Source organism: Streptomyces sp. NPDC005803 (assembly GCF_040630435.1).
Taxonomy (GTDB): Bacteria; Actinomycetota; Actinomycetes; order Streptomycetales; family Streptomycetaceae; genus Streptomyces.
Genome location: NZ_JBEXXO010000039.1, coordinates 1 through 54478, shown reverse-complemented (window position 1 = coordinate 54478; position 54478 = coordinate 1). Strand labels below are relative to the sequence as shown.

Genomic DNA, 54478 nt, shown 5'->3' with positions numbered 1-54478 from the left:
TGGGCCTGGAACAGAAACAGCTCCTGGCCCATCTCCCGACCGCCACGGGCATGGTCACCGGCAGGCTTGTAAGCCCCGATGAGGTCGCCGCCCTCGTCGCCTACCTCGCCTCGCCCCTTGCCGGCAGCACCACCGGGGCGGACCACATCATCGACGGCGGCGCGATAAAGACCGTATGACCCCAGGTGCGGCGCTTGGCAGAGCCCCCATGCGCCCCGGTCCACCCACCCCGGCTGGACCGGGGCGGCTCTTCACTCGGGCCTCACTCGGCGGAGTGAAGTGCAGAGAAGCGTGTTCGCGTCCTGCGCGGTCAGGAGGCCTTCTTCGACGGGCACGTTCACGCGCTTCGGACGCTGGGTGGGGTCCCGCGGAACAAGGTCCGCTACGACAACCTGAAGGCTGCCGTCGCCCGGTGCTGGGGTTGAGCCGGGCGAGGCTGGAGGCCGACCGGTGGATCGCGTTCAGGTCGCACTTCGGGATCGAGAGCTTCTACTGCCGGCCCGGCATCGAGGGCGCCCACGAGAAGAGCGGAGTGGAAGGGCAGATCGGCTACTTCCGCCGCAACCACTTCACGCCGGTGCCCGAGGTCAACTCGCTGGCCGAGCTGAACGAGCTCGTCGACCAGTGGGACCTGCATGACGGGCGGCGCCGGATCGGTTCGCGACCGCGGACGATCGACGAGTACTTCCAGGTCGAGCGGCCGCTGCTGATGCCGCTGCCCGAAGAGCCGTTCGAGACGGGCCGGCTGTTCACTCCTCGGGTCGACCGCTACAGCCAGATCGCGGTCCGCGCGAACCGGTACTCGGTGCCGGTCCGGCTGATCGGCAAGCGGGTCCGGGTCGTGCTTCACGCTTCTCACCTGGTGGTTTACGACCGGAACGTGGAAGTTGCCCGGCACGAGCGTTTGATCGCGAAGGGCAGCTGCCGCCTGGATCTGGACCACTATCTGGAGGCCCTGATCCGCAAGCCGGGGGCTTTCCCCGGCGCGACGGCGCTCGAACAGGCTCGCTCGGCGGGCAAGTTCACCCCGGTCCATGACGCCTGGTGGGCCGCGGCGGTCAGGGCCCACGGAGACACCGCCGGAACCAGGGCCTTGATCGAGGTGTTGCTGCTGGCCCGCCACATCTCGCACGAGCACCTGGTCGCCGGCCTCGCGATGGCTCTGCGGGCCGGGGCCCTGACTGCGGACGCGGTCGCGCTGGAGGCACGCAAGGTCGTCCAAGCCGAGGACGAACCCGCCGGGCACCCTTCGCCGGCGGACGCTGGCGGCGCGGCCACGGTGACGTTTCTGCACGAGTGGCGGCTCGCGCATCCTCCCCCGGACACCAGGCCTCTGCCCTCGGTGACCCACTACGACCAACTGCTCCGACGCCGCCGCGCCAGCGGCGGTGAACACCGCGAGGGAGAAGCACAGTGACCCTGCCCCGCCAGCGAGGATTGACCGAGCAGGCCGCCACCACGGCCATCGACACGGCCTGGCGCCTGCTGCGGCTTCCCTCGTGTCGGCGTACTCGGAACCCGGCGCCGACGTGGCTGGGATGACAGGACGTGTTTGCAGGGCACCCTGTTCGCCCCGCTTACGCCTTGAGCCAAGTGGCCCAGGTCGGCATAGCCTTGCGCATCATGGCCATCGCCTTCACCGACTCCCTGAGTGTCTGAGCGAAGCCGGCCTGGTACTCCGGACTCCCGCCCCGGTGGCCGCAGGCCATCCACAGCTGCCAGGCCGCCACTCCCACGCGTCCGGCGAACATGCCGGTGAACGCCGTCTCGTCGACCGCCCCGACTGCCCCTCCTGCTGCGACATACCCGGAGAGGCACGCTTCGACGATACGGCGCTCGGGCACTCCCAGGCCGCGGTCGAAGCCGGCGAGATGGAAAGCTGTGAAGACCAGTTCCCACCACGGGTCCTGCGCCCCGGCGGCATCGAAGTCCAACAGCACCGGTCCACCGGAGCCGGTCAGAATGTTCTGGTGCCGGATGTCGCGATGCATGACCAGTTTGGATCGCCACAGTTCCTGCTGATCTTCGACCATGGCCTCGGTCTGTTCCACCAACAGCTTGAGGATGCGGACATGCTCGGCACTGAGGACCTCGAGGCGTTCGGCCTGAGCGAACCACTCCTCCCACTCTTCCTGGGAGTGTGATCGGTAGTCGCCATCGACGGTCGGGTCGGCTGGAATCGCGCACCGTGCAAGGTGGGCGACGAGCCCGCCGGCCCAGGCCGCCAACGGTTCGGACGTCGGCGCGGTCGGATGCGCGCCCTCGACGAAGCGCACCGCGCGGGCGTAGAAACCGTCCCCGATCGGTCGCCACAGACCCGCTTCTTCCAGAGTCGTCGATTGCGGCTCGGGCATCGCGACACCGCTCTCCCACGCGGCGGCTTCAAGCGCCCCTGCCTGGGCAGCCATGGGTAGCCAGAAGTCACCCCAGGGCTGGGTCATCTTCACCACCCATGAGCCGGAATCAGTAGCGGCCTTCCCCACCGGGCTCTGCTCGTCGTCTTTGAGCAGCAGCGGGACATCCAGCACCCGCCCCAACCCGAGCCGCTCGGCCGCCTGCGCCAGGTTCATAGCCAGTCAGTCAACCCACCCGCCGCCCCCAGAGGCAACCGAATTTGCCCGGCGTAGGCGGCGAGGTGGGCGGCGGAGGGGACAGCGCAAACTCCTCGCCGGCCGGATCGACGAACTGCTGGTGGCCCACCCTCTTTCCCAGGTCCTCATCTCAATGCCGGGCGTCGGGATCAGAACCGGAGCCAGAATCCTCATCGAGGTCGGCGACGGCAGCAGTTTCGGAAATGTTCGGGTGCTGAATCCAGCCCCTGCGATGTTCGACGCGCCCCTGACCGGCTGGAAACGACAGCCGGTCAGGGGCGCCTCCTGGGGAGAAGGCGATCGCGGATCGTGTGAGTCCGGTGCGACGGTTCGCTCTGTTCAGCGGGGCGTGTCCGTGGCAGTCCACCGTGCCGGCGGTGCCGGGCAGACCGCGGGTGCGGCCTGCCCGGGCGCATGTCCGATGAGAGTCAGGCCGGTCGAAAGCAGATCGCACGGGACCGGGGAGGCCGTGCACGGGCGGATCAGAAGGCAGTGGCGCCTTCTAGCGCCCACCAGGTCCCGTTGTAGTTGTCGACCTTGCGCAGGCCGCCGGTGGCGAGCCCTTGGTACTGGTAGAGCGAGAAGCCGTCGGACGCCTCCAGGTCGGGTCGTCCGTCGCCGGAGGTGTCGCCCACGCCGAGGATGTGGTCCATGGAGTTCCAGCCGCCGGTACCGATGAGCTTGCGCGCGCCGAGAGTCCGGCTCGAGGTACCGGGGTAGAGCCACAGCTTCCCCGTGGCCTTCTCCCTGGCAACAAGGTCAGCCCGGCCGTCGCCGGTCATGTCCCCAGCGCCGACGAGGGCGTTCATGGAGTTCCAGCCGCCGGTGCCGATGAGCTTGCGCGCGCCGAGGCCCCCGCTGCCGGTCCCCGGGTACAGCCACAGCTTGCCGGTGGCCTTTTCACTGGCGAGAAGATCGGAGCGGCCGTCGCCGGAAAGGTCACCGAACGCAGCGATCCGGCCCATGGAGTTCCAGCCGCCGATACCGATGAGCTTGCGCGCGCCGAGGCCCCCGCTGCCGGTCCCCTGGTACAGCCACAGCTTGCCGGTGGCCTTCTCACGGGCGATCACGTCCTCGCGACCGTCGCGACTGAAGTCACCGTGCCTCACGAGGGCGTTCATGGCGTTCCAGCCGCCGGAGCCGATCAGGCGCCCGGTGCCGTTGCCGGGCATGAACCACAGGCGCCCGGCCTCGTCACGCAGTACGGCGTCCGCGCGCCGGTCGCCGTTCATGTCGCCGAACCCGCCCGCCTTCGGCGACGTCGCCGTCTCCCAGTAGGGATAGGGATCCGACTCGCACTCGCGCAGCGTGGGCACGATCTTGATGGAGCTCAAGTCAGCGTTAGCGCCGTTGATCGGATAGGACTCCGCGGGGGTGTCCCATGAGTACCCGCCCGCGTCAGCGTAGTTCTGCTGGTGGTAGAGACAGACGTTCAATCCCGTGCGGTTGTACCGCAGACGGATCTTGTTGTCCCAGCTCCCTAGCGTAGGCACGCTCGTCTTCGTCTTGAACATCGAGCCCGTACCATCGACATTTGCCCAGCCACAGAAGTACCCCTTGGGACAGTCGCTGGTCGCCGCCTGCGCGGGCGCGCCGGCCCCGAGCAGCCCGAGTGATGTGAGCCCCAGCGTCGTGGCAAGCGCGGCCGCGCGCTGAAGCAGAGTGTTGCGCATAGGTTCCCTCCCTTAAGCGGCACGGAGAAGAGTCTCGACGTGCCGCGCCAGGAAGATATCCCAGCCTGCGGACAACTGATCAAGCGCCCCGGAAGTGGTCACCGGCTTCGTGGCCGCTCGTCCACCAGTCAGCGAGTGGGTGCAGCCTGGGGCTGAAACCGTAGTCGCTCCCCGGACACGGGCGAGACGTGCGGTATCGGCGTCGACGAGGAGCCAGCAGCCAGACCCGGAACCGTATGCCGTCGATCAGCCGCCGCCGAGGCCAGACGGGCGGCCGCCCCATCTTCGCCCCTCTCGGCAACAACGGCTGCAGCACCGCTGTTCATCGTGGAGGCGGGCCAGGTCCTGGGCGGTCAGGGAGAGGCGGTGTGGCGTTCCTGGGCGGCGCAGTCCGGTGTTCCACGGCGAGACGCGCCTGCCGAGTGCGGACCGTGGGGCCGGACCTATGACCTGTTTCGTCGATGGCAGCGGAACATGAACATCGAGATAGAGCCACTTCCGTCCTCAACCACTGGCGTCTCGGGGCCCTGCTGTAGACGGCTGTCGTGAACACCGAGCAGAAGCCGGTGACCTTCTCCGTCAACGCGTCACGTTCGGTGCCGGCCGCGGGCGTCATCGACGGCCTCGTGACTTCTTGCCGTTCCGCCCGCCGCCGTCTTGCTACGGGGCGACTTCGTACTCCACGACGTTCCGGGCAGCCGCCGGCGAGCTTCTCCAGCGCGGCCTGTTCCTTCGTGTCGATGGTGAGCTTCCAGCGGAGCTTGGTGGCAACCCAGTCCGAGGCGTAGGTGCACTGCGCGGACGCGGCCGGCGGGAGCCACTGGGCGGGGTCCTTGTCGCTCTTGGACCGGTTGGTCTTCGCGGTCACCGCGACCAGGCTCCGCTCGCTGCCGAGGTCGTTGGTGTACTGCTCACGGCGTTTTGCGGTCCACTCCGAGGCCCCAGCTGGCGGGGAGCGTCATTCCGAACGCGCGGTATTCCTGTCTGGTCATGGTGGCGGTCAGCTTGCTTCCTGGTGTGCTTGTGGCCCAGCAGGAGCGCGAGTGCTCCGTTGCATTGGGTGTCAGGAGCGAGTGCCGACCTTGCTCTTCTTCATGTAGCCGTTCTGAGGGCACCCCTCGTCCGGGTCCTGTGTAGGGCACATGCTGGGATCCTCTGTATCTCCGAAGTCTCCGTAGAGGTAGACCCAAACCGTGCACGCCGGATCCTCGATGAAGGACAGCTCAAGATCGTTCCCACGTGTGGCGGTCTCGTCGGGGACGATGATGCCGTCACCTTCAGGACTGACATAGAAGGCCCAGCGGCCAGTGGACAGCTTCTCGGGATGGGCACAGTCCGCCATCGCTTTGACCTTGTCGAATCCCGTGCCAGTGAAGGTGTGTTCCTTCGAAAAGGTCAGGGACGTCCCTGCTGGGCTGGTCCATGTCCCTACCAGCTGCTCCTGCGGAATCACCGCTGCGTGGATGGCTGCGCCGAGCCCGCAAGACGCTGTGAGACTTACCCCAGTTACCACGAGCATCATCGCCCGCCATCCACGCATATCCGCAGATCCCCCCAGGGATTGAATGTCCGTCCTGCGGCCGGACTCAGCATATTTGAACATGCTCAAACAAGGGCGGTTTCCTCGGGGTCGCCGCAAGCGAAGCTTCTCAAACCAGCCGGATGACCCGGCTTTGACCGGTGGTCAGCGCGGCTGGGCGGTCAGACCGGCTTCGAGGCAGGCGCTCCAGTCGGTGGCGGCGCGTTGGCGCCACCGCTGGGCGGTAACAACGTAAAGGCCCAGCATGGGGGCGAGAACCCGGCGCACCAGGCTCAGCCGATCACCGATCGTCTTCCTCGCCAACAATCTGCTCTGCTGCTGCTCCCACCCTCGCAACATCGCCTCGAACATTGCAGGCGCAGGGTCCAACGCCCGCATATTGCCCGGCACGACCAGCCGAAACGCCCCCGGCACATCAACAGTCCGCAGGATCGCCCCACGATTGCATCCGATGCAACGTCGTGGCGTTGGCCTACCATCGGCCGAGGCCAGACGCCCCGACGTCACACGAACGAGAGGCTACCCACCAAGCTTCGACCAGGTCGCAGCCGTGCCCCAGCAGTGCGACATCGATGCAGATAAGGCAACTCCGCCTACTTGGAATCCGAGGCCTCGACAAGGGGCACCATGTGGCCGATGTCCAGGCGCTTGGCGTCGGTGACCTCGACGCCGTCGTAGGAGGACTTCCATACCCCTACGGTCCGGGTGCAACGCTGGCCCTGTTGGGGTTTCGTGGTGGCTTCTTCGATGAGGACTTCGGCGCGGGTGGGGCACCCGTCCTGGTCGATCCAGTGCTTGAAGCTGTCGCGTTCGTACCCGTCGCGCTTCTCGTCGCCTTCCGGAATTTTTGCGATGGCGTCGGTGAGGCTGAGGGAGCCTTCCGGCGGTCCGCCTGCGGCTCCCGGCGGGGCGCCAGAGGCGGTGGGCGCCGGGGCGGCAGGCTGCTTGGGGTCGTCGTTCGCGTTCTGCGGGTTGCAGGCGGCCAGCGACAGCGCGAGCAGGGCAGCAGCGAGCGGAAGGAGGGGGCGGCGGGTCACAGGGGCTCCCGGGGCGAGGCGGTGGGGTTGCCTCATGTTCCAAGGAGCACCGGGTCGGGTGACAGGGGCTCATATGTGCTGGTGGTAGCCCGGGCTCGGGTGCTGGTGCAGGCGCGGGTGTCCGGGGGCGTGTTACGCCAGGGCGGCCGGGGCGGGGTCGGGTCCACACCGGTCTCCGTCGAAGAGAGCGGCAACGAGGGCTGGGTGTTCGGCGGGGAGCTGGCCCTCGCGGTGCTTGGTGCGGGTCTTGGCGAGCCAGGCCCCGATCTGGACGGTGGCGCCGTCGACACGGAGGGTTTCGCGGGCGGTGGGGGCGCGGCCCTCGCGGTGGAGGAAGAGTTCCAGCAGCTGGACGGTCTGGGTGAGGGTGCGGCGGGTGCGGGGGGCGGGTGCCAGGGGGCTGGTGGCGCGGGTGAGATTCAGTGCGCTGAGCAGGTCGCGCCGGCCGGGATGCAGGGTGGTCCACCGGGTGAGCTGGCGGGTGAGCCAGGAGGTGATGTTGACGCCGGCGATGCGGGTGTCGGGGGTGAGGGCTGCGGGGGCGTTGCCGGCTTCCAGGTGGGTGCGCAGGAGGTGGTACTTGCGGTGCCAGTCCGCACCGTGGGGCAGGCGCCAGTTCGCATCCAGGGTGTTCAGGGCGTCGGTGCGGGCGGGGGTGAGCTGGTCGTTGGCGTCGGGGTGGCGCTGTTCGGCGAGCCAGGCTCCGAGCGGGGTGGTGGCGGGGACGGCGAGGCGGCCGTGGGTGCGGTGGTGGTCGGCGGCCGCGGTGAGGGCCCGAGCACGACCCGGACACCACGCTCGCCGTCGGCCACTGGGCCTACCAAGGATCGGACTACAGCCCCGATGCCGCACTCCTCGCCGCCCACGTGTGGCACCGCAGGGAACAGGAACGGCAGTTCTGGCCGAGGGGGGCTGTTGATGGCCTCGTCCCCGCACGCCGTCCTCCACGCGGAGGCGGCACCGGTGCTGGATCTGCTCACGGTGCCCCAGGTGATGGCTCGTCTCCAGCTCGGCCGCTCCGCCGTGTACGACCTCCTCACCACCGGCCAACTCGCCTCGATCACCCTCGGCCGCGCCCGCCGCATCCCCACCCACGCCTCACCGGCTTCATCCACACCCGCCTCGAAGAGGACGCCGCCTGATGACCACACCTCGCGACACCCCCGCCTCCCGCCGAGTCCGCGTCAACGGTGACGGAACCGTCTACCAGCGCAAGGACGGCCGCTGGGAAGCGGCTGGGTACGTCCTCGCCTCCGGCAACACGCACAAGCGCGTAGGCGTCTACGGCACCACCAGGAAGGAGGCCCTGGCCAAGCTCACCGAGAAGATCGCCACGAGCAACCGTGGTGTGCCCGCTCCATCCGCGCAGGGCAGCCTGGCCGCGTACCTGACGTACTGGCTCGATGCTGTCGCCGTCCACCAGCTCCGCGAGAACACCCACGCCCGCTACACCGCCGTCGCCCGGCCTTACCTCATCCCCGGCCTGGGACGGAAGAAGCTCGCCCCGGTCACGGTGCCGAACGCCTCCGCTGCAGCAACCAGGTACCCCCTGTCACTGCCCCCGTCACCGATAAGCCTATTGTCAGCGACTTCCTGAGCTCTTCCACCTTGCTGCCGTCGTCCGCAATAATCACCGACAGCGACGCGATGACGGCCGTGATCACCAGTCCGATGGCCAGGTTCTTCCTCACCCGCGATTTCAGCAACTGCTTCTCCTTCTCGATGGGTGTGGCGCCGCATCGTCCTCGATGCGGCGCCACACCGGGTTGTCATCCGTTCGGGTCGGTGAATGCTCGGTCAGTACGTTCGTGCGCCCTCTCCGTTACGGACGTTGCATGCCACCACCGAACGGGCGTAGAAATCCGCCCCCACATCCCCGTCGTCGGCAACCCGCGGCCATCTTCACGAACGGGGCGCCGGCCTACAGGCCGTCTAGCGCGTGGCGGACTGTGATCCGCCTACGGCGGACAGGGAAGGCGGCTCATAGTCGTACAGGTATCCCTGCGCCCGTTCGAAGAACGGGAGGAGTACGCGCATCTTCGCCGCGTTGACCTGTCGCTTAACGGCACCGGGCCGCTTGCTCTCACGGGCGTTGTGCCCGTGCTTGAGCAGTTTGTCGATGCGCGGGCGACGTGTCGCGTCGTAGGCCTTGAGTGCCGCTGGGACGGTCGGGGCGCTGCTCAGCGCCGCCGCGAGTTCCAAGGCGTCCTCGATGCACATCGAGGCGCCGTGTCCGACGCCGACAGGGTGGGCGGCGTCCCCGACCAGGACCATGCGCCCACTGTGCCACGTCCGGACCGGATCGCAGACGTTCAGGTAGCCGGACGCGACGATCGATGTCGCGGCTCCAACGATGGCCCTCGGCATTGCCTCCGGAAACAGCTCGGTGACGCGCCGTAGCCATTGCGCGTCGTCGATGCCTCGCAGGTCGGGCTTGACCGGATCCCCGATCTGAGCCGTCCACCACTGGGTCTTCTCGTCGATGCTGGTGCATACGAAGGCACCGTTGCGCGCGTAGGCGAGGTTCCAGACGCCGGGCTCGAGACCCGTCGTGGTGGCGATTCCGGAGACTCCGTAGAGCCCCGCGTACTCTGCGCGCGGCGCGGACGAGTCGATCAGCCCGCGCACGGTTGACCAGACGCCGTCGGCGCCCACGAGCAGCTCCGCGGTGTCGCGCCGGCCGGAGGCGAATTCGGCCACCACGGTGTCCGCTAACTCCGTCCCGCCCACCAGGCGTTCGCCGGTGACGATCTGCGCGCCCGCTTCGAGCGCCGCGCGCCGCAGGATTGCCACGAGCCGTCCGCGCTGGAGCGAGATGCTGCGCATCGAGTCGGCTTCGCGCCGAAGGCGTGGCACGTCGCCCAGGAGGTGGCCGCCCCCCGTGTAGAACCGCATCCGTTCGATGGGGTATCCGGCCGCCTGTACGTCGCGTAGGCAGCCCAGCTTCTCCAGCGCGCGCAGGCCGTTGACCGCCAGGCTGAAGTGGGCGCCGACGTCCTCGGGCGGAACATCGTACGCCTCATAGACGGTCACGTCGTGACCGATCTGCTGCAGTGCAAGGGCGATGGCAGGCCCGGCTATCCCGCCACCGGTCACGATCGTTCGCATGACGCCTCCCTGAATTAGGTTTCACCGAATATTGATTCAGTGAGAGTCTGTTCCGATACGCTGGCATCTGTCAACAGCCATGGAGGACGACATGCCGCAGGCGAGTACCGCCAGTCGAAAAGTCCGGGCGGCCCAGACCCGTGCCGCGCTGCTGGACGCGGCGCGGGGGCTGTTCAACGATCGCGGCTACCTCAATACGAAGATCACCGACATCACCGCCGCGGCCGGACGCTCGACCGGCTCCTTCTACGAACACTTCGCCGGCAAGGACGAGCTGCTCCAAGCACTCCTCGCCGAGATGGAAGGTGCGATCGACGAGCGCATGGTCGGCCTGGATCACCCCCGCGACCACGACCTGACCGACCGCGACCAGCTGCGCGACCACCTCGGTGTCGCGTGGACGGTGATGCGGCAGAACCGCCCGGTCACGCTCGCACTGTTTCAGGCGATGGTGGCCGACAACCCCGGCACGGGCCGGGCCTGGCGCGACCTACACGAGCAGACAGAAACCATTCGGGAGCATCTGGAGTACCTGGTCGAGCGCGGACACCAGCTGCCCGGCGACCCCGAGTTCATCGCGGCGGCGATGGGCGCGATGCTCGTCACTCTCAACTACGCTGTGCTCACGCCCCCCGGCGGCGAAGACGACCAACGCGTCATCGACACCCTCACGGATCTGCTGCTGCACGGGCTGGCCGGACCGGCGTCACATTCGGCGGATGAAGCTTAAGAACCGGATCGGCCGGGCGGTCCCGCTCGGCACCGTCCGGTATCTGGGGACGTTCCTGGACGACCCAGGACAGGTGTCCGTCGTCGCGGCGCCTGCCTCCTGGCCGCCGGCGATCTCGGCCACGGCCACGGCCTGACCATCGAGCACACCCCCAGCACGGCCAACACCTGGGCGCAGTGCTCCTCGTGCTGATCGCCCCCGACATCTACTGGAACAGCGCCTGGCAGAAACTGCGCTCACCCCAGTTCCGAACCGGCCTGTACCTCGCCCAGTGGATTCACGTCTACGCCCAGGTCAAGGACCAGCTGTCCTACCGACGCCAGCACGCCGTCCCCGCCTTTGTCCGCAGCCACACAGGTAACCTCACCGACCGCGACATCCGCCTCTGGCGCCTGGTCGCGGCCACCGCCATCACAGCGGAGATCGCCCTGCCGCCCACGCTGCTCATCCCGCAGACAATGCCGTACGCCGTCGCCGCCGGCATCGCCATGCACCGCCGTCACCTGCCTCACGCCCCGCCAGCTCATCACCTTCTTCGGTCTCATCCTCGGCAACTACCTCGCCTTCGCCGCTTGATCACTGGCCGAGGGTGTTGACGCGATTCTCGTACTCGCGGCGGGCCTTGCGCTGCGCCGGGATCACCAATGTGTCCGGTGTGCCGTTGAGTGGCTAGCAGCGGGCGAGGAGTCCTTGGTGCGCCGAGGGCACGGCGCGGACGCGGAGCGTGTAGCCCTGGCCGCGCCGGATGTTCTCGGACGTAGGCCGATCCCGGTCGTAGAGGCCCTCCAGAAACGTGACCTCGTCCAACCCTCCCCCACCAGGGGCTCGATATCCCGCGCAGGTAGTCGAAGATCTCGCGCCGCGTCACCGAAGTCATCGATGGCTGCGGGCGTGCCGGGGCGGGGCCACGGGACGTCATGGGCCCCCGGATGAAGGGCAAGGCGGCCACGTACCGGCTGATCGAGATTCTCCCATCCCGTACGACCCATCAGGCAGAGGGCCGCAGCAGGGCCCCTGGACGACTTCGAGTTCGCGTGGGGGCCGCGCATCCGCCTCAGCCGATGAGCAGCCGGGAGCGTACGGCGGGGCCGGACAGGGTGATCCTGTCCGGCCCCGCCGCTGCGTGGTCAGCCGAAGTCGAGGGTGCCCGGGTGTGGCGTCGACGGAGCTGGTGTGGTGGGCGCTTGGCCCTGCTGGGCGGACTCCCAGCGTGCGACCAGCGCTTCCTTCCAGCCCTTCTCAGGAGGCCAGGGGATCCCCCATTCGGCGAGCTGGGCACGCGTCCATGCGCCCTTGGGCGTCTTGGCCGCTTCGATCTCTTCAGGTGACGGCAGCAGTACAGGCATGTCGGATCAACGAACGGCTGGGCCGCGATGTCACCCGTCGGCGGTCAGGGCGTGTCACCGGACCAGTCCCAGTCGCCAACCGCTCCCGGGCGCACGAGTGGACGGAAGGCCTCCGACTCCCTGACCGGTATTCGACCCGCTAGTACTCCAGTTGCAGTTCTCCATATGCCCTGTTCACGGGGCCCTTTCGGAGTCTAGAGGGCTGACGCTGCATCAGGGAGGCGGTGGTTCGTTACTCACCCGATCGGGGTGCGTTGAACCGGTTAGGGAAACGGAGAGCGATCTTGAAGTAGGTCTGTGGGACGCCGAGTTGGAGTCGTTGCTGCTGCGGGTGGGCGAGCGGTTCGGCCGCGTCGAGCCGCGGCGGCGGATGCGGGATTACGTGCGCGGCCTGTTGGGGCCGGTGGGCCGGAAGAACAGCTGGCAGCTGGCCGAGCACGCGGGCCATGGCACCCCATACGGGCTGCAGCGGCTGCTGTCGTGGTGCCAGTGGGATCCGGATGAGATCCGCGACGACCTGCAGGATTACGTAGCTGAGCGGCTCGGTCAGCCGGACGGTGTGCTGATCGTGGACGACACCGGCTTCATCAAGAAGGGCACCGTCTCCGCCGGGGTGCAACGGCAGTATTCCGGTACCGCCGGCCGCACGGAGAACTGCCAAATCGGGGTGTTCGCCGCCTACGCCTCCGCCAAGGGCAGGGCTTTGGTGGACCGCGAGCTCTACTTGCCCAAGTCCTGGACCGAGGATCCGGATCGGTGCCGCGCCGCGCGGATCCCGGAAGACAGGTCCTTCGCGACCAAGCCGGAACTTGCGCGCGCGATGGTCCGGCGGGCGCTGGACTCCACCCTGCCGATCGCCTGGGTGACCGCGGATGCGGCCTACGGGCAGGAGTGGCACTTCCGGCGGATGCTGGAGGAGGCCGGCGTGGGCTACGTCCTGGCAGTCCCCAAGTCGCAGCAGGTCAAGTCACCAGCGGGAAGCTGGCGCATCGACCATGTCCTGACCGGCGCCCCGGCCGAGGCATGGGAGCGGATCTCCTGCGGGAATGGTGCGAAGGGGCCGCGGGTCTACGACTGGGCCGCGGCCAAGCTGCCCACCATCGACGGTTCCGATCCCACCCACAACCGCTGGGTGCTGGCCCGCCGTAGCCTGGCGCGTCGCGAGGAGATCGCGTACTACCTCGCGTTCGCTCCCGCGGACACCACCATCTCGGAGTTGGTTCGGGTCGCCGGCGCCCGGTGGGCCATTGAGGAGTGCTTCCAGGCTGCCAAGAACGAATGTGGCTTGGACCAGTACGAAGTCCGCCGCTACGTCGGCTGGTACCGCCACATCACCCTGGCCATGCTCGCGCACACCTTCCTGGCCGCCATGACCGCCCATGCCCTCGAAAAAGGGGCCGAAGAAACGGTTCGAGCAGCCTTGCTCCCCTCACCGTGGCAGAAATCCGACGGCTCCTGGACCTTGCCCATCCCCCCTCAGCCCGGCGCCAGTCACCCAGGCACCGCCTCCACCGGTCCAGCTGGCGTCGACGACACCAGGCCATCGCCCGCCACTGCCACTACCAGCGCCGCACGCACCCCGATCGGGTGAGTAACGAACCACCGCCTCCCTGATGCAGCGTCAGCCATCTAGACTCCGAAAGGGCCCCGTGAACAGGGCATATGGAGAACTGCAACTGAAGTACTAGGACTCCAGCCGCACTTCGTGATCATGCGGCGAGCCTGCACTGGCAGTGGCTGTGGCCGGACTCGCTCTTGGTGCACGCCTGCCGCCTGAACCGACGTCAGGCGGGGACTGTACGGCTGGTCTGGCCATGTATCCGCACCCAATGTAAGGTGTCATTATCGATTTGGACCATTACGCACGGGGGTGAGCGGTGTTGGACGCCGCGATCGACGAACTCGTCCGGATGTGGCTCGATGGCTGGACGCTCTCCCGAGGCACGGCCGACCCGGTCGCCGAGCCCTGGGGCTGGAGCATCGATGTCGGCATGGTGGGCCACGTGGCCCGGCACGTCCTGCCCGTGCCCGCCGAGGTCGACGTACGCAAGATCGCCGATGCCACCAGCGCGCCCGGCACCTGGCTGAAGCTGTTCGCCGACGACGCCACGGTGCGGCCCTGGCTGGACTCCCAGTGGCGGCTCGACACCCCGGCCCACCTGATGACCGCGCCCCTCGCCGCGGAAGGTCCTCTCACCCCAGCTGGATACACCCTCACCTCCTGGACGCGCGCCGGCGTCACCCGCGTCCTGGTGCGCACCCGCGACGGGCACTTCGCCGCCCGCGGCCAGATCGCCGTCACCAGGACCATCGCCGTCCCCGACCAGATCGAGACCGACCCCGGCCACCGCCGCCGCGGCCTTGGCGGCCTGATCATGCGCACCCTCCAGAACACCGCCCACGCCGCCGGCGCCACCACGGGCATCCTCGTCGCCAGCTCCGAGGGCCGCGCCCTCTACTCCACCCTCGGTTGGACTGCCCGCTCGCCCATGGCCAGCCTGTGCCTGGAAGCGCCCGCCGTCTCCTAGTCAGCCACACTGCGAGGCGACCGCCCTTGAGTTCGGGCACGTAGTTGTAAATGGGTTCCAAGGTCAGTAATGCCGTTCAGCGGCTGATCCACCGGGAGTTGGACAGGACTGTCGCGCTACTCGTCGATCTGGGCGGCGAAACAGCGGACGAGGACGATGACGCGCTGGTCCTGTATGGCCGACTGCCGACGGGCCCGCGCCCGGACCGAGTGCAGTTCCGGACGGACCGGCTCAGCACCATCCCGGCTGTTCTTGCTGGAGCAGAGGTGACGGACCTCGGCAATGGGCTGAGTGCACTTTGCTGGTAATGATCATCTGGCTGGTTCGCGGAGCCAGAGAATCAGGGAGACTACGACAACTCCAGCTCGGTAGCGGACGGCGAGTTCATCGAACCGCGTGGCGATCGCGCGGAATTGCTTGAGGCGGGCGAAACACCGTTCGAATCGCCTCTTCCGGCTCGAGCTCCAGGAGTCAGGGCCCCGGGCTACTCCTCACCGGCCCGGCGAGGTGAGGGCGACCGGGCCGTGACGGGGGCGTCGTCCAAGCGGGCCTCGACGCACTCCCGTTCGCCGTCGGCCGACGCGGGCCGGAAGCAGGCCCGGACCGTAGTGTCGGGGCGGACTGCGGCCATCTCGGTGTAGACGTAGGTTTGCGTGTCGGCCTTGTCTTCGACGCGCACGTCGTGGGTCGGGCCGCCCGCCGTGACCTCCACCCGGTCACCGATCCGGGCTCCCCACGTCCGGGCCCAGCTCGCGCCGCACTTCTCGCTGTAGCGCAGTTCCACATGGGCGCCGGTGGCGGTGCGGTACGTGATGAGGGTGTGGGGGCTGATGCCGCAGACCAGACGCATCGGGTCCTGCCCCTCGCAGGCGGCTCCCTGACATTGGGGGGCGAGGGAGTACGGGGGGTGAGCCGACAGCGGTTCGTCCTCCGGGTCCTCCCGATCCGGCAGCCAGAAGAGCAGCAGTGCCACCCCGACGACGATCACGGTGCACGCCAGCGCCACCGTGAGCCGGCCCCCGCGTAAGCCTGGCCGCCCGGTGTCAGGACGTCGGGGCGGTTCCTGCGGCTGTGGCTGGGGGCACGGCTCAACGGCGACAGGGGCGGAAACGGCCGCGCGTCCGCTCCAGTTCGACTCGGCGATCTCCCACAGGGCCAACAGCCGTCCGTTCGGTTCGTCAGCGACCCGGCACAGTTCCTGGACGGCCTGCCGAGGAGGCAGGCTCTTGCCGTTGAGGTAGCGCTCCCACGAGGACTTGCTGTACGTCGTGCGTTCCGACAGCGCCGCCAGGCTCAGCCCCGTACGGACCCGCAACTCCCGCAGTGCCACGGCCAGCCGGATGTGTTCCGCAGTCACTCCGGCACCGCCTCCTCCCGCAGGGCCTTCCAGGTGTGCGGGCCTATGACGCCGTCGACGACCAGCCCGTCGCGTGTCTGGACGCGTTCGACCGCGCGCTGCGTCTGCGGGCCGAAGACGCCGTCGATGTCTCCCGGCGGGATGCCCGCCCGACGCAGCAGGCACTGCGCCTCGGCCACTTCCGGCCCCACGTGGGTGTACGCCAGGATGGTGTCGGTGGTGCGGCTCAGGCCCGCGTACCAGCGGCCGTCACGCCGCTCCAGCCGGCACGTGTACGAGACCGGTACCAGGGACTCCGTCACGATGGCCGGGGTCGCCCCGACCGTACCGGCGCGTTCGTCCGCAAGCTCGGCGCGGGTATCGGCGAGCCGCACGGCCAGCAGGAGCGCAGCGGAGACGGATAGCACCAGGGCCACCGCTCCCGCCGTGACCAGGGCGCGCGGGCAGCGCCCGTACGGCTGCCGTTCCGTGAGCGTCTGTGCCGACGTCGACGGGGCGCTCTCCGGGGCACCGGCGGTGAACACGCGGCCGTCCGCCCAGCGTTCGGCGGCGATCTCGTACAGCACCAGCAGCCGGGTCGGATCGTCACCGCCGATGCGGGCCATCGCCTCGACGGCCTTTTTCGACGGCAGTGACCTGCCGTTCAGATACCGCTGCCACGACCTTGCGCTGTACCCGGTCTTCGCCGCCAGTTGTCGCGTGCTCAGTTCGCTGCAGTCCTTCATTCTGCGCAATCGCACGATCAACTGGCGTACGTCCGGATGCAGTCCCGCAGGCAGCGCCTTCCAACGCGGCATGTCACCCCTCACTTGCGTCCGGGCACGCCAGGTTGGCCCCGCGTATCCCGGCCTCATTCTCTATCAGCCGTCACAGCGCTCACCCAACGGCGACCCCGCCCTGGTGCAGAAACGGCCGCCCCCGCTCGCGGTCGTCCCGCCGTACCGACTCGGTGGGCGACGTCCCCGCAGGTCAGCGCCTGGGACGTCCCGTGCCGACGCCATTTCCACGTCAACTGTGGCCGGACATCGCGCCGTACCCGCAGTCTCATTGCGGAGCCGGCCGGTTCGGTCGGCTCCACCCGTGCGATCCCACCAGGAGCGTTCCCGTGAAACTGACCAAGAAGCTGGCGGCGACCCTGCTCGCGTCCGCCGGACTGGCCTCGGCCCTCGTTCCGCTGGCAGCCTCGTCCGCCTCGGCCGCCAGCCAGTACGGCTGCTCGTACCCGCGCGTGTGCGTGTACGGCGGCACCTTCGCCAGCGGCACCATCATCGGCTGGTTCCAGGACAACGGCTACCAGAACATGCCGCTATCGATCCAGAACGACCCGGACGCGGTCGTCAACACGCGCAATGACGACTCCGTCTGGCTGATCGACACGGGTGCCAGCCCGGACCGGTACATCTGCATTCCGGCGAAGACCGCCGCGAACCTCGGCAGCTACGACCACCCCGAAGGCGGCACCTGGGCGAACAAAGTCGACACCATCAACATCTTCGGCGATCCCGACAACGGGCTGTGCAGCGGCAGCAACCGCGTGCAACAGGGCACCGTCCCCGCCAACTGGCCGTAACAAACGCGGCCGTCCCCAGGCCCCAGGCCGGGGACGGCCGTTTGCGTTGCAGCGAGACGTTGTCGTCCAGGACAGCAAGACAGCGCCGTCGAACTGCTCGGGCCCGCGAACGTCAAGAGTCACGGAGCCCGGTGGCCTTCTACGTCGGCGGTGTAGGTCATCCGGTCCGGCGTGGAGGCTTCCGCGGCCGGGCTTCGTGACCGTGTGACGGCGGGAGCAGCGGAGCAGGGCCCGGTGGGCGATGTAGTCGTCCAGGCCGCGGGTGTACTCGCGGCCGCGCAGCGTTTCCAGCAGGTGCCGGCGCGCTTCGGCCAGGATGTGGCACCGGGAGAACTTCTCGCACACGGTGAAGACGACCACGGCGACGTCGACGTCGGCGAGCGTCACGTCCACGGCGGGATCCACCCGCGGCCGGATCGCCGCTCCGGCTGCCCTGCACCTGTCCAGGAGGCCGTCGATGAGCTGCTGGCCGAAGCGGAGGATCGCGGAGGCGCGCCACCATGCGAGCAGCTGCGCGAGCGGCTTCGGCTTCTTCTTCGCGGGCCGGGTCTCCTGCGCCGCCCACCGGCCCAGGCCGTGACGGCCGCGCTCTGAGGGCAGGTGCCCGTGGTCCTTCACGTATTGGTCGGTGAGCACTTCCAGGGTGTCCTCGATGCGGTGGCGGCGGGACGCCGACCAGTTGATGAGGTCCTCGGGCACTCCGGCGATCTCCATGACCGGACGCAGGCCCGGTGTGACCTCGCGCGGCACGGTCGCCAGCCCCAGGGGCTCGCACACCTCGGTCGTCATCGCCAGGGTGTAGAGCGTCCCGGCGGCTACCACGTTCTGGTAGAGGCGGTAGGTGTCCAGAGCGCCCCAGACCGGTTCTGTACGTTGGCGCCGCCGTTGTCATTTTGGACCGCGCCGACCTGCTGCTGGTGCTGCTGTCTCAGCGGATGTCCCGCGGTTTACGTCTCACTTCGATGGCATTTCCTCAGCGGCAGCCACTGCGGAGCAATGGCGACCGACGACAACGCCGCAGGTGTGCGTGCCGGAACCCGCAAGCCCCTCGCATCTCAGCGCGATCGGACTCCGCGCTCAGCCGAGCCAGTCGCCGATGCCGTCCCAAGCGACATCGAGCTCGCGGGACAGGCCGCCACCGACAATCTCCCGAACGGCGTCATGAACAGAGCGCATCATGTCCATCCCGCCCTTCCTGTCCAGTGCCCTACCGATCTCCAGAGTACGTGCGTCGGCTCGGAAAGGGCTCGCACGGACGAAGCCGCGTCCGCGGCCGATGGCGATCAGCTCGTCGATCAAGTCCTGAACGTCAAAACTCGGTTGCGGCATCATCCGGCGATCCTAGGGGCTCAGGAGAGAACGGCGTGGGACTTTCAGACTCTGCCTGCTGGACCGGCGCCTGAACCGGCTCCCGCCGCCGCGGCCCAGGACGTCCACCGGACGCGTGGACCACCTGTCCGCGCACGCAGCCGATGAAACAGGCGAACAATGGGAGGAACTCACTGCGTCGGTACATTCCCATGACTGCTGCGCCGTTGACAGGGAACGGCGACGCCGGGCTCAGATTCCGTAGTGGATGTACGCAGCCCACCGGGTTGGCAGAGCCGGTGTCCGGTCGCGCTGGTGACGGACCGCGTGGTGCAGGGCATGGGCGGCACGCTCGGGGGCGGCCGGACTGCAGCCCTGGTCCGTGAGCGTTCCGTAGACGTCGCGGGCAAAGGAAGCCGCCGCCTGATCCGTGATGGGCCACAGTGTCCCGATGACGTTGCGGAAGCCGGCCAGCTGGAAGGCTGAAGTGAGCTGGGTGGCTTCGTCGATCTGCAGTGGATGGGTGTCCGTGGTGCTGCAGGCCGACAGATAGGCCACCTCCGCCCGGTCCAGGTCGAGCCGGGTGATGTCGCGCAGGGTCAGCGGGTGGACCAGGTGGTCATGGAGGACGAGTCGACTCTCGGCGGGATCGGCCCAGTTGGTGACCCCATGACAGGCGAGGTGGACGATGCTGTGCCGCTGCAGCACCTCGACGACGCCATCGTGACTGGTTGTGTCACCGTCGGCGGGCAGGACGGTGGCGTCCGGTAGATAGTCGCGCAGGGCGCGGGCTTCGAGATCGGCGGCGGCGAGGGGTGGGCAGTACGGTGCGTCGGGTACGGCGACGACGACTGCCGATGGTGGCGCCGGGGGCCGGGCACGCACATGTGCCAGCGCACGGATGGTGGGGGTGTAAGAGCTGATCACCCGGTCCATCACGGTGTCGCAGCGGGGCGCGGCTCCGTGGTGACCGGCGGCGTGCAGGGGCAGCAGGGCGACCGGCCCGATCGGGCACCACCAGATGCGCGGCCAGGGTGCGTCGGCGGACGGGGTGGAGGTGCGGCCGAGGTGGCGCAGAACCGGCTCGGTGAGGGTGTCCCAGACCCATCCGAGCACGTCCAGGATGTCCTGCTGTGCCTGGCGGCGCTGCCGGGCCGGCTGCTGACGGTCGGCGGCGGTATGCCGCGCCCGGCGGAGCCTGCTCGCCGCGTCGATCACGGCCGACTCTGTTGCATCGGGGTGGAGTTCAAGTGCGACGACGGGGGTGTCGGGGTCATCGCGGACGATGAGCGCATGGCTGCCCGTCGCGTGTGCTGCGACGAAGACGATCGGCCCGTCGGCGGCCTGTTTGCGCAGTTCATGGATGGATGGCGGGCGGAGGAAGTCCTCCAGGCCGGGACGTCGGCGTATCTGGGTGAGCGCCTCCTCCCAGCGCCGGTTGAGCTCGGTGCGGTGGGACGCGCGATTGCGATGCCGTGCTCCCAGGTCCGAGACGGAGTCCGACGTCATGATGCGCGGAGCCGGCTCGTGGTCGAGGGCGTCGATGTCCCGGCGCAACGCGTCGAAGGAGAAGGCGAGTTCCGCGGAGTGTTCCCGCAGCGCTGTGAGGTCGCTGCGGGTGTCGAGCGTGTCGGCAATAACCAGTCCACGTGTCTGCTCAAGGAGTTCGACTGCCCGAGCGGGATCGCCGTGCGCGATGGCTGTCGCGGCGACCGTGGCGCCCAGAGCGTGCGCGACGCGAAGCCTGCGTTCCCGGCTCGCACGCTCCACATCGCGAAAGGCCAGTTGCGGGACGATGTCGACAGCGACCTCGGCCAGTTTCATCGCTTGGCGGGTGTCGCCGCTCGCCAGTGCCAGGCGGGCCGCCCGTTGTGCGGCACGGATGCGGAGCGCTGCAGGCGCCTGCGGGGTGTGCGCGACAGCGGTGTAGTTGCTCAGTGCTTCGTGTGCCGCGGTCGTCTCGCCGTTCTGCTCGCCCAGCAGTTCAAGGGCGTCGCCGAGATTCGACAGCGCCGCGGCGCGCGTGTCGAAGCCGGGCACCGTGGCCGTGACGGCCTCGCGGGCGAGGCGCACCGCCTCGGCGAGTTCCGCCTTCTGCGTTCGGCTTTGCCGCGCGGCTCTCAGCACGACGCTGCTCAGGTTGATCAGGCACAGGGCACGCTCGGGATGGTCGAAGGACGTGGAGGCGAGAGCGTCCCGGGCCACGTGCAGGGCGCGCTCCAAGAACAGCGGAGTGCCGGTGTGGTGGTAGGCGGCTGCGAGCGCGTTGATGAGAGTGGTCAGGTGCCACGCGTGGTTGGCGTGATCGCGTGGAATGGCGGCGAGGGCCTCCTCCGCGAGCTGGACGGCTTCGGTCGCCGCCTGCTTGTCGTCGCGGAGTTCGGCGAGCAGTACCAGGGCGATGCTGAGGGCCGCTTGGTTCTTGGCACGCTCGGGGTCGTAGTGCGGGAAGGCGACGAGAGCGTCTCGGCCGACAGCGACGGCCTCCGCGGCGAGTGCCACGTCGCCCGTCGCCTCCGCGAGCGTCCGCAGCGGCCCCACCAGGTTCATCTTGTACGTGGCCACGTGCGGGTGCGCCAGACCTGCTGCGTCGACCGTGTTGCGTGCGGCCTGAACCGCCCGGCGCAGGTGAGCGAGTTCTCCGGAGCGCCAGTAGACCCGTTCGAGAATCAAGGCCAGCACGTTGCACGCGATGCCGTGATTGAGATGTCCTGGCGCGGACGCTTCGACGAGGCGCCGCGCGATCTGCTCCGCCTCGGTGAGAACGGCCGGGTCGGGGCTGCGTTCGGACAGATGACGCAGCGCGTTACACAGGGCAGCCAGGCTCGGCTCGTAGTACGCGGAGTCTGGCTGCGTTTCAGCCACCGCCGCCCGGCCGAAGCGCACCGCCTCCTTCAGTGCGGGGACGTCCCCGGTGCGCTCGTAGAGACTGCGCAGGGCCATGCTCAGGTCGACCAGACATGCAGGACGCCGTGGCTGACCGGGCGGGAGCGAGCCGAGAGCATCTCGGAAGCAGCGCACCGCTGCCCGGATCGCCGACAGGTCACCGGTCCACTCGTGGTAGCGCCGTAACACCTCGCCGAGATGCATCAGTTGCTCGGTCCGTCCGGGATGGCCGTCGGGAAGGGCACCGAGTGCTGCCTGGGCGGCCTCGACTGCGTCACGCAGCAGGCTCACATCCGTCATGTGCTCGGACAGGCCGGCCAGCATCAGGCTGAGGTTGTTATGGCGATCTACGAACGCCGGCGTGGTGTCCGCCGTCAGCGAGGCCGCCTCACGCGCGGCCTCCATCGCTTCCCACAAGAGACCGACCTCCCCTGTGTCCCGGGAGAGCCAGTGCAGCGCGACGGACATGTCGGCCATGCAGTCGGCCCGCCCGGCGGCCCGGCGGGGCATCAGGTCGGCCACGCGCCGGTACAAGGCGGCGGCCCGGCTCAGCGTAGGGACGTCCCGCGTTTCCTGGTACGCCACGAGCAACTGCCGGGCGCGGGTCTCGATCTGCCTCACGTCCTCGTGCATGACGCCTCCCTCATGCCCCTGCGAAGGGCACCGATGACGGCAGCCCGCTCAGTCACCGCAGACCCTGCGAACGCACCTGAACCACTGGACCACGGTGCACGGTCTACGCCAGGATCGCAGAATGGACGATCTGACACCCGCGCAACAGCGAATTGCACATCTGTGCACGTCACTCGAATCGGACGAGACCTTGCGGGCGGAGCTGGAACAAGCTGGATTCTCGGCCGAAGACTGGGCAGCTCTCGTCGCCACAGTCCGCACTGGTGCCGCGCGGGACGTGACCTCCCTGCTCGACGCACTCGAAGAGGCTGCTGCGGCGGCAGGGCTCGACGGCGTCACCTCCCCGACGCGCGACTTCCGGCTGCTGCCCGTCCCCTCGCCGGGGATGCGCACGGTCAGCGGCTGGCGCTGCCCGCACGCGCGACCCTGCGGACGCGTCGAGGCCGGCGCCGCCCCGCAACCCGAGCGCCGGTGCGAACTGACTGGTGATCCCCTGGCGTGGGTGAGCGTGACCAGCGGGTGAACGGGCTGCTCGTCGAACTGGGCCGGCAGATCGCCACTCGGTGGCTGACCACGCTACTGATCCCCGGACTACTGTGGGTGTGCGTCGCCGTGCCGGCTTGCCAGCTGGGCTGGGCCCATGCCCTGGACCCGCACGCGGCTGAACCACTCCTTCGGTGGTTCGTGAGCCGACGACCCGCAGGGCAGAACATCGCCCTCGCCGTCGCTGTGCTCATGGCTGCCTTGGGCGTAGGCATGACCGCGACCGGAGTGCCGGCCATCCTCCGTCTGCTTCGGCCGGTGGCCGCGCGCAGCGCGCCGGCGCGTCGGCTTCGCACCGCGCGGCTCGCCCGCTGGGAGCGTGCCCGGCGGGCCGCCGAGCACCTCGAAGCGGAGGCGCTCAGAGCCGCCGACGGCGGCTCGACGATCGTCGGCCCGCAGATCGCCCAGGCGCGGGCGCGCCAGTACGCCATCAGCCTGGAGGAGCCCGCTCACGCCACCTGGGTCGGTGACCGGCTTCGAGCCAACATGCTGCGTATCCACCGCGGTTACGGCCTGGACGTTGCCCTGGTATGGCCACGACTGTGGGTGATCCTGCCCGACTCTCTTCGTGCCGACATCTCCGCGGTCCAGAACTCGTACGCGGCGGCCGGCGTCACCGTCGGATGGGCCGTTCTCTATGCCGCGCTCGGCCTGGTGTGGGGGCCCGCTCTCCTCATCGCCGTGGCCGTACTAGCCGTGGCCTTCGTACGGGCCCGCTCCGCCACCGAAGTTCTGTGCCAGCTCGTAGAATCCGCCACCGACCTCTACGCATCCGCGCTCGCGGATCAATTGCACATCCCGTGCACGGGTGTGCTCACTCCCGACCTCGGTCACTTGGTCAACGAGGTTCTGCGCAAGGAACCACCCCAAAACCCCTCGCGGTTCACACCCCGACCTCCATGACCACGATCCGCTCGTCGAGCAGCCGCCACATGTAGCTGATCCGGTCGTCACGGACGGACGCGACGTCGGCACCGATACGGGTGAGCACCTCGACCCCCGTCCGATCGACCCGCGGATTGATTATGTGGGAGCGAACACCAGGCAGTTCGAGCCCGCGGTCCAGGATGCCTGCCAGGTGCTTCAGGGCCGTGCCCGGGGGTTCGGTGCGCACCGACACGACTCCTTCGGCACGGTTGTGGAGATTGCGCACCCTTGTCTCGTCGACCAGCTCGATCTGCATCAGCAGCGACGCCGCCGCAGCCCCGGCGTACATGGACATCGACGTGGTAAAGCCCATCTCACCGAGGTTCATGACGATGACCGGTGTTTCCTCGGGGTCGTGGTCCAGCCTCAGTTCCATGTGGTCGAGCCGCCCGGCCTCGAACGTCACCGCGACGAAGTGCATCTTCGGGTTGTTGGCATACAGCCACAGCTCGCGCCCTGAGGCGATCGGTCTGATCTGCGCGGGCTTGCCCAGCATCTGCCGCACCCGATCCCTGTCCAGCCCCACGCGCATGTCATAGACGGGATGCACAGTGAACGTCACGAAGGCCCCCTCGCTGAACCTGGCAAGCAGATGTGTTCCGTCGGAACTTACACAAGCCTGATGCAGTGTTCATCCATCTGTCCAGCCCCTCCGGGTGGCCGGCTTCGGAACGGCATGCGCTACCCAGCCAGCGGTTCTGTAGGTTCGCGCCGCTGTGGACGAGACGGGCAATAGCACGCAAGACTGGAGCAACAGGGTTTTTTTGGGCAGCAGGTGGTGTCACAACCCCGAGCTGCCAAGAGGCTCTGTACTCATGCACCCACCCAGGCTCCCTCTTCGATCAGAACCGTTCTCCTGATCGATAGAGATACGGCTTCTCCACCCCGCCACGTGGTCGAGCCCCCCGATCTTTTTCGCGGTCCTGTAACGGGACCGCTGGCCTCCGGGCCCGGCATGACTGTGCCAGGCATGACCTGGGGGTAGTGTCCCGGGCCCAGAAGGTGCCGTCGGAGACCCTGATGAGAGGTCCGGCCACCGTCCGGTCCGGCGGTCCTCGTCGATCTTCCCGTCGGTGCGACGGAGACTCATCGAGACTTCGCCGATTACACGCGACATACCCCACCCCCGAACGGCAAGGACGGGGAGCAGAGCTCCCGGTCCCGACCAGCTGCGACGTCTCCACGATCAGCCTGGAGAGGCCCGCTGCAGAGAACGAGACCGGGATCAGCACTACGACGAACGATCAGACAGGTGTGCGTCTCACCGCGACGTCCCTTGGGCCGGACAAAGCCCACTGTCAACGAGAAAGGGAAACGCGAAATGCGAACCTACAGGTTCACCGCCGGCGCCCAAGCGCTGGACGCGGTTGAGGATCAGGCAGTGCTCGTGCAGGAGCGGAAGCCCGTCACGGTGGTCGATGTGCCGGAAGGCGGCGACCACGAGCGCGGGTGTCTTCGCGCGGCCGCGGCCTGACGCCCACCGGGTCTGGGCAACCTCATCCTCCAGCCAGCGCAGCGCCGTAGCGACTGCCCGCTCGTGGGCCCGCTCGATGACCCGGCGCGTGGCAGCGTCACCCAGCGCCCCCAGCACGACCAGCGACGCCTACGGCGGAAGAGGCGACCCGCCTGCTCGCCGGCGCCGGGGTGGCGCGCCCCGTCAAGGTGCTCGTGGTGACGACGTTCAACCTCGACGAGTACGTCTACGAGGCGCTGCGCGCGGGGGCCAGCGGGTTCCTGCTCAAGGACGCCCCTGCGGCGCAGCTCCTGAACTGCATCCGCACGGTCGCGACCGGGGAGGCGCTGCTGGCGCCCGAGGTGACCCGGCGGCTCGTCAGCCGGTACGCGGCGCGGATCCGCCCGCCGAGAGCGCGGCTGCCGACACCGGGCTGACGCCGCGCGAGCTCGCCTGATCGCCAGCGGCCTGTCGAACGGTGAGATCGCCGCAACGCTGGTGATCAGCCCAGAGACCGTCAAGACGTACGTGTCGCGCATCCTGACCAAGCTCGGCCTGCGCGACCTTGTGCAGGCGGTGGTCCACGCCTACCGCAGCGGTCTGGTGACCTGAGGGGTGGCCGCCCGCTCCTGGGCTGCTGCCGGGTCGGTCTCAGCGCAGTTGGCGGAAGAACTCGGTGATGTCGTCGGCGAGCAGTCCGGGCTCTTCGTGGGCGGCGAAGTGTCCGCCGCGCGGCATCGACGTGTACCGGGTGATGTTGTAGGTGCGTTCGGCCCAGGAGCGCGGGGGCCGGGTGAGGTCGGCGGGGAAGACGGCGACGGCGGTGGGTACTTCGACCTTCTCTACGCGCCGGGTCAGGCCGCGGGCGTACTCGTAGTAGGGCCGGAACGACGTCGAGATCGTGCCGGTGAACCAGTACAAGGACGCCTGGGTGAGGACGAAGTCGTCGGTGAACCGGGACGACAGGTCGCCGCCCGAGTCGCTCCAGGCGCGGTACTTCTCCACGATCCAGGCCAGCAGGCCGGTCGGAGAGTCGGACAGCGCGTGGGCCAGGGTGAGCGGCCGGGTGTTCTGCTGATGCTGGTAACCGCCCTCCTTGGCGCTCCAGTTGGCGACCTGGTCGAGGTAGGCCAGTTCGTCCAGGGTGAGGCCGGCGGCGTCGTACTCCTGGGGCGCGGCGACGGCGAGCAGGTGGATGCCGGCCAACGACTCCGGGTAGGCCTCACCCAGACGCGAGGTGATCCCCGCGCCCAGGTCCCCGCCGTGGGCGGCGTACCGGTCGAAGCCGAGCTCGTCCCGCATGAGCCGGTGCCAGATCTGGTGGGTCTGGAGCGTCGGCGGGAGGTCCGGGCGTTGCGGCGAGAACGCGTAGCCGGGCAGCGAGGGGACGACGACCGTGAACGCGTCGGACGCGTCGCCGCCGTGCTTCGACGGCTCCGCGAGACGCCGGGCGAGGTCGGTGAGCTCCAGGAAGGTGCTGGGCCAGCCGTGGGTCAGCACGATCGGCAGGGCGTCCGGTCGCTCGCCGTCGAACCGGAGGTAATGGACGGGCGTGCCGCCGATGACAGCCGTGTGGTGCGGCAGGGCGTTGATCCGCGCCTCGTGGGTGCGCCAGTCATAGCCTGTGGCCCAGTACTCCGCCAGGCGGCGCACCTCAGTGGTGTCGGCGCCCGCTTCCCAGCCATCGACGGGCCACCGGGTGGGCCACCGGGTGGCGCGCAGCCGCGCGCGCAGGTCTTCGAGTTCCGCATCGGTCACAGCGATCAGCGGCGGGTGGTCGGTCATGTGCCTCTCCTGGTCGTGCTCACGTGCTGGTCGGGCGACAGCGCCTGGACCTGGTCGACGCCGTCGCCGGCCCGCGCAGCCCTGCGGTCACCGCGTGGCGGTGGCCAGTGCCGCGCGGATGACGTCGTCGCCGGCGGGCCGGCCCTTCTCGTTCGAGTACGGCCCATAAGGGCTGCCCCACACCAGTGTGCCCGTCGCCTGCCGCCAGCTGTCGGCCAGCGGTCCCGCGTCCACCACGCCGTACCCGATGGAGTCGATGAAGTCGGTGACCGCCGCCTTCGCCGGCGCCGAGTCCGCGGCGATCGGCAGGTACGACCGGTCGGCCGCCCCCGCCGGGCGGGCGAGTGACAGCAGGTGCTTGAAGTAGATGGTGTTGAACGCCTTCACGAGTCCGGCGTCCGGGACGTAGCGCAGCAGCAGTTCGCTCGAGGTGAGCGACCCACTGTCGAGCTCGGGTATGTGCCCGTCACGCTCGGGGCCGTAGTTGCACGTGTCGATGACCGTCTTTCCCACCAGTGGTGCGGCGGGAAGGTCGGGGAAGGCCGTGACCGGCACCGTGACCACGACGATGTCACCGGCCGCCGCGGCTTCCTCGCTCGTCGCCGCGGAGGCCCCCGGACCCAGTCTCGCGACCGTGTCCGCGAGCGTCCCGGGACCGCGCGAGTTGCTGAGCACGACCTGATGTCCGGCCTCGACGGCGAGCCGCGCGATGGTGCTGCCGATGGATCCGCTTCCGATGAATCCCACAGTCGTCATGTTCTCGGCGCCCTTCCAGAAGAGCCTTGTCCTAGTACGAGCCTCGTCGTAAGAGCCTCGTTCTTGCCATGCGCCGGACTGTCGCGACCCGGGCCCCCTGCTGTCAGCCGGCGGGGAAGTAGTGGCCGTTGTCCAGATCGGCGAGGAGGCGGGGCTGAGCCGGCTCCCAGCCGAGGGTCCGGCGGGTGATGAGGTTGGACGTCGGGTAGCTCTGCGTGACGACGTTCGTAAGGAACCCGAAATGTGCCGGCAGGATCAGCTCGTCCAGGGGAACGCTCACGGCGGGCAGGCCCAGGCGGCTGCCGATGGCCTCGGCGATCTCGCGGAACGGGACGCCCCCGTCCTCGACCGCGTGCCAGTAGCTGCCGGCCGGGCCCTTCTCCAGCGCCAGACGGAACAGGGAGGCGGCATCGCGGGCGTGCACGGCGTTCCACCGGTTCGCGCCGTCTCCGGGGTAGCCGGCGAAGCCCTTCTCCTTCGCGAGCGCGATCAGCATGGGGAGAAAGCCACGATCGGTCCTGCTGTGCATGATGTTGGCGATCCGCACGACCGAGGACCGTACCTTCTGCTCGGCGAGTCCGATGACGGCGGCCTCCACGACATTACGGGCCCGCAGGGTGCCCTTGTGCTCGTCGCCGACGGGCAGGGCCGGGTCTTCCTCGGTACCCGGCCGGCCCAGATACGTCCCGGTCCCGGGCGAGCCGATGCTCCCCGCCGCGACCAGCGGCTTACCGGTCCCCGCGAGGGCCTCGCCGTACGCGAGCATGACCGGGAGCTCCGCGGCGGCCACGGCGGCCATCCCGCCGGACGGAAGCAGGTCCTGCCGGTGCGCGACGTGGATGACGCCGTCGGAGTCCGCGGCCGCCTCCTTGAGCCCGTCGAGGTCCTGGAGGTCGCCGCGGCGTATCTTCGCGCCGAGCGCGGACAGTGCGGCGGCGGCCGTGTCCGACCGGACGAGGCCGGTGACCTCGTGTCCTGCGGCGATGAGTTCGGGGATGATGTACGAACCGGAATGGCCGGTCCCGCCAGTGAGGAAGACACGCAAGGTACTGCTCCTTGTCAGTGATGTGGTGCGCGAAGTGGTGGTGCGGGGTGGTGGTGCGGGTGTGCTCAGCCGCGGAGGTCGACGCCGAGGGCGACGTCGAAGGTCCCCGCGCCGTTCCGGGCCAGGCCCATCAGCAGCGGCCCGATCCCTTCCAGCCAGCGGGCCATCTCCAGGCCGCCGACGTCGAGGGGACGCAGTCCGAGGCTCGCGATGAACGCCGACACGTCGGCCTTGGCCCGTGCGTCATCTCCGGCGAAGAGCACGTCCAACGGACGCTCCTGGACCAGGACATGGCCGAACACTGTGTTGAACGCCTTCACGACGTGCGCGCTCGCCGGGGCCGCCTTGGCGATCTCCTGCGCACCGGACGTGCCCTCGGGAGTGACCACTCCGGTGGCGTCGGCGTCGAACGTGTTGGAGATGTCGATGATGACCTTGCCGGCCAAGGCATCCCCGTACTGGGCGACGACCGGCACGGCGCTGGTGTAGGGCACGGCGAGGACAACGATGTCGCCCACAGGGACGGCGCCGAAGGTCCCCACCGTGGCCCCGGTGCCGAGCTCGGCGGCCAGGCCCTTGGCCTTGGCGGCGTCGCGGCCGATCAGCTCGACGGAGTTACCGCCCGCTACCGCACGTGAGGCGATGGCGTGGGTCATGCCCCCCAGACCGATGAAACTGATGCTGCTCATGGTGAGACTCTCTTCCTCTGGTCCGAATCGAACGGCTTGCCCGCCCGTCGTTTCTTCGCCCGTCGTTTCTTCGCCCGTCGTTTCTTCGCCCGTCGTTTCTTCGGTGGTCACAACCGGCCGGTACGCTCGATCACCTCGCCGGCGAAGTCGAGCAGCTGGTCAAGGCCGGCGAACATCGTGAACGCATCGAAGTACGCCTCGTCGACACCGGATTCGGCGTACCGCTTCAGTTGGTCCGCGACCGAGTCGACGGACGTGCCCGGCTCGAGGTTGATCCGCATGGCCGTCTTGAGTGCGTCGGGATCGCGGCCGGCCTCCTCCGCCGCTCGACGCGCGATCGACCACAGGCGGCCTGCGCCCTCGTCCTGACTACTGACCGACGCGGCGGGCGCCGGCCCTTCGACCCCGAGCCAGCCGACCCCGCTGCGGCCGACCCGGCGCATCGCGGCCTCACTGGCACCACCGATCCAGATGGGCGGCCCGCCCGCCTGGACCGGACGGAGGTCGGCGTGGACCGGTGGCATGGTGAAGAACTCGCTGTCCCAGGACACGGGACTGGTAGTCCACCACGCCCGCAGGAACGCCAGCATGTCATCGAGCATCTTGCCGCGCCGGCTCCAGTCCGCGCTGCGGGCGACGTCGTACTCCTGCTTCATCCACCCCACCCCCACACCAATGCCGAGGCGGCCGCCGCTGAGCACGTCGAGCGTGGTCAACTGCCGGGCCAGGTGCGGCGGCTCGTAGTAGAACGTGCTGAGCGTGCTGGTGTTCAGGCGTACCCGGTCGGTCGCCGCCGCAGCGACGGTCAACAGCAGCATCGGATCGAAGGAGCGGGCCATCTGCGGCCCCCGGTCCAGATAGCCGTTGCCCAGATCAACCGGCGTGACCAGGCGATCGCCGACCCACAGGGTGTCGTAGCCGAGGTCCTCGAGTCCGCGGGCGAAAGCGCTCAGGGCGGGGGCGTCGCCGACCGCGGGCCCGACAAGGGGAATCACGAAACCGAGCTGCATTGCGTTGCGCCTCCTCGGGCGAACTCTTTCGCCACTATTGACATCTGACATCTGCCATCGACGAGTCGGTGGTTCCGTCCATTAGCCGGAGCGCACGGCGCCCTAGTTGCCGACTGTTCGGTCAGCCCCGGAGGGTCAGCCCGTAAACTCGTTGACGCCCAGGGCGAAGTTCCCGTGGCCGATTCCGTTGCCGGCGAGGCCTACCGTGAGCACGCCCGCTCCTTCGAGCCAGTGCGCCATCTTCAGGCCGCCGACGTCCAGCGGGCGCAGTCCGAGGCTCTCGATGAATGCCGCGACGTCCGCCTTGGCCTGCGGGTCGTCACCGGCGAAGAAGACGTCGGGCCGGCCGTTCTCCAGAACGCCACGGAAGATGGTGTTGAAGGCCTTGAACACGTTGGCGTCGGCCGGGGCCACCTTGGCGACTTCCTGCGCGATCGAGGTCTCCTCGCTGTGGGCCAGGCCATCGCCCGTGGTGTTGAAGGGGTTGCTGATATCGACGATGGTCTTGCCCGCGAGGGCGTCCCCGTACTGGGCGACGGTCGGAACGACCCCGTCGTACAACATGGCCGTGATGACGATGTCCCCGGCCGGGACGGCGCCCCACTCCCCCGCCGTCGTGCCGCCGCCCAGAGTCTTGGCCAGGCCCTCGGCCTTGGACTGATCGCGTGCCATGATCTCGACGGTGTTGCCGCCCGCTACCGCGAGCGCGCCGATCGTGCGGGCCATGTTCCCCGCACCGATGAAGGTGATGCTGCTCATGAGCTGTGCTCTCTTCCTGTTCTCGGGACAGCCCTTAGGCGCCGCTCTGTCGGGTTCGTGCGTGGTCCGGTCTCGTTCGTGCGTGGTTCAGATAGCGGTGGTGCCGCCGTCGGCGACCAGCTCCAGACCGTTGACGTAGCTGGAGTCGTCGGAGGCCAGGAACAGGGCGATCGTGGCGATCTCCTCGGGGCGGCCCATCTTTCCGCGGGGGATCAGGGACTCGAAGGCAGTCCTGGTCGCCTCGTCGAACAGCTCTTCCTGCTTGGCCGTGCCGACCTGGCCGGGGGTCAGGACGTTCACCCGGATCTTGCGGTCGCGCAGCTCGTTGAGCCAGACACGGGCAAAGGCCTGCTGGACCGCCTTGCTTCCCGCGTAGAGGCTCCAGCCGGGGAAGGCGCCGAGGGAGGCGTTGGATCCGGTCATCACGATCGAGCCGTGGTCGTTGATCAGCGGTAGTGCCTTCTGCACGGTGAACAGGGTGCCGCGGGCGTTGAGCGAGAAGGAGCGGTGGAACTGTTCCTCGGTGATCTCGCCGAGCATGGCGGGCTCGCCCATCCCGGCACTGGCCCACAGCACGTCGATCGAACCCTTCTCCCGCTTGACGGTGTCGTACAAGCGGTCCAGGTCGTCCAGGTCGGACGCGTCACCCTGGACGGCGGTGACGTTGCGGCCGATCAGTTCGACGGCCTCGTCCAGTGCTTCCTGCCGCCGGGCCTGGATGAAGACATGCGCTCCTTCCTCGACGAAAAGCTTGGCCCCGGCCAGTGCCAATCCGGTGGATCCACCGGTAATTACCGCTACCTTGCCATCGAGCTTTCCCACGATCACTCCATTGAATTGATGAGTAGCAATTACCGATCCCGAATTCTTGTACCGAATTCTCTCGGCCCCATGAACGATGCCATTGTCCTGAGCGGGTGTCCAAGACCCGTTTCAACCGTGGTGATAACCTCAAGGCATTGCCGGACCGGGAGGGCCCCATGGATCTGGATCTCCGCAAGTTGCGCTACTTCGTCGCCGTCGCCGACAGGCTGCACTTCGGCCGCGCCGCCGAGGACCTGCACATCGCGCAGCCGGCGCTCAGCCGGCAGATCCGCGCGCTGGAACAGGACCTCGGCACCCCCCTGTTCACCAGGGACAGCCACGGCGTCACGCTGACGGACGCGGGCCGGCAACTCCTGGACGACGCCGGTCCGTTGCTCGCCTCCGCGCAAGCGGTCCGGCGCCGGGTGACCGCGGCTGCCCGTGGCGGCCAGCGACTGGTGGTCGGTTTTCGGGCTGGGATCCCGGTCATCCCCGCGGCGCGAGAGTTCGGTGGCCGCCATCCGGACGTGGTCGTGGACGTGCAGCGCATGGAATGGGACGACCAGGTCCCTATGCTGCTCGACGGCCGCGTCGACGTCGGCTATGTGCGGCTGCCCATCGACGAGACCGGCCTGCGCCTGATGCCGCTCTACACGGAGCCGCTCATGGTGGCGCTGCCCGCGGGCCACCGGCTGGCCGGCAAGGAGGAGGTCACCGAGGCGGACCTGGCCGGTGAGCCGCTGATCTGGCATGCCGACCCGAGCACGCAGCCCACCATGCGTCCGCACCCCGACTCCGGGCTCCGGGTGCGCGGGGTGGAGGAGAAGCTCGAGCACGTCGCGGCCGGCCGTGGCATCTCGTTCGTGGGGCGCTCGGAGACCGTGTTCTACTCACGGCCGGACATCAGGTACGTGCCCGTCCGGGACCTGGCGCCCGACCAGGTATTCGTCGCGATGGCAGCCTCGCGCACCTCGCCGCTGGCCGACGACTTCTTCGCCGCGGCTCAGGCGACGGCTGAGATCACGGCAGAATGCGGGAACTATGAGATGTGGCAGCTGGTGACCGACGCCGCTGCACAGCGCGGTTGAGCAGTTCGGCTGACAACAGCAGAACCCGGCCTCCAGTACGCGTATGCCCTGTGGCGCGCCGGGGGCGAGGCGTGGTGGTCTTGACGTTGCGGGCGACGTTGCGCGGCAGTTCGTCCTCGCGGACGGCGTGTTCCAGGGCGGATTTGAGGACGGCGTGGACGTACGTCACGGTCAGCGGTGAGAGCCGCTTCTCGCAGCACTGCCCGATGGCGCAGCGGTCTCGGTGAGGATTTCCAGTGACCAGGCGTTTCGTCTTGGCTCCGGTGCGTTCGATGTGTTTCGGCAGGAGCTCGAAGCCGAGGGCCTGGCAGGTGTCGCGGGCCCTCGGTGGGCCGGTGGTGTCGTTGAAGACGGCGAGGAGGCGCGGGTAGTCCGGGTGCTCGGGCAGCTCCAGACTCCCTGACGGGTCGGCGCTCTGGACCGGGATTCGGTCGGCGAGGCCGGTGATGGTAGTGCGGGTGACGGCGAGGTGTTCCAGACGCAGGTCGGCCTCTCGGAGCTGGGCCTGAAGGGGGTCGATCTGGGTGCGGAGATCGCCGGCCAGGACCCGGGCGCCTTCGTGAAGAACGAGCGCTTGGAGGAGGGGGGTTGAGGTTCACGCGTCGGCCACTCGGCGCCCGAACTCGGTTCCAGATCGTGCTGCTCGCGGTGGAGCGGGGGTGGCTGAAGAAGCAGGCCTGACGGCTTGCAGCCGTGCGCCGGCGTGGCCGTGTTCCAGGGTCGTGCGCCGCTACGGGCGGTCACCATCGCCGTCCCGAGCGGTGGGGCGCTGATTGGCTCTGTGGCCTTGAGCGTGGGGTTCTTGCGGGTGACCCGGCCGCCGTGCACCCGTAGGGCACGCACGAGTGGGGCGGCCCGAGCCTTGACAGAGGTTCGTTGAAGTGCGCAGCCCCACGTCAAGGCCGACGGGCCACCGCATGATCTCCAGGGGTCGGGACCACTGGTGACGATGCGGTGGCCGTTACGCTCTCCGCCGGACCGGACGCCGGTTACGACCGTCGGGTCGGAGCCTCAGAAGGCGAGGCTCCACCGCTGGAGATGACCTGCGTCCAGGTCGAAGATGCCCGGGGTGCCATCGGTGACGCGCAGCTTCCAGGTGCCGACCGCGGGGACCGCCGAGGCGTCGACCGTGTAGGTCTCGTGCAGGTCGGGCGTGAGCACCCAGGGTCCCCAGGGCTTGACGGGGACGACGGTGCCGTCGGGGGCGATCAGGTCGACCACCATGGCATTGCCGAACTGGTGGTCGATGTCGACCGTGACCTTGAGGTCACTCGGGGCCTTGCCCGGCTTCCCCCGATAGACCAGCGGGGACTCGACCGTGCCCCACTTGGGGATCACATACGTGGTGGGGTTGATGAAGAAGTGTCCGCCGGATTCAAGAACGGTCCAGGTGAACGAGAGCTCCCGAGTGTCCCCGGCCGCGTTCGTGATGGCGATGACCGAGTTGTAGTCGCCGGCCTTGTCGGGTGTACCGGTCATCAGGCCGGTCGTTCGGTCGATCGACAGGCCCCGGGGCAGCGACTTGGCGGAGTAGGTCAGCGGGCCGGGACGGCTGCTGGATGCAGTGATCTGGCGGCTGACCGGCTGGCCCTCCGCCACCGGCTCGGTCGGCATCGGATCCACGGCGATGTGGTTGACGAAACGGATCCCGATGTTGACGGCCGCCCAGGCGTTGGCCACGGCCTCGTAGGCGTCGCTGTCCGAGCCGTAGAGGTCGGCGGCGGCCTGGAGCGTTGCGGTCCGGGTACCCGCGTAGTCGGTGGTGCTGGTCATGTAGACGGTGAGCGCGCGGTACATCACGTCGGCGGCGTCGGTCAGACCGATGCCCGCCACCGGCAGCCCGTCGTAGGTGGGGCTGTCGTAGTCCACGCCGTTGATGGTCTTCTTTCCGCTGCCCTCGGCAAGCAGGTAGAAGAAGTGGTCCCCCACCCCGGCCGCCATATGCGCCTCGGACCACTTCGTCTGCGGCGTCCAGTAGTCCAGGGGCGCGTAGCCGACGGCGCTGATGCCGGCCTTGGAAGGAAGGTCCATGTACCGGATGGGCTTGCCATCACCGTGCAGGTCGTCCAACTCGGCCATCGTGTAGTCGGGTACGTCGTTCGGGCTGTCGGCGTAGAACTCAACGGCAGCGGCCATCATGTCGCTGATCGCCTCGTTGAGGGCCGGCGATTCGCCGACGTTGCCCAGCCCGGCCGTGGCGGAGGTGACGCCGTGCGCCATCTCGTGCGCGGCGATGTCCAGGGACGTCACCGGGTGCTGCCCGTCCGCGCCATCGCCGTAGCTCATGCAGAAGCAGCCGTCCTGCCAGTTGGCGTTGGCCAGGGGAACCCCCTGCATGGCCTGGTAGTGGACGCGGGAGGTGCTGCCGCGGCCGTCGTTGGCTATGCCATTGCGGCCGAACCTGTCCTTGTAGAAGTCCCACGTCGTCTGCGCGCCGTACGCCGCGTCCACCGCCGCGGTCTGCGGGTCCGCCGCCGTTCCGTCACCCCAGACGTCGTCGGCACCGGTGACTAGGGCTCCGCTGGAGGTGGCGCTCGAGTCGAGCGTCCGGTGACCACCGCGCTCCGGGTCGATCAGGGCATACGTGCCGTCGTCCTGGACGGTGGAGCCGATCGTGACCTGCCCGCTGTAGAGGCTGTTGCCCTGGGCGGATTCCACGTGTTCGGCGTTGTTCAGCGTGGTGCCGCTCGCGGCGTCGGTCACGACGTGGCGTTCGCTGGGGGACCCGTCCTGCTGCATGCCGGTGACGACCGTCTCCCAGGCCAGCTTCGGCCGGCCGCCCGTCATCCAGACGACCAGGCGGGGATCTGTGTGCGCACTTGCCTTGCGGGTGCCCTTCGACGCGGCCTTGTCCAGGGCCGCCTTCTTCGCCGTGGCTGCCGGCACCTCGGCCGTGGTCGCCGGCAGCGTCAGCGTCTCCTTGGAGGCGTAGGTGACGGTGCGGGCCCCGTGCCGCTGATGGACCACCAGATCACCGCCGATCACGGGCAGTGCGGCGTAGGTACGCTCGTAGCGGGTGTGGATCGTTCCGTCGGCGTCCTGGATCACGTCCTTCGGGATCAGTTTCTCCCGGGTGCCGAGGCCCAGTGAACGGGCGGTGTCCGGTGCCGCGTCGGTCACCTGGTCGAGCATCCGCCGACGCTGCCCGGGCGACAGGTGAACGACACCGGATCCCGGTCTGGCCGTCGCCTTGATCTGCGGGAGCGCCTGAGGGCGCGGGGAGCCTTCGGACGAGCCGGAAGGGGAGGCGGCGCCGGCCGAGGCGGGCAGCGCGGACAACGCGAGTGCCGCGGCTGTGATCACGACGGTCGCGGCCAGGCTCCGTAGCGTTCGCTGCGAACCCTGCGGGGACGCGGCCCTGTTACTGGGGGTGTTCAATTCCGGAGTCCTTCTGTTCAGTCGGCTGCCGGTGGACGGCAGCCTCGTACGACGCGACTCAAGGACTGTCACGTAACTACTGGTCAGTGCTTCCGCGGCTCGCACAGCACCTTCGCTGCCGCGGGTGCACCGCGACAAGGAGAAACAGGAGGGGAGTACGCGCAGTTGCGCAGGTGCGCAACATGTGCCCATGGCCCCACAAAGGAGATGGCGTCGCGCTCGAGAGCGCGGCACCGGCCCCCGCGCGAGGGTCACTTACGAGTTAGTGCGTGATAGCAGGCTTCACCAACATCAACACCGTCGGCACGTTCCTCTGGGCAGAGGACCCGGTGCTACGGCTGTGCTTCGACCCCATGTTCCCGGAGGACCGCTGGGGCGCCGAGCCCGACGAACTCCTCGACATGATGCGACGGATGGGATTCCCATCTCGAGGTGGAGGATCCGGAACCGGACTTCTCCCCCGCAGGCGGCGTTCGCCCTGGCAGAACACCTGACCGGCGTCGCCGTCACTCCGGTACTGCTCCGGGACACGACGTTCACCTGCGCCACCGTACGAATCCGCTGACCACCCGCCTCCTGAACCAGTACGGACTCGCGCCTGCTGTCAGAGGTCGCCTCTATGGTGCGAGAAACAGTGCTGAAGAGGAGTAACGATGGGGTTCTCAGGTGAGTTGGTCTTCGGCCGCAGTGAGCGTCCCTTGCTTGAAGCCCCGGTCTTCGGCGGTGCGCAAGAGGACGACGATGGTGGCATCACCGCTTGGTGGCCGAGACCTGGTGGGTGGCAGACGCTGCAGTTCCACCAGAAGACCTCGCTGGCCAAGCCCGAAGAGGTCCTGCGAGCTGTGGTCGAGTGGACCGGAGCTCCAGCATGTGTTGCGTCCGTGCACGACAGCAGCGTCGCATTGGTCTGGGGTCTGGAACCTGGAGGTGACCAGTGGGATGCGTGGCTGAATCTGGCGATCGCCGCAGAAATGTCGGACCGTCCACTGTCCGAGATGGACGCCTGCGTGCCCGGCGACGCCAGTCGTGCCCTCGCCTGGGCCCGATCTGTGGGAGTCGGCCCGGGTCTGGACGTGGCCACGATCGAGGAAGTCCTGCGGTCTCACGAGACTTTCGCGGAAGAGCTCTTCGACACGCTTCTGGATCGCTTGGGCTTCCCTGCGGCGTCCGATCCTGAGGCAGAAGGCTGAGCAAGGATCCTCCCCATCTTACCGGAGTCCGCTCGATACTGACTGGAGTTGCAGCGGCTTCACACGGCAGAGTGACGTGGCGACTGAACTGTGGGCACACACCCTGACCTGGACGGAAGTGGATCCGTCGCGGCACCCGTTCGAGCTGGACGAGGATGCTGCGAAGACATTGACCGGTCTTGTCGCTCCCCTGCTGCCCAGCGCCGCGGCCGCCGAAGAGCACAGCGGGCGCTCACTGGTCGCCGTCACCAAGTTCCTCGTGGACCGATACGACCGATGGGCTGCGGGTGGAACTGGTCGACAGGTGAGGGCGACACCGATGGCGGGAACGTCGGCGCGTGGTGCTGCACCTCCCATTCCGTGACTGCGGCGGAAGAGACTGCTCCTCTGGTTGTCGCAGGCCTGCTTGAGTGGCGTGCCTGGTTGGAGGATCTGGCGGAGTGCTTTGCCGCGCTGGCGCCGCCGTCGCACTCGACGGAGGCCACGGCGGATCCCTGGCATGGGGAGCGGGCCTGCACGCGTTTGGTCACCGTGGTGGCCGACCGAACGCAGGCCGAGAGCGGCTGGTACGGACACCGTGAGCAGGTGCTCGGCTGGTTCCTCGCCTACAACGGCGTCGAAGAGAAACGAGCCAGCGAGGTTGCGGAGGGCGCGATCGGTGGCCGATTCGGCAGTTGGACCGCGCCAGACGCCACGGAGGTCGACGCGGTGAGTTCGAAGTTCGCCCGGGCCATTGGCGAGACCGCATGACGTTCGCCCCCGACCACCCGAAGGACGCCCTCGCCGACTGGCTGCGCATCCGTCCACAGATCTCATGGCCGTGTTGGAGCAGTGCCCACCGCAGCCATGGAGTAAGCCATCGAGACGCCTTCCGGGACTTCTTCAACGCGACCCGTCCCCCAAGGAACCCAGCCCGCTGGCAGCCTTGCGTGGGGCGTATCGGCTCCATGCTCCTCCGACTGGTCGGGAAGGCACGCCCGTGCTCAGCGTAGTGAATGCCGACGGTTCCACCGACTCCGGCTCCCTGATCGACGAGATCGTCCGCGAGGGCGCTCGTCGCATGCTCGCGGCCGTACTGGATGCTGAAGTCACCCAGTGCATAGCCGAGTCGGCGGCCGAGCGGGACGAGCGTGGGTACCGTCTGACGGTCCGCCACGGCCGTCACCGGCCCCGCGCTGTCGTGACCGAGGTCGGTCCGGTCAAGGCCGCCTCGGGTGAACGACCGTCGATGCCGGCCGCGATCCGCGACCTGATCCGCGGCGCCCTCCCAGCTCGCCGGGTACGTCAACATCGCAGCCGGATGCCGAGCCCACACCGAACCGCGCTCGGGTCCTCGCCGTCTACGGCACCACGTGATCAAACCGGACCCGGCAAACGCCGGGGCGCTGGATGGAGAGGAGCTTCCTCCTCATACGAAATACAGCCCCCCGTCAACATTCAGGGTCTGGCCGGTGAGGAATGCTGCGTCCTCGGATGCGAGGAAGAAGATCGTTCCTACGAGATCTGCGGGCGTTTCATCGCGGTGGAAGGAGCGCAGGTTCCGCTGCATCTCCAGGAGAGGTTCGGGCAGTACCCCGGCTGTCATGGGAGTAATGGTGAGGCCCGGCGTGAGCAGGTTGACGGTGATGTCGTACTGGGCGAGTTCGCGAGCCAGGACGCGGGACAGGCCCATGACGCCTCCCTTCGCCGCCACGTAGTGGGCCTGCTGGGGGGTGCCGTTATGGACTGACCCGGATCCGATATTGACAATGCGTCCCCGGCGGCCCTCCTTCATGAGTGGGACGAATGCGCGGATCATGAGGAAGGTACCGGTCAGGTTGATGTCGAGGATCCTGCGCCACTCCTCGGTGCTCATCTCCTCGAAGAGTGTGTGCGAGAAGAACCCGGCATTGTTGATGAGGACGTCGGCGGCACCGAACCGCTGCCGAACCGTGTCGGCGAACGCGGCAACGCTGTCCTCGCTCCCGATGTCCGCGGCCACGGTGTGCAGCCGTTCGCACCTTCCGCCTGCCGCATCGGTGTCCCAGCGGGTGCGCCACGTCTTGAGCGTTGCGCCTGAAAGGTCCGAGGCGACGACCGTGTCACCGGCAACCAGGAACCGATCGACGATCTCCGAACCGATGCCCCCGGCTGCTCCGGTGACAACGACTGTTCGTGCGGGACTGGTGTCCATGTGATCCTCCGAGCTAGATATCAGCCACCTTATCAGTTGCTTGACATTAATGAAGGTCGGGTAGCCTGACTATCCGCTGGCACAGGGGCGCTCGGCCCCGCAGAACAGAGGCAGAGAGCGAGATGGCGGAGAACTTCGAGCGGCGACTGACGTACCTGTTGCGGCGGGTCAGCACGGCGCTCGCCCATGACGTCGACAAGGCGCTTCGGTGCTTTCCGCTGACGCATGCGCAGTACGGCGCACTCGCGCAGCTGGGTCTCGTCGACCCCGAGGCTCTGTCTGCAGCAACGATGGCGGAGAGGAACGGCATCACCGCACAGTCCATGTCGACCGCTATCGCCGGATTGCTGGAGCGCCGACTAGTCCGCCGGGAGCCGCACCCGACACACGGCCGCATCCTTCAGGTACGTATCACTCCGGAGGGAAGGGAGCTCTTGTCGCGCGCGCACATTGCCACAGGAGCGGCCGAAGAGCGGGCTCTCGCCTTCTTGGACGACGAGCAGCGGCTCGGGCTCGGCCGCGACCTGCGCAAGATGATGCGTGCAATGAATCTCTACCTGTACCAAACCGATCCTGACGACAGGGTCACCTGACACGAGCAGTCGGGCGACGAGCAACCAGAATGTGAACGGCTACGCTCGGACTGACGCGGAGGAGCCCTTCTGTGTTGTGCCCGACGTTGTCTGGCGTGCGTCTCGCGCCGAAGCCGGCCCGATATGGGCGTTAGATCAACTTGTCCAACGTGGGGGCGGGTTGCGCACGCGGCGACCGGTTGCGCTGTAGACCGTTGGCTACCGCCGCGGCGACCCGGGTGATGCCGATCTCTCCGAGTCCACGGGCTCCGACGGGTGCGAGCGGGTCAGGACGGTCGGTCCACATCACCTCGATCTCCGGCACGTCGAGGTGCACCGGGACGTGACGTGCTGGGGGGCGGGTCAAGCCGGTAACGGCTTGACCCGCCCTTTTTCTGGTGCTGTTGTTGCGGGCTGGGGCTACTTCATGTGGGTGGCGAACCAGTTCAGCATTTCCTTGGGCTCGCGCTGGAAGTGCAGGTAGCCGTCCCAGCGGGCGGTGGTTCCGTGGACCCAGACGAGTTTCTTGTCTTCGATCGGGATGTTGTCGAACATCGCCTGGACGTCGTCGGGGCGAGTCAGCAGGTCGTCGTGGACCTGGTAGAGGAAGGTGGGGGTGGTAACGCTCTTGGCGGCCTCGACCGGCGACATCTCGGAGAAGGGGAAGCTGACGATCAGGCGAACCTTTTCCTCCAGCTCGGCGATGCGCTCGGGCAGGCCCAGCATCTCCAGGGTGCGCTGCATGGTGACGCCGACCGACAGTGGCTGAGGAGAAACGACGCAGCGCACGCCTTCGAAGTGTTCGGGGTACATCTGCATGGCGAACATGGTCGCGTTCGACCCCTGGCAACGACTGAACAGGCCGATGGTCATGTTCTTGAGGTCTTCGCGGCCTCGCACGTACTGCAGAGAGCCGACGACATCGCGGGCTTCGAAGCGGCCGCCGCTGCCGATGCCGCCGTTTCCGGTTCCGCTGTGGCCGAGGTTGCGCATGTCGTAGGTGAGGACGTTGTATCCGGCCTCGTGGAGGATGCGGTAGTCGGGAACGAAGTCGACCTCGAAGTCGTTGCCGGCGATTGCCCCGATCGACTTCCAGGGCTCCAGGTGGGCGGGAAAACCGTAACGGTTGAACCACAGGGGGTGGTTGGCGATGATCAGCTTGTCCGATCCATCGCAGGGGATGTACCAGGCTTCCAGCGGCACGCCGTCCATGGAGGGGAAAGACACCTCCTGAAAAGCCAGGCCGTAGTCGCCCGGGGTCTTGAGGATCGGCGAGCGCATGGGATGGCCGAAACCCTGCGCGATGCCGTCCAGGATGCCCTGGATCTCCTCTTCGCTGTGGACCTGTTCCTGCTGGATGCCGCTCATGTGCTTCTCTCTCATGTTGGTTCTGCGGTCGAGGGGACCTGCCCGTCGTGTGGCCAGCCGCTCTGGAGAGCCCCGTCAGGACGGGGCACCGCCTGCCGCGATGCTGAGCACGGACAGCTGGGTCAGCCATTCGCGCAGCAGCGTGGTTTCCGAGGCACGCAGCGTGCCGACGGGTCCATGCGGCATCTCTGCTTCCAGTTGCGCGGCAGCTCGCACAAGCTGCGGCGTCACCGAAGGCGCTCCGGGGACGGCCGGCGGGCTGATGACGGCCGCGGTGACGGCGTCACGCACGATGGCTGACAGGTGGTCGTCGACCCCCGCGCGGGTGCGGATCAGGTGCAACGTGAGCCCTACCGCGGCCGAGTCCACCATGTCCGCGGCCGTCTCGGCCGGCATGCGCAGCCGTCCGGCCCTCTCCAGCTCGCGCATCATCGTCACGAGAACGGCATGGGCGTGTTCCGCCGGGGCTGTACGGCCGTCCATCGGGCAGCCGTACATGATGGTGTAGAGCGCGGGGTTGGTCACCCCGAACTCCACGTGCATGTTCCAGCCGCGTAGAAAATTCTCAACCGGATCGCCGGTCGTCTCCAAGGCCTGCTTGCGGGTCAAGTAGCGGCTGAACCTGTCCTCCGCCACCTCCCGCAGCAGTCCGTCCTTGTCACCGAAGTGGTGGTACAGGGTCGGCGCCGCAACGCCGGCTGCCTCGCACACCTCACGGGTCGAGAACTCTCCACGTGCCGATGCCGCCAGGAGATCGGCAGCTGCGTCGATGATCAGCGCGCGGGTTCGCCGGGCCGGCGAAGCTTCCTTCGTCATATAGCAACGATATATAGACTCCGCTCGAAAGCGCAACAGATCCATATCATCGCTATATTGGGGAGGTGCTCTCCGCATCGTCGCTCTGCCCTCCTCGAGTTCATTGCACTTCCGTCAGGTCTTCAGGACGGGTCATCTGCAGCACCCTTGTCATGCGCAGGCCGCAGCCCACCGGGCAGGCCGGGCGGCACACCTACCGGCAGCTCGGGCTGCCCACGGCCCACGGCCCAGTAGCCCTCACGTGGGCGGAGTCGAGAACGGCACGCGAGAGATCGAGCAGGCCGGTGTCTTCTGGCTCTACCTCGGCAAGGGCGACGGCACCTTCGCAGCCTGTACGGAGGTCGGGGCGGGCTGGAACAAGTCCAAGGACGTCATCGGCATCGGTGACGGCAACAGCGACGCCGCCTCGACCTGCCCGTGCTGAAGCGAGGGGCGAGCCCAGGGGGCGTAGTTCTACGCGAGCACGGGCCACTGGCGCGCCCCGTTCAAGGGCGGGAAGGGCGGGAAGGGCGAAGACATGCTGCTGGACCAGCTCCTCCACGAGGCCGGGTTCTGCGGGTTCCGAAGGCATGGGTGTTCTGGTTTCTGACACCTGGGCTGTGAGCCCTGAGGCGGAGCGGCGGCGCGTGCGCGAGGTAACGCGCCCGCCGCTCCGATCTCGGCGGTGTCCGCGTGACCGGATTCGACCGCAGGCCCCGATGCCGGCAAGTCCGCCACCCCAGACAGCATTTCGCCCCTGGGCACGCCTCGCGTAGGGGCACAGGCGTCCAGCCGGAACGAAGGTCTGGCCCAGAAGCCTTCCGCAGGACCGCCGTTGCTCTCCAGCCGAGCCTCGGAGGTCAGTCAATCAGTGCAGTCGCTTCGACTTCCACGAGCACATCCGGCTCAAAGAGGTACTCGACACCGATCAGGGAAGCGGGCGGCATGGGGATCTGGAGCCCGATCTCCTCGGCGACGGCCTCCACACCGGCCATGAAGTCGCCGATCTTCTCCGGGCTCCAACGGGTCACGTAAAACGTCAGGCGCAGCACGTCCGCGAACGACGCGCCCGCGCCCGCCAGCCCGACGGCGGTGTTGCGCAGCGCCTGGGCGACCTGACCGGCCATGTCGCCGGGAGCGACCGGAGTCCCATCGGCCCGGCGTGCGACCTGCCCGGCGACGTGGACGTGTGTCGCGCCGGTACCGACGGCCACGTGGTGGTACGGAGCTGGTTGCGTCATGCCTTCCGGCGTGAAGTGGTGGACGGTCATCAGTGTTCTTCTCCCTCTGAGTCAGGTATCCGTAAGCTACTTAGTGGAATAGAGACACTTCAACGAGACCAGGTTTCTCCATGGATACCGAGGACGAGTTCCTCATCGGCCCTCCGCATCGCGAACTCCTCGACCAGGTATTGGACAAGTGGTCGCTCAGCGTCCTCAGCGAACTGTGCGAACGCCCCTGCCGCTTCAACGAGTTGCGCCGGGCCATCCCGCAGGTCACGCAGAAGTCGCTGACAGCGACGCTGCGGCGACTCGAGCGGAACGGCGTGATCGAGCGCGAGGTCGTCTCCACCCGCCCGGTGGCCGTCAGCTATCGGATCACCGGTTTCGGCAAGTCCCTGCGGCCCCCCATCGACACGTTGCTGGCGTGGGCCTCGGCGAACATGCCCGTCATCACGCGCGCTCGTGAGGCATTCGATGCGCGAGAAGAAGCAGGCCGCTGAGCCCTCCCACGCGGTGGACCGGAGGGTGATGGGGGCACGAGGTGCTTGGACGGCAAACGGGCGTACCTCAGCTCAGACGTTTGCATGTCCCCTGTGCGGTGTGCATCGCGACAACTGCAGATCAAGTGGGCTGGTGTGCGTGCATTGGGCGGCCTGGTCCCCCACTGCACCCTCGCCAAGCCGGAAACGGCCGGCAAGGACCACCAGGTCGTAGATGCAGGACACGGTCGGGCCCAGCGCGTCGGACCCTGCGGCAAGCTGCCCGGCGGCGTCACATCGGGTCCGCTGACGGCGCATCGAGCGCAATCAATTCGGTGTGCGCCCACTTGGCGGGAGAGTGCGGGCGCGTAGGTGCGCGCGTTCCCCTTGATGGCCAAGGAGGCTGAGGATCTCGACGGGGTGGTCGTCGGCGTTGCCGAACCAGTGGGGGGTGCGGGCGTCGAATTCGGCGGCCTCGCCGGGGCCCATGATCAGGTCGTTGTCTCCCAACACCAGGCGTAGGCGGCCGTCGAGGACGTAGATCCATTCGTAGCCTTCGTGGCTGGCCTGCTCGGGTTCGGGTGAGCGCATATTCGGCGCGATGATCAATTTGTAGGCTTGCAGGCTTCCCGCACGCCTCGTGAGCGGGAGCATGGTCATGCCGTGCCGGGTGACAGGCTGCAGGTGCAGGCGGGGGTCTCCCGTCTGCGGTGCGCCGATGAGCTGGCCGATGTCCACGCGCAGCTCCCGGGCCAGGGGCAAGAGCAGTTCGAGGGTGGGACGGCGCAGGCCGGACTCCAGGCGCGAGAGCGTGCTGAGTGAGATCCCGGTGGCCTCGGCCAGGGCCGTCAGGGAGAGGCTGCGCTGGGTGCGCAGCCCTTTAAGGCGGGGGCCAACCGCCGCCATCGTCGATTGCGTCTCTTCGTCCATCTCTCAACCTTGCCACGGCAGCAAGGATCTTTGCGCATTGTCGGGAGCAGGGAGACGGTGAGGGGCAGGCGCCCGGAATGGGTCCGCCGTACGGAATGGGAGACAAGATGAGTCACGCCGGCAAAACCGAGGCGCCGGACGCGCAGCGGGCCGTAGCGCCGCCCGGACCAGCGGTGGCTGTGCGTCGTGGTCCGGTGGGGCCGGCCGTGGTGATCCTGGTACTGACGCAGCTGATGTTTGTCGTAGACACCTCAATCGTGAACGTGGCCCTGCCCGACATCGGCCACGAACTTGGCTTTTCCAGCGCGGGCCTGTCCTGGGTGGTCACCGCCTACGCGCTGACCTTCGGCGGCCTGATCCTGCTCAGCGGCAAGGTCGGCTCCATGATCGGCGCCCGCCGCGCTCTGGTCCTGGGCGTCATCGTCTTCGTGATCGCCTCCGTCGCCGGGGGTTTCGCGGGTTCAGCCGGGGTCCTGGTGGCGGCGCGAGCCCTGCAGGGGGTGGGGGCGGCCATGGCGGCGCCCAGCGTGATGGTGCTGCTGATGGGGATCACCGCGCCGGGCCCGCAGCGCTCCCGCGCGGTGGCAATGTTCGTCCTGGCCGTGGGTGCAGGGGCCGCGGTGGGGCTGCTGGCGGGCGGGGTTCTGACGCAGACCCTGGGCTGGCAGTGGGTGATGTTCGTCAACGCCCCCATCGGCCTGTTGGTCCTGCTGGGCGCGGTGCGCAATCTGCCGGAGATGAAACGTCGGCGCACCTCGCTGGACATCGGCGGCGCCACGGCCTCGGTCCTGACGATGGTGGCGCTGGTGTTCGCCTTCACCTCCGCCGCCGATCGCGGCTGGAGCAGCGCCTTGGTGCTGGGGGCATTCACCGTCGCCGTACTCGCCCTCGTGGCACTAGTGATGTGTGAGCGCAGGCATCCGCATCCGGTGATGCCACTGGCGTTCTTCTCCTCCATGCGCAGTGCAGGACCTCTGCTGTCGATGCTCGTCATTCCGGCCGGACAGGTCGGCTTCCTGTTCTTCACCACCCTGCTCACCCAGCAGGTGCTGGGCTTCACCCCGATCCAGACCGGTCTGGCTCTGGTGCCCTTCACCCTCGGCCTGATCGCCACCAACCAGCTCACCCCTCGGCTGCTGCCGGAACTTGGTGAGCGCGTCATCGGGAGCGTGGGTCTTACAGGGCTGGTGCTGGGTATCGCCTGGATGGCCTTCGTGGCCGCCGACGCGAACCCGTCGGTCGTCACCGTGCTGCTGCCCTCGATCCTGCTCGGTGCGGGTGCCGGGGCCACCTTCGCCCCCGTCACCGCTGTGATCATGCACCAGGCCCCAGCCGAGCACATAAGCGCCATCGCCAGCCTCAACCAGGGCCTGCAGCAACTCGGCGGCGGCATGGGCCTGGCCATCCTGACCAGCGTGCTCTCCGCCACCGGCGGCCTGGGCAACGGCCTGGGCCCGACGCTGCTCGCCACAGCCGCGTTCCCCCTGGCCGGACTGGTCCTGTTCGGCGTCTGGGCGCGCCGCATCCCCGCACCCGGCATCACCCCCGCTTGATCACCCCTGACCGACCAGGCATGGAGAGCCCGATGAGTGACACCGACCCACGATACGAAGCCACCTTCTGGGACCAGCGCTACAACCACCCCAACCCACTATGGAGCGGGCAGCCCAACCCCGCCCTTGTCGAGGAAACGACCGCGCTCGCGCACGGTACGGCGCTGGAGGCGGGATGCGGTGAGGGCGCCGACGCCATCTGGCTGGCCCAGACGGGCTGGTACGTCACCGGCACCGACTTCTCCGCTCAGGCCCTCGCCCGCGCAGCCAAACACACCCCGGCCGCGCTGGCCGGCCACCTCAGCTGGCAGCAGGCCGACATCCGCACCTGGACGCCCGACAACAGTGCGCCCCGCTACGACCTGGTCACCGCCTCATTCCTCCATTTCCCCTCCCCGCTGAGACGCGCCGTCTTCGCCGCACTCGCCTCCCGGGTCGCCCACGAAGGACACCTGGTGATCATCGGCCACCACCCCAGCGACCTGGACACCGCCATGCCCCGCCCGCCCGAGCCCGACATCTTCTATACCGCCGACGACCTCATCGACGACCTCCCCGTAACCGCCTGGAAGGCAATCACCCGCGCCGCCCGCCCTCGCACGGCCACCACACCAGACGGCCGGCAGGTCACCATTCACGACACCGTCCTGACCGCCCAGCGCACCCGGTAACCCACCGCTCACCAGCAGCCGACCACACACAGGAACGAGCACGACCATGCACCACGACCTCGCTCAGCAGACCGCCCTGGTCACCGGCGCCACCGCCGGCATCGGCCGGGCCACCGCCCTGGCCCTGGCCGCCCGCGGCGCCGACATCATCGTCCACGGCCGCAACGAGCAGCGCGCCGCCGACACCCTCCAGCGCATCACGGCCCTCGGGGCCAAGGCCCGCTTCGAGCCCGCCGACCTGTCCAACCCCGCGCAGGTGACCACTTTGACCGAACGCGCCGGACAAGTCGACATCCTGGTCAACAACGCGGGCATCTTCCACTTTGCCCGCACCGCCGACACCACCCCCGCCACCTTCGACGCCCACATCGCCATCAACCTGCGCGCCCCCTACCTCCTCGTCCAGGCACTCGCCCCCGGCATGACCGAGCGCGGACACGGCGCGATCATCAACGTCAGCAGCGGCGCTGCCGGTACCCCCGGCCTCGGCAGCGGCATCTACGGAGCCACCAAAGCCGCTCTGGAATCCCTCACCCGCGTCTGGGCCTCCGAATATGGACCCGCCGGAGTCCGCGTCAACGCCGTCGCCGCAGGCCCCACCCGCACCGAAGGCACCGCCGTCTATGGCAACGCCTTCGAATCCGCCGGGCAAGCCGTCGCTCTTCAGCGCCTCGCCGACCCCGAGGAAATCGCAGGAGCCATCGCCTTCATGGCCTCCCCCGACGCCAGCTACGTCAACGGCGCGACACTCAGCGCCATGGGTGGCCAGCCTCCTCTCGGATAGCGCGCCACTGGCAGTTCAGCGACGTTGTTCGGGGCCGCATCAGCGTGATGGGCGCCTCGCCACGCAGCTCCGAGAATCCACGAACTCGCGCGCGGAGCCTGCGCGCACCGGCAGACCCCGGGCCACGCTGGCGCACCACACCGGGGACGTGACGTCGGTGGTGTTCAGCCCGGAACAGTTCCCTCCTCGCCACCGACGACACCCGGGGTTATCCGGTTGTGGGACGCACGGACCGGACGCTCCGCACCCGCCTCGCCGGCCGGGGCGAGAAGGCGGACTCCGTCGCGTTCAGCCCGGACGGGGCCACGCTGACCGTCGGGCTGACCATGAGCGCCGTCGTCGGCGAACTGTGGGACGTGAGGACGCGCAGACTCCGCCACACCATCGATGACAATTCCTTCCCATCCCCGCAGTCGGCGTCCGGTTCAGCCCCACCGGCTTCCCCCTTCTCCTGCTCGACCTGCGCCCCACAGAACAACGACAGCAAGGCGTGGGACACGGCGACGGGCGAACGGCACCGCGTCGTCCGCGTCGTCGACTGGACCCGGCTCCCAGAAAAACCGGCGTTCGCCCTCAGCGGCAACCTCCCGGCGGCCGACGACGGCCGCACCGTGCGGCTGTGGGACGCGCGCAGGGCAGACTCCGCGCTTCGCCCGGCCCAGATGCGAGCCGAGGGCCGCGCGGTCGACGACGAACTCCTCGCCCCCATCTCCCCCGCCCATAGCGAGAACGTGAACTTCTTCGGCACCATCAACGTCGAAGTCGACACCGAACTCGCCACACTCGACCCGGCCGGCTACCGGCCCCTACGGCCCCGCCGCCCAGACCGGCCCTGAGCAGACCGCCCGGAGTGTCATGAATCAAGCCTGATAGGCCCCGCCGAGTCGTCGGTGGTGGCGGCATGTTCGTCGGTCGTGGTGAGGCGCCTGGTGGTGTCCAGGGTTTCCCGGATGTGCTGGGCGAGGGTGTGTCGGCCGGGGTCGTTGACCCAGCGTTCGAAGGCGACCTTGAACGCGGCGATCCCGATTTCCGCGGCGAGTACTGCGGTGATGGTTTCCAGACCGCGTTCGCGCAGCGCGTGGGCGAGCGTGGAGGCGAGTGCGGCGAGTTTGGCCAGTTCGCGTTCCTGGAGTTCGGGGTTGGCGGCGATGACGGCCTGGCGTTGCCGTATTAGGTCTTCGCGTTCCTCGAAGACGGGAGCTGCTTCGGTCAGGGCGTGGGCGATCACCTCCAGCGGCGGGAGCGCGGCGGGGGCGGCGGCCGTGGCGTTGGCGAGGGGGGCGATGAGGGGGTTGTCGCCGGGGAAGAGGACTTCTCGTTTGTCGGCGAAGTGCCGGTAGAAGGTCCGTTCGGTGACCCCGGCGTGGGTGGCGATCTCCGTGACGGTGGTGGCGTCGAAGCCCTGGTTGTTGTAGAGGTCCAGCGCCGCCTTCTCCAGGCGGCCTCGCGCGTCGGGTTTCCATCGGCTCATGCTCCGACGCTACCCCCCCGATGACAGATTCTGACATCCAAGTGATGACAGAGCCTGACATCGGCGCTACGGTGATGTCACGAACTGACATCAGGGTCCCGCCTTCTGGTGGGGAACTCGCAGCAGGAAGGCACGCACCATGCGCGCATTCGTCACCGGAGCCTCCGGACACGTCGGCTCCGCCGTCGTTCCCGAGCTCCTTCAAGCGGGACACCAGGTCGTCGGCCTGGCCCGCTCGGACAAGTCCGCCGCCGCGTTGACGGCTGCCGGAGCCGAGGTGCACCGAGGCGATCTCGACGATCTCGACGGCCTCGCCGCAGCCGCCGCCGCGGCCGACGGCGTCATCCACCTGGCCTTCAAGCACGACGCCATGTTCGCCGGCGACTTCGCCAGCGCGGTCACGGCGGATCTGTACGCCATCGAGGCGCTCGCAAACGCGCTCGCCGGCACCGGCAAGCCTCTGGTGACCACGTCGGGAACCATGCTGCTCGCCTCCGCGGGGCTCAAGGACGCCGCCACCGAAGCCGACGTGATCGACGCAGGGCCGCGGGTCGACGCCGAGAACGCGGTGGTCGCCCTCGCGGAACGCGGCATCCGCTCGTCCGTCGTCCGGCTTGCTCCGACCGTACACAGCACGCTGGACCACAACGGCTTCATCCCGACCCTGATCTCCATCGCCCGCTCCAAGGGCGTCGCCGCCTACGTCGGCGACGGGGCCAACCGCTGGCCCGCCGTAAACACCCTCGACGCGGCACGCCTGTACCGGCTGGCGCTGGAATCCGCGCCGGCCGGGTCGCGGCTGCACGGCGTCGACGACCAGGGCATCCCCTTCCGGGAGATCGCCGAGGCCATCGGCCGCGGGCTGAACCTGCCCGTGGCCAGCATCCCGGCGACCGAGGCCGACGCCCACTTCGGCTTCCTCAGTGGCCACGTCACGGCCGACAACCCCTCCTCGCACACACTGACCCAGGACCTCCTCGGCTGGAAACCCGTCCAGCCCGGCCTCATCGAAGACCTCCGTCAAGGCCACTACTTCGACATCCCGGCAACCCCCGCGACCTGAGCCCGCCCCCTGTTCCCCGCGCCACATCTGGGCCCTGCTCGGCTGGTCACAGCCACCCGGGCCTGCTGGTCAGAGCGTCGGTGCGGCGACTGCCTCGCCGCACCGACGCTCTGACCCCCCTCCCGTGCCTTGACACAGCCCTCACTCCAGGAAGGGCCAAACCACGCCCCGCTCCCGTCCCGCGATCGACAGCGAACTGGCCGCAGCACTCCAGGCCATGCCGATCGGCCCCAACGGCGTCTTCGACCTGACCGACATCCCCGCCACACGCGAGGCCGTCCGCGCACTCGCCGAAACCATCGCCGACACCATCCCCGACGAGCCCACCGTCACCACCCACGAGATCCAGGTACCGCGCGCCGAGGCCCCCGACGTCCCCATCCTCCTGCTGCGTCCGCAGAACGCCCCCGAACCGCTGCCGGTCATCGTGTGGTTCCACGGCGGTGGGCAGGTGCTCGGCTTCGCCGCCCAGGACGCACCCTGGCTCAAGCAGCTGTCCGCGGCACTCGGCTGCGCCGTCGTCTCCGTCGACTACCGCCTGGCCCCGGAAACCCCCGCGCCCGGCGCCGCCGAGGACGGATACACCGCCTACCGGTGGATCAGCGACAATGCCGCCGATCTCGGTCTCGACCCCACCCGCATCGGCCTAGCCGGCCAGAGCGGTGGCGGAGGCATCGCCGCCGCCACCGCGCTTCTGATCCGCGACCGCGGCGCAGCGACGCCCCTGTTCCAGCTGCTGCAGTACCCGATGCTCGACGACCGCAACACGACCGACTCAAGCCGGGAGATCACCGACATCGGCATCTGGGACCGCGCGACCAACCTCCTTGCCTGGCAGGCGCTCCTCGGCGACCGCGTCGGCACCGAGGACGTCACGCCCTACGCCGCCGCCGCCCGAGCGAGTAACCTCGCCGGCCTGCCCCCGACCTTCATCGGCGTCGGTGAACTCGACGTCTTCCGCGACGAGAGCCTCGACTATGCCGCGCGCCTGCGCGCCTGCGGCGTCGACGTCGAGCTGCACAACTACCCTGGCGCCTACCACGCCTTCGACCTGTTCGCCCCGCAGTCCCAGCTCGCGGAGAGCTTCCGCCACACCTGGAACAACTACCTCGCCCGGCACCTCACGAAGGCGCCGGCAACGCCGACTGCTTCGTAACCCGCAGGTCTGACGACGTACCACCCGTCCGGAATCCCACCGGCGCCTCCGAGCCGATGGCCTCCGCTCGGCTCGGAGGCGCCTCTTGAATCCCGTCGTCCAGGAGGCGATCCCGTGCCGACGGTAGGCGCGGGGCGGCCGCCCTCCTGTCGCGGCCGCCCCGCCTGAACACACCAAGACTCATACCGTGACGGTCTCTCCGATCGGCACGATCGCAAGGGGTACTTCGGTGAGCATCTCCGGGCTCAGGAAACGGGCGGTCGACTGCTGTCCGATCGGGCCGAGCATGACCTCATGGATCTGGATCAGGTTGTTGGGCGCGACCTCTCTGACGTAGTCGGCCGCATCGCCGAGCTTTGTCCAGGGCCCGCTCGTGGGGAGCAGCAGGGTGTCGACGGGGGCGTCCGGGACGTGGTAGGCGTCTCCGGGGTGGTAGAGGCGGCCGTCGACGAGGTAGCCGACGTTTGCCACGCGCGGGATGTCGCGGTGGATGGAGGCGTGCAGGTCACCGAAGACCGAGACGTCGAAGCCAGCGACCGCGACGTTGTCCCCCGCGGCCACGACGGTGACTTGGCCGCGGCGGGCCGACCATCGTTCGACCACCGACGCCGGTCCGTAGACCCGCAGCTCGGGCCTGGCCTCCAGCGCCCTTGCGATCAGCTCCTCGTCGAAGTGGTCGAAGTGCTCGTGGGTGATCAACAAGGCATGGGCAGCTGCCACCGCCTGCGCAGCATCGGGGGTGAAAGTGCCCGGATCGATGACGATCTGCGCGTCCTCCTTGGCCACGGTCACGCAGGCATGCGCGTGCTTGGTCAGCTTCATCAGAACTTCCCTTCCCTCATATGTACAGCCTGGACTGTACAGCCTTTCCTGTATTCCTGATAGCGTGACCACATGCCCAAACAGCCCCAAGAGCCCGTGCCCTCACCCGACCGCCTCGCGGACGCCTTGAGAACCACGGTCGGCGCCCTCGTCCGCGCCACGCGGTCCTCCGACCGCCTCCCTTCGATCCCGGCGACGGTTCTGGACCTGCTCGACCGGCAAGGGCCGATGACCACTGCCGACCTCGCGGCCAACCGAGGAGTGCGCCACCAGACGATGGCCGCCACCGTGAAAGAGCTCACCGAAGCCGGATTCCTGGCCGTCGGCCCCGACCCGGCCGACGCACGCAAAAGGATCCTCGCGTTGACCCCGGAGGGGACGAGCGCGATCGAAACCGACCGCCGCGACCGCGTCAGCCTGCTCGCCCGGACAATCGCTGACAGCCTGAACGACGACGAGCAGCACCTCCTGGCCCATGCCCTGCCCGTGCTCGACCGCATCGTGGCGAGGATCGCCCAGAGCAGGTCAACGGCCGACCGCAGTCCTGTCACCGGAGCCTGGTGATTCCCACGGATACCCGCGTCGCCCCGGACTCCGTCCGGCGCAGATCATCGGGGTCGGCCTGAACTACGCCAACCACGCGGCCCAGGTCGGACGCCCGGCACCCCGAAGGCCCCAGATCTTCCTCAAGGCGCCCAGCGCTGTCATCGGCAACGGTCAGGCCATTGTGCTGCCCGCCGAATCCTCACGAGTCGAGCACGAGTCGGAACTCGCCGTCGTGATCGGCCAAACGATGCGCCTCGTGACCGCCCGCGGCGCGCTCGAAGGAATCGCGGGGTACTGCCGCGCCAACGATGTGACCGCCCGGGACGTCCAACACTCGGCCTCCCCTGTCAGCCGAGCCGAGGCCGACGATCTCACCTACGTCGGCCGCGTCCCGGCCATCAGCGACTAACCCTGTCCGGTCGTGGCCTGCGCTGTCTGCCACGACCGCATCCACTCGGAACAGCCAGCCAGATCACTCACGCCGTAGTCATCGGAGAGCCGGATGACAGGGAAACCGTCATGTCCGGTTCGGCGGGAGGCCGCGCGGAACAGGACTCGCCCCACGGCGAGCACCTCACCGCGCGGCCGACCCAACCGGCTGGCTCATGCACCACCGCCGCCTCGCCCGCGACCACGAAACCCACCCGCACCGCTCCGAAGCGATGGTCTGTCTCGCGATGATCGACCTGATGAGCCGCAGGCTCAGCCGGGAGTCGACTCTGAACTGGAAGGACTCAGAGCCGACGGGTCACACTGACCCGCGCGTCCTCGCCCCTCATTGCATGCGGCCAGCGGTCATCAATGACACGCGCCGCTTCCCGGCACGCGCCACAGGCGTTCTCCCGTTCCGGCAGCCACCAGTGGCCAGACGGCGACATGCCGACTTCTTGGATCCCGCACAGCGTCTTGTCGAAGATGCCAAAAGCGTGGGAGACGCCGCCGGCAAGGCCATCCGCGACAGCTCTCTCCCAGCGCATCTCCATCGGCAAATACAGCGGGCGCGAGATCTCAAACCACTCGCCGCCCACCTGAGTGGCGGCATAAGACCGTGTCCTATGTGGGGCTGGCTCGTTGGGCTCGTCATGGGGCGGGGTACGTGGAGTTGGATTGTTCCGGACGGGCTGTGGGAGATCGCGGA

At 68.4% G+C, this 54478-nt stretch carries 57 protein-coding genes and 11 pseudogenes (1 of these 68 cut by a window edge); 34 read left to right on the top strand and 34 right to left on the bottom strand.

What is annotated here, in order from left to right; genetic code table 11:
* The 3 genes and pseudogenes from ABZ454_RS35670 to ABZ454_RS35660 form a co-directional block, all read left to right on the top strand.
* Positions 1-179 carry the 3' portion of an SDR family NAD(P)-dependent oxidoreductase gene (locus tag ABZ454_RS35670; RefSeq protein ID WP_359543656.1) on the top strand. The gene continues 607 nt to the left of window position 1, outside the view, so 179 of the gene's 786 nt are visible here — the last part of the coding sequence; its start codon lies off the left edge, out of view; it ends in the stop codon at positions 177-179.
* A 233-nt stretch (positions 180-412) separates the two neighbouring features.
* Entirely contained in the window at positions 413-1417 is a 1005-nt protein-coding gene (locus ABZ454_RS35665) for a hypothetical protein (protein WP_359543655.1), read from the top strand.
* A pseudogene (locus ABZ454_RS35660) lies at positions 1414-1506 on the top strand (AAA family ATPase); the annotation flags it as partial. The gene ABZ454_RS35665 and the pseudogene ABZ454_RS35660, both read left to right, overlap by 4 nt.
* 71 nt (positions 1507-1577) lie before the next feature.
* Here the strand turns inward: ABZ454_RS35660 and ABZ454_RS35655 are convergent.
* Complete coding sequence (locus ABZ454_RS35655) at positions 1578-2570, bottom strand: phosphotransferase (RefSeq protein ID WP_359543653.1); 993 nt, start codon at positions 2568-2570, stop codon at positions 1578-1580.
* Between the two features lie 82 nt (positions 2571-2652).
* Between ABZ454_RS35655 and ABZ454_RS35650 the strand changes: the two are divergent.
* A pseudogene (locus ABZ454_RS35650) lies at positions 2653-2796 on the top strand (transposase); the annotation flags it as partial.
* Positions 2797-3073: 277 nt separating this feature from the next.
* On the opposite strand, the gene ABZ454_RS35645 reads toward ABZ454_RS35650, so the two are convergent.
* The 6 genes and pseudogenes from ABZ454_RS35645 to ABZ454_RS35620 form a co-directional block, all read right to left on the bottom strand.
* On the bottom strand, positions 3074-4264 hold the full coding sequence (locus ABZ454_RS35645) for an FG-GAP-like repeat-containing protein (RefSeq protein WP_359543652.1): 1191 nt from the start codon (positions 4262-4264) through the stop codon (positions 3074-3076).
* Between the two features lie 660 nt (positions 4265-4924).
* Positions 4925-5210, bottom strand: a pseudogene (locus ABZ454_RS35640) (DUF1524 domain-containing protein); the annotation flags it as partial.
* 117 nt (positions 5211-5327) lie between these two features.
* Positions 5328-5873, bottom strand: a complete 546-nt coding sequence (locus tag ABZ454_RS35635) for a hypothetical protein (protein WP_359543651.1) — start codon at positions 5871-5873, stop codon at positions 5328-5330.
* A gap of 75 nt (positions 5874-5948) precedes the next feature.
* A complete protein-coding gene (locus tag ABZ454_RS35630; RefSeq protein WP_359543650.1) occupies positions 5949-6155 on the bottom strand; it encodes a hypothetical protein in 207 nt (68 codons plus the stop codon).
* Between the two features lie 242 nt (positions 6156-6397).
* Positions 6398-6841, bottom strand: coding sequence for a hypothetical protein (locus ABZ454_RS35625; protein ID WP_359543649.1), 444 nt, complete (start codon positions 6839-6841; stop codon positions 6398-6400).
* Positions 6842-6973: 132 nt separating this feature from the next.
* Positions 6974-7693 (bottom strand): helicase associated domain-containing protein, encoded by a 720-nt coding sequence (locus ABZ454_RS35620; protein ID WP_359543648.1) that lies wholly within the window; start codon positions 7691-7693, stop codon positions 6974-6976.
* A gap of 66 nt (positions 7694-7759) precedes the next feature.
* Here ABZ454_RS35620 and ABZ454_RS35615 point away from each other — a divergent pair.
* Positions 7760-7983: pseudogene (locus ABZ454_RS35615) on the top strand (helix-turn-helix domain-containing protein).
* Positions 7983-8354: pseudogene (locus tag ABZ454_RS35610) on the top strand (site-specific integrase); the annotation flags it as partial. The pseudogenes ABZ454_RS35615 and ABZ454_RS35610, both read left to right, overlap by 1 nt.
* Positions 8355-8773: 419 nt before the next feature.
* On the opposite strand, the gene ABZ454_RS35605 reads toward ABZ454_RS35610, so the two are convergent.
* Positions 8774-9949, bottom strand: a complete 1176-nt coding sequence (locus tag ABZ454_RS35605) for an NAD(P)/FAD-dependent oxidoreductase (protein WP_359543647.1) — start codon at positions 9947-9949, stop codon at positions 8774-8776.
* Between the two features lie 91 nt (positions 9950-10040).
* Between ABZ454_RS35605 and ABZ454_RS35600 the strand changes: the two genes are divergently transcribed.
* From ABZ454_RS35600 to ABZ454_RS35590, 3 genes are read left to right on the top strand one after another with little or no spacing between them, the layout of a single operon-like run.
* Positions 10041-10679, top strand: coding sequence for a TetR/AcrR family transcriptional regulator (locus ABZ454_RS35600; RefSeq protein WP_359543646.1), 639 nt, complete (start codon positions 10041-10043; stop codon positions 10677-10679).
* Complete coding sequence (locus tag ABZ454_RS35595) at positions 10669-10815, top strand: hypothetical protein (RefSeq protein WP_359543645.1); 147 nt, start codon at positions 10669-10671, stop codon at positions 10813-10815. Before ABZ454_RS35600 ends, ABZ454_RS35595 begins: the two co-directional genes overlap by 11 nt.
* 49 nt (positions 10816-10864) lie before the next feature.
* Positions 10865-11275, top strand: a complete 411-nt coding sequence (locus tag ABZ454_RS35590; protein ID WP_359543643.1) for a hypothetical protein — start codon at positions 10865-10867, stop codon at positions 11273-11275.
* Positions 11276-11806: 531 nt separating this feature from the next.
* On the opposite strand, the gene ABZ454_RS35585 is transcribed toward ABZ454_RS35590, so the two are convergent.
* A complete protein-coding gene (locus ABZ454_RS35585) occupies positions 11807-12025 on the bottom strand; it encodes a hypothetical protein (protein WP_359543642.1) in 219 nt (72 codons plus the stop codon).
* Positions 12026-12320: 295 nt separating this feature from the next.
* On the opposite strand from ABZ454_RS35585, the pseudogene ABZ454_RS35580 reads away from it, so the two are divergent.
* Positions 12321-13391, top strand: a pseudogene (locus ABZ454_RS35580) (IS701 family transposase); the annotation flags it as partial.
* A 511-nt stretch (positions 13392-13902) separates the two neighbouring features.
* A complete protein-coding gene (locus tag ABZ454_RS35575) occupies positions 13903-14553 on the top strand; it encodes a GNAT family N-acetyltransferase (RefSeq protein WP_359543641.1) in 651 nt (216 codons plus the stop codon).
* A gap of 311 nt (positions 14554-14864) precedes the next feature.
* On the opposite strand, the pseudogene ABZ454_RS35570 reads toward ABZ454_RS35575, so the two are convergent.
* The 3 genes and pseudogenes from ABZ454_RS35570 to ABZ454_RS35560 form a co-directional block, all read right to left on the bottom strand.
* Positions 14865-14993: pseudogene (locus ABZ454_RS35570) on the bottom strand (IS5/IS1182 family transposase); the annotation flags it as partial.
* A 44-nt stretch (positions 14994-15037) separates the two neighbouring features.
* Entirely contained in the window at positions 15038-15910 is an 873-nt protein-coding gene (locus ABZ454_RS35565) for a DUF2690 domain-containing protein (protein WP_359543639.1), read from the bottom strand.
* Complete coding sequence (locus tag ABZ454_RS35560) at positions 15907-16707, bottom strand: peptidoglycan-binding protein (protein ID WP_359543638.1); 801 nt, start codon at positions 16705-16707, stop codon at positions 15907-15909. Before ABZ454_RS35560 ends, ABZ454_RS35565 begins: the two co-directional genes overlap by 4 nt.
* Positions 16708-17015: 308 nt before the next feature.
* Here ABZ454_RS35560 and ABZ454_RS35555 point away from each other — a divergent pair, with 308 nt between their 5' ends.
* Together ABZ454_RS35555 and ABZ454_RS35550 are read left to right on the top strand one after the other, a co-directional pair.
* A complete protein-coding gene (locus ABZ454_RS35555; RefSeq protein WP_359543667.1) occupies positions 17016-17480 on the top strand; it encodes a hypothetical protein in 465 nt (154 codons plus the stop codon).
* Positions 17481-17714: 234 nt separating this feature from the next.
* Entirely contained in the window at positions 17715-18074 is a 360-nt protein-coding gene (locus ABZ454_RS35550) for a hypothetical protein (RefSeq protein WP_359543669.1), read from the top strand.
* On the opposite strand, the pseudogene ABZ454_RS35545 reads toward ABZ454_RS35550, so the two are convergent.
* From ABZ454_RS35545 to ABZ454_RS35535, 3 genes and pseudogenes are all read right to left on the bottom strand, one after another.
* Positions 18024-18302, bottom strand: a pseudogene (locus ABZ454_RS35545) (relaxase domain-containing protein); the annotation flags it as partial. The gene ABZ454_RS35550 and the pseudogene ABZ454_RS35545 overlap by 51 nt on opposite strands.
* Positions 18303-18557: 255 nt before the next feature.
* The gene (locus ABZ454_RS35540) at positions 18558-18812 is read right to left on the bottom strand and encodes a hypothetical protein (RefSeq protein ID WP_359543637.1); all 255 of its coding nucleotides are present in this window, start codon (positions 18810-18812) and stop codon (positions 18558-18560) included.
* A 228-nt stretch (positions 18813-19040) separates the two neighbouring features.
* Complete coding sequence (locus ABZ454_RS35535) at positions 19041-22307, bottom strand: CHAT domain-containing protein (protein WP_359543636.1); 3267 nt, start codon at positions 22305-22307, stop codon at positions 19041-19043.
* Positions 22308-22428: 121 nt separating this feature from the next.
* Between ABZ454_RS35535 and ABZ454_RS35530 the strand changes: the two genes are divergently transcribed.
* Both ABZ454_RS35530 and ABZ454_RS35525 read left to right on the top strand, forming a co-directional pair.
* The gene (locus ABZ454_RS35530; protein ID WP_359543635.1) at positions 22429-22830 is read left to right on the top strand and encodes a hypothetical protein; all 402 of its coding nucleotides are present in this window, start codon (positions 22429-22431) and stop codon (positions 22828-22830) included.
* Entirely contained in the window at positions 22806-23753 is a 948-nt protein-coding gene (locus tag ABZ454_RS35525; RefSeq protein ID WP_359543634.1) for a hypothetical protein, read from the top strand. The genes ABZ454_RS35530 and ABZ454_RS35525 overlap by 25 nt, the downstream gene beginning before the upstream one ends.
* On the opposite strand, the gene ABZ454_RS35520 is transcribed toward ABZ454_RS35525, so the two are convergent.
* Together ABZ454_RS35520 and ABZ454_RS35515 are read right to left on the bottom strand one after the other, a co-directional pair.
* A complete protein-coding gene (locus tag ABZ454_RS35520; RefSeq protein WP_359543633.1) occupies positions 23734-24339 on the bottom strand; it encodes a hypothetical protein in 606 nt (201 codons plus the stop codon). The two genes, ABZ454_RS35525 and ABZ454_RS35520, sit on opposite strands and share 20 nt — an antisense overlap.
* A gap of 699 nt (positions 24340-25038) precedes the next feature.
* The gene (locus ABZ454_RS35515) at positions 25039-25368 is read right to left on the bottom strand and encodes a relaxase domain-containing protein (RefSeq protein WP_359543632.1); all 330 of its coding nucleotides are present in this window, start codon (positions 25366-25368) and stop codon (positions 25039-25041) included.
* A gap of 23 nt (positions 25369-25391) precedes the next feature.
* On the opposite strand from ABZ454_RS35515, the pseudogene ABZ454_RS35510 reads away from it, so the two are divergent.
* A pseudogene (locus ABZ454_RS35510) lies at positions 25392-25842 on the top strand (response regulator transcription factor); the annotation flags it as partial.
* Positions 25843-25881: 39 nt separating this feature from the next.
* Here ABZ454_RS35510 and ABZ454_RS35505 read toward each other — a convergent pair.
* The 7 genes from ABZ454_RS35505 to ABZ454_RS35475 all read right to left on the bottom strand — a co-directional run bounded on the left by ABZ454_RS35505 (position 25882) and on the right by ABZ454_RS35475 (position 32096).
* Positions 25882-27015: an epoxide hydrolase family protein gene (locus ABZ454_RS35505; RefSeq protein WP_359543631.1), complete on the bottom strand. Its 1134-nt coding sequence runs from the start codon at positions 27013-27015 to the stop codon at positions 25882-25884.
* 87 nt (positions 27016-27102) lie between these two features.
* Positions 27103-27762 carry an NAD(P)-binding domain-containing protein gene (locus tag ABZ454_RS35500; RefSeq protein ID WP_359543666.1) on the bottom strand — a complete coding sequence of 220 codons (660 nt, stop codon included), beginning with the start codon at positions 27760-27762 and terminating at the stop codon, positions 27103-27105.
* A gap of 112 nt (positions 27763-27874) precedes the next feature.
* On the bottom strand, positions 27875-28816 hold the full coding sequence (locus ABZ454_RS35495; protein ID WP_359543630.1) for an SDR family oxidoreductase: 942 nt from the start codon (positions 28814-28816) through the stop codon (positions 27875-27877).
* Between the two features lie 65 nt (positions 28817-28881).
* On the bottom strand, positions 28882-29505 hold the full coding sequence (locus tag ABZ454_RS35490; RefSeq protein ID WP_359543629.1) for an NAD(P)-binding domain-containing protein: 624 nt from the start codon (positions 29503-29505) through the stop codon (positions 28882-28884).
* Between the two features lie 107 nt (positions 29506-29612).
* Entirely contained in the window at positions 29613-30515 is a 903-nt protein-coding gene (locus tag ABZ454_RS35485; RefSeq protein WP_359543628.1) for a TIGR03619 family F420-dependent LLM class oxidoreductase, read from the bottom strand.
* Positions 30516-30650: 135 nt separating this feature from the next.
* On the bottom strand, positions 30651-31274 hold the full coding sequence (locus ABZ454_RS35480; RefSeq protein ID WP_359543627.1) for an NAD(P)-binding domain-containing protein: 624 nt from the start codon (positions 31272-31274) through the stop codon (positions 30651-30653).
* 87 nt (positions 31275-31361) lie between these two features.
* Positions 31362-32096, bottom strand: coding sequence for an SDR family oxidoreductase (locus tag ABZ454_RS35475; protein WP_359543626.1), 735 nt, complete (start codon positions 32094-32096; stop codon positions 31362-31364).
* Between the two features lie 158 nt (positions 32097-32254).
* Between ABZ454_RS35475 and ABZ454_RS35470 the strand changes: the two genes are divergently transcribed.
* Positions 32255-33166, top strand: coding sequence for a LysR substrate-binding domain-containing protein (locus ABZ454_RS35470; protein WP_359543625.1), 912 nt, complete (start codon positions 32255-32257; stop codon positions 33164-33166).
* A gap of 55 nt (positions 33167-33221) precedes the next feature.
* On the opposite strand, the pseudogene ABZ454_RS35465 reads toward ABZ454_RS35470, so the two are convergent.
* Positions 33222-33380 (bottom strand): annotated as a pseudogene (locus ABZ454_RS35465) (site-specific integrase); the annotation flags it as partial.
* A gap of 255 nt (positions 33381-33635) precedes the next feature.
* On the opposite strand from ABZ454_RS35465, the gene ABZ454_RS35460 reads away from it, so the two are divergent.
* Positions 33636-33758, top strand: coding sequence for a hypothetical protein (locus tag ABZ454_RS35460; protein WP_359543624.1), 123 nt, complete (start codon positions 33636-33638; stop codon positions 33756-33758).
* A 419-nt stretch (positions 33759-34177) separates the two neighbouring features.
* On the opposite strand, the gene ABZ454_RS35455 is transcribed toward ABZ454_RS35460, so the two are convergent.
* Positions 34178-36544 carry a M4 family metallopeptidase gene (locus ABZ454_RS35455; RefSeq protein ID WP_359543623.1) on the bottom strand — a complete coding sequence of 789 codons (2367 nt, stop codon included), beginning with the start codon at positions 36542-36544 and terminating at the stop codon, positions 34178-34180.
* A gap of 269 nt (positions 36545-36813) precedes the next feature.
* On the opposite strand from ABZ454_RS35455, the gene ABZ454_RS35450 reads away from it, so the two are divergent.
* The 4 genes from ABZ454_RS35450 (at position 36814) to ABZ454_RS35435 (ending at position 38484) form a co-directional block, all read left to right on the top strand.
* A complete protein-coding gene (locus ABZ454_RS35450) occupies positions 36814-37038 on the top strand; it encodes a DUF6461 domain-containing protein (RefSeq protein WP_359543622.1) in 225 nt (74 codons plus the stop codon).
* Positions 36984-37109 carry a DUF6461 domain-containing protein gene (locus ABZ454_RS35445; protein WP_359543665.1) on the top strand — a complete coding sequence of 42 codons (126 nt, stop codon included), beginning with the start codon at positions 36984-36986 and terminating at the stop codon, positions 37107-37109. Before ABZ454_RS35450 ends, ABZ454_RS35445 begins: the two co-directional genes overlap by 55 nt.
* A gap of 88 nt (positions 37110-37197) precedes the next feature.
* A complete protein-coding gene (locus ABZ454_RS35440; RefSeq protein WP_359543621.1) occupies positions 37198-37734 on the top strand; it encodes a hypothetical protein in 537 nt (178 codons plus the stop codon).
* Positions 37735-38094: 360 nt separating this feature from the next.
* On the top strand, positions 38095-38484 hold the full coding sequence (locus ABZ454_RS35435; protein WP_359543620.1) for a hypothetical protein: 390 nt from the start codon (positions 38095-38097) through the stop codon (positions 38482-38484).
* 658 nt (positions 38485-39142) lie between these two features.
* Here ABZ454_RS35435 and ABZ454_RS35430 read toward each other — a convergent pair.
* A complete protein-coding gene (locus ABZ454_RS35430; RefSeq protein ID WP_359543619.1) occupies positions 39143-39907 on the bottom strand; it encodes an SDR family NAD(P)-dependent oxidoreductase in 765 nt (254 codons plus the stop codon).
* A 122-nt stretch (positions 39908-40029) separates the two neighbouring features.
* On the opposite strand from ABZ454_RS35430, the gene ABZ454_RS35425 reads away from it, so the two are divergent.
* Positions 40030-40500, top strand: coding sequence for a MarR family transcriptional regulator (locus tag ABZ454_RS35425; protein ID WP_359543618.1), 471 nt, complete (start codon positions 40030-40032; stop codon positions 40498-40500).
* Between the two features lie 399 nt (positions 40501-40899).
* Here the strand turns inward: ABZ454_RS35425 and ABZ454_RS35420 are convergent, their stop codons facing one another.
* Positions 40900-41847 (bottom strand): alpha/beta hydrolase, encoded by a 948-nt coding sequence (locus ABZ454_RS35420; RefSeq protein WP_359543617.1) that lies wholly within the window; start codon positions 41845-41847, stop codon positions 40900-40902.
* Positions 41848-41922: 75 nt separating this feature from the next.
* Positions 41923-42663, bottom strand: coding sequence for a TetR/AcrR family transcriptional regulator (locus ABZ454_RS35415; RefSeq protein WP_359543616.1), 741 nt, complete (start codon positions 42661-42663; stop codon positions 41923-41925).
* A gap of 241 nt (positions 42664-42904) precedes the next feature.
* Between ABZ454_RS35415 and ABZ454_RS35410 the strand changes: the two genes are divergently transcribed.
* Positions 42905-43087 carry a hypothetical protein gene (locus tag ABZ454_RS35410; protein WP_359543615.1) on the top strand — a complete coding sequence of 61 codons (183 nt, stop codon included), beginning with the start codon at positions 42905-42907 and terminating at the stop codon, positions 43085-43087.
* Between the two features lie 415 nt (positions 43088-43502).
* Here ABZ454_RS35410 and ABZ454_RS35405 read toward each other — a convergent pair whose 3' ends face one another.
* Positions 43503-43913, bottom strand: a complete 411-nt coding sequence (locus tag ABZ454_RS35405; protein WP_359543614.1) for a RidA family protein — start codon at positions 43911-43913, stop codon at positions 43503-43505.
* An 80-nt stretch (positions 43914-43993) separates the two neighbouring features.
* On the opposite strand from ABZ454_RS35405, the gene ABZ454_RS35400 reads away from it, so the two are divergent.
* The gene (locus ABZ454_RS35400; protein ID WP_359543613.1) at positions 43994-44365 is read left to right on the top strand and encodes a helix-turn-helix domain-containing protein; all 372 of its coding nucleotides are present in this window, start codon (positions 43994-43996) and stop codon (positions 44363-44365) included.
* A gap of 306 nt (positions 44366-44671) precedes the next feature.
* Here ABZ454_RS35400 and ABZ454_RS35395 read toward each other — a convergent pair whose 3' ends face one another.
* Positions 44672-45274, bottom strand: coding sequence for an XRE family transcriptional regulator (locus tag ABZ454_RS35395; RefSeq protein ID WP_359543612.1), 603 nt, complete (start codon positions 45272-45274; stop codon positions 44672-44674).
* A 77-nt stretch (positions 45275-45351) separates the two neighbouring features.
* Here ABZ454_RS35395 and ABZ454_RS35390 point away from each other — a divergent pair, with 77 nt between their 5' ends.
* The 4 genes from ABZ454_RS35390 to ABZ454_RS35375 all read left to right on the top strand — a co-directional run bounded on the left by ABZ454_RS35390 (position 45352) and on the right by ABZ454_RS35375 (position 49118).
* Positions 45352-46827: an MFS transporter gene (locus ABZ454_RS35390; protein WP_359543611.1), complete on the top strand. Its 1476-nt coding sequence runs from the start codon at positions 45352-45354 to the stop codon at positions 46825-46827.
* Positions 46828-46859: 32 nt separating this feature from the next.
* Positions 46860-47498, top strand: a complete 639-nt coding sequence (locus ABZ454_RS35385; protein WP_359543610.1) for a class I SAM-dependent methyltransferase — start codon at positions 46860-46862, stop codon at positions 47496-47498.
* Between the two features lie 46 nt (positions 47499-47544).
* The gene (locus ABZ454_RS35380; RefSeq protein ID WP_359543609.1) at positions 47545-48282 is read left to right on the top strand and encodes an SDR family oxidoreductase; all 738 of its coding nucleotides are present in this window, start codon (positions 47545-47547) and stop codon (positions 48280-48282) included.
* 218 nt (positions 48283-48500) lie between these two features.
* Positions 48501-49118, top strand: coding sequence for a hypothetical protein (locus ABZ454_RS35375; protein WP_359543608.1), 618 nt, complete (start codon positions 48501-48503; stop codon positions 49116-49118).
* A gap of 17 nt (positions 49119-49135) precedes the next feature.
* On the opposite strand, the gene ABZ454_RS35370 is transcribed toward ABZ454_RS35375, so the two are convergent.
* Entirely contained in the window at positions 49136-49753 is a 618-nt protein-coding gene (locus tag ABZ454_RS35370; protein ID WP_359543607.1) for a TetR family transcriptional regulator, read from the bottom strand.
* A gap of 139 nt (positions 49754-49892) precedes the next feature.
* Between ABZ454_RS35370 and ABZ454_RS35365 the strand changes: the two genes are divergently transcribed.
* Complete coding sequence (locus ABZ454_RS35365) at positions 49893-50816, top strand: SDR family oxidoreductase (RefSeq protein ID WP_359543606.1); 924 nt, start codon at positions 49893-49895, stop codon at positions 50814-50816.
* 217 nt (positions 50817-51033) lie between these two features.
* Entirely contained in the window at positions 51034-51972 is a 939-nt protein-coding gene (locus tag ABZ454_RS35360) for an alpha/beta hydrolase (RefSeq protein ID WP_359543605.1), read from the top strand.
* A 180-nt stretch (positions 51973-52152) separates the two neighbouring features.
* Here the strand turns inward: ABZ454_RS35360 and ABZ454_RS35355 are convergent, their stop codons facing one another.
* Positions 52153-52794, bottom strand: a complete 642-nt coding sequence (locus ABZ454_RS35355) for an MBL fold metallo-hydrolase (protein ID WP_359543604.1) — start codon at positions 52792-52794, stop codon at positions 52153-52155.
* Between the two features lie 72 nt (positions 52795-52866).
* Between ABZ454_RS35355 and ABZ454_RS35350 the strand changes: the two genes are divergently transcribed.
* The 3 genes and pseudogenes from ABZ454_RS35350 to ABZ454_RS35340 all read left to right on the top strand — a co-directional run.
* Positions 52867-53358 (top strand): MarR family transcriptional regulator, encoded by a 492-nt coding sequence (locus ABZ454_RS35350; protein ID WP_359543603.1) that lies wholly within the window; start codon positions 52867-52869, stop codon positions 53356-53358.
* Complete coding sequence (locus ABZ454_RS35345) at positions 53270-53749, top strand: fumarylacetoacetate hydrolase family protein (RefSeq protein ID WP_359543602.1); 480 nt, start codon at positions 53270-53272, stop codon at positions 53747-53749. The genes ABZ454_RS35350 and ABZ454_RS35345 overlap by 89 nt, the downstream gene beginning before the upstream one ends.
* Positions 53750-53927: 178 nt before the next feature.
* Positions 53928-54077: pseudogene (locus tag ABZ454_RS35340) on the top strand (IS5/IS1182 family transposase); the annotation flags it as partial.
* Here ABZ454_RS35340 and ABZ454_RS35335 read toward each other — a convergent pair.
* The coding region (locus tag ABZ454_RS35335) for a hypothetical protein (RefSeq protein WP_359543601.1) at positions 54075-54478 on the bottom strand (404 nt) is incomplete at its 5' end. The pseudogene ABZ454_RS35340 and the gene ABZ454_RS35335 overlap by 3 nt on opposite strands.

Coding starts and splice junctions, on each gene's coding strand:
- ABZ454_RS35595 (WP_359543645.1), top strand. CDS start 10,669: ATGAAGCTTAAGAACCGGATCGGCCGGGCGGTCCCGCTCGGCACCGTC.
- ABZ454_RS35420 (WP_359543617.1), bottom strand. CDS start 41,847: ATGAGCGGCATCCAGCAGGAACAGGTCCACAGCGAAGAGGAGATCCAG.
- ABZ454_RS35390 (WP_359543611.1), top strand. CDS start 45,352: ATGGGTCCGCCGTACGGAATGGGAGACAAGATGAGTCACGCCGGCAAA.
- ABZ454_RS35385 (WP_359543610.1), top strand. CDS start 46,860: ATGAGTGACACCGACCCACGATACGAAGCCACCTTCTGGGACCAGCGC.
- ABZ454_RS35655 (WP_359543653.1), bottom strand. CDS start 2,570: ATGAACCTGGCGCAGGCGGCCGAGCGGCTCGGGTTGGGGCGGGTGCTG.
- ABZ454_RS35440 (WP_359543621.1), top strand. CDS start 37,198: ATGGGGTTCTCAGGTGAGTTGGTCTTCGGCCGCAGTGAGCGTCCCTTG.
- ABZ454_RS35350 (WP_359543603.1), top strand. CDS start 52,867: ATGCCCAAACAGCCCCAAGAGCCCGTGCCCTCACCCGACCGCCTCGCG.
- ABZ454_RS35485 (WP_359543628.1), bottom strand. CDS start 30,515: ATGCAGCTCGGTTTCGTGATTCCCCTTGTCGGGCCCGCGGTCGGCGAC.
- ABZ454_RS35630 (WP_359543650.1), bottom strand. CDS start 6,155: ATGTTCGAGGCGATGTTGCGAGGGTGGGAGCAGCAGCAGAGCAGATTG.
- ABZ454_RS35360 (WP_359543605.1), top strand. CDS start 51,034: ATGCCGATCGGCCCCAACGGCGTCTTCGACCTGACCGACATCCCCGCC.
- ABZ454_RS35370 (WP_359543607.1), bottom strand. CDS start 49,753: ATGAGCCGATGGAAACCCGACGCGCGAGGCCGCCTGGAGAAGGCGGCG.
- ABZ454_RS35345 (WP_359543602.1), top strand. CDS start 53,270: ATGCCCTGCCCGTGCTCGACCGCATCGTGGCGAGGATCGCCCAGAGCA.
- ABZ454_RS35600 (WP_359543646.1), top strand. CDS start 10,041: ATGCCGCAGGCGAGTACCGCCAGTCGAAAAGTCCGGGCGGCCCAGACC.
- ABZ454_RS35380 (WP_359543609.1), top strand. CDS start 47,545: ATGCACCACGACCTCGCTCAGCAGACCGCCCTGGTCACCGGCGCCACC.
- ABZ454_RS35355 (WP_359543604.1), bottom strand. CDS start 52,794: ATGAAGCTGACCAAGCACGCGCATGCCTGCGTGACCGTGGCCAAGGAG.
- ABZ454_RS35540 (WP_359543637.1), bottom strand. CDS start 18,812: ATGATGCCGCAACCGAGTTTTGACGTTCAGGACTTGATCGACGAGCTG.
- ABZ454_RS35400 (WP_359543613.1), top strand. CDS start 43,994: ATGGATACCGAGGACGAGTTCCTCATCGGCCCTCCGCATCGCGAACTC.
- ABZ454_RS35645 (WP_359543652.1), bottom strand. CDS start 4,264: ATGCGCAACACTCTGCTTCAGCGCGCGGCCGCGCTTGCCACGACGCTG.
- ABZ454_RS35365 (WP_359543606.1), top strand. CDS start 49,893: ATGCGCGCATTCGTCACCGGAGCCTCCGGACACGTCGGCTCCGCCGTC.
- ABZ454_RS35425 (WP_359543618.1), top strand. CDS start 40,030: ATGGCGGAGAACTTCGAGCGGCGACTGACGTACCTGTTGCGGCGGGTC.
- ABZ454_RS35480 (WP_359543627.1), bottom strand. CDS start 31,274: ATGAGCAGCATCACCTTCATCGGTGCGGGGAACATGGCCCGCACGATC.
- ABZ454_RS35395 (WP_359543612.1), bottom strand. CDS start 45,274: ATGGACGAAGAGACGCAATCGACGATGGCGGCGGTTGGCCCCCGCCTT.
- ABZ454_RS35560 (WP_359543638.1), bottom strand. CDS start 16,707: ATGCCGCGTTGGAAGGCGCTGCCTGCGGGACTGCATCCGGACGTACGC.
- ABZ454_RS35585 (WP_359543642.1), bottom strand. CDS start 12,025: ATGCCTGTACTGCTGCCGTCACCTGAAGAGATCGAAGCGGCCAAGACG.
- ABZ454_RS35490 (WP_359543629.1), bottom strand. CDS start 29,505: ATGAGCAGCATCAGTTTCATCGGTCTGGGGGGCATGACCCACGCCATC.
- ABZ454_RS35530 (WP_359543635.1), top strand. CDS start 22,429: ATGGACGATCTGACACCCGCGCAACAGCGAATTGCACATCTGTGCACG.
- ABZ454_RS35535 (WP_359543636.1), bottom strand. CDS start 22,307: ATGCACGAGGACGTGAGGCAGATCGAGACCCGCGCCCGGCAGTTGCTC.
- ABZ454_RS35430 (WP_359543619.1), bottom strand. CDS start 39,907: ATGGACACCAGTCCCGCACGAACAGTCGTTGTCACCGGAGCAGCCGGG.
- ABZ454_RS35405 (WP_359543614.1), bottom strand. CDS start 43,913: ATGACCGTCCACCACTTCACGCCGGAAGGCATGACGCAACCAGCTCCG.
- ABZ454_RS35605 (WP_359543647.1), bottom strand. CDS start 9,949: ATGCGAACGATCGTGACCGGTGGCGGGATAGCCGGGCCTGCCATCGCC.
- ABZ454_RS35470 (WP_359543625.1), top strand. CDS start 32,255: ATGGATCTGGATCTCCGCAAGTTGCGCTACTTCGTCGCCGTCGCCGAC.
- ABZ454_RS35415 (WP_359543616.1), bottom strand. CDS start 42,663: ATGACGAAGGAAGCTTCGCCGGCCCGGCGAACCCGCGCGCTGATCATC.
- ABZ454_RS35505 (WP_359543631.1), bottom strand. CDS start 27,015: ATGACCGACCACCCGCCGCTGATCGCTGTGACCGATGCGGAACTCGAA.